The sequence below is a fragment of the Paramagnetospirillum kuznetsovii genome, assembly GCF_003284725.1.
GTDB lineage: Bacteria > Pseudomonadota > Alphaproteobacteria > Rhodospirillales > Magnetospirillaceae > Phaeospirillum > Phaeospirillum kuznetsovii.
Window position 1 is genome coordinate 110,860 of sequence record NZ_PGTO01000006.1, and the last position, 56,266, is coordinate 167,125.

54 protein-coding genes and 1 other RNA gene (2 of these 55 running past the window's edge) are annotated in these 56,266 nt (G+C 63.8%); 24 read left to right on the top strand and 31 right to left on the bottom strand.

Going from position 1 to position 56,266, the window contains the following annotated elements; translation table 11 throughout:
- Together CU669_RS10175 and CU669_RS10180 are read right to left on the bottom strand one after the other, a co-directional pair.
- Positions 1–453: the 5' portion of an HlyD family type I secretion periplasmic adaptor subunit gene (locus CU669_RS10175; protein ID WP_112144294.1), read on the bottom strand. 1,143 nt of this gene lie to the left of the window's left edge; only the first 453 of its 1,596 coding nucleotides appear in the window; its start codon is at positions 451–453; the stop codon falls past the left edge of the window.
- The gene (locus tag CU669_RS10180) at positions 450–2,246 is read right to left on the bottom strand and encodes a peptidase domain-containing ABC transporter (protein ID WP_112144296.1); all 1,797 of its coding nucleotides are present in this window, start codon (positions 2,244–2,246) and stop codon (positions 450–452) included. The genes CU669_RS10175 and CU669_RS10180 overlap by 4 nt, the downstream gene beginning before the upstream one ends.
- Before the next feature lie 175 nt (positions 2,247–2,421).
- On the opposite strand from CU669_RS10180, the gene CU669_RS10185 reads away from it, so the two are divergent.
- Entirely contained in the window at positions 2,422–4,137 is a 1,716-nt protein-coding gene (locus tag CU669_RS10185; RefSeq protein ID WP_239988655.1) for a methyl-accepting chemotaxis protein, read from the top strand.
- Between the two features lie 244 nt (positions 4,138–4,381).
- Here CU669_RS10185 and panE read toward each other — a convergent pair whose 3' ends face one another.
- The 4 genes from panE to CU669_RS10205 form a co-directional block, all read right to left on the bottom strand.
- Positions 4,382–5,305, bottom strand: a complete 924-nt coding sequence (gene panE / locus CU669_RS10190) for a 2-dehydropantoate 2-reductase (protein WP_322096897.1) — start codon at positions 5,303–5,305, stop codon at positions 4,382–4,384.
- 244 nt (positions 5,306–5,549) lie between these two features.
- Complete coding sequence (locus tag CU669_RS10195; protein ID WP_112144299.1) at positions 5,550–6,524, bottom strand: lysylphosphatidylglycerol synthase domain-containing protein; 975 nt, start codon at positions 6,522–6,524, stop codon at positions 5,550–5,552.
- Entirely contained in the window at positions 6,521–7,384 is an 864-nt protein-coding gene (hpnK, locus tag CU669_RS10200; RefSeq protein ID WP_112144300.1) for a hopanoid biosynthesis-associated protein HpnK, read from the bottom strand. Before hpnK ends, CU669_RS10195 begins: the two co-directional genes overlap by 4 nt.
- Positions 7,381–9,951 carry an MMPL family transporter gene (locus CU669_RS10205; RefSeq protein WP_112144302.1) on the bottom strand — a complete coding sequence of 857 codons (2,571 nt, stop codon included), beginning with the start codon at positions 9,949–9,951 and terminating at the stop codon, positions 7,381–7,383. The genes hpnK and CU669_RS10205 overlap by 4 nt, the downstream gene beginning before the upstream one ends.
- A 229-nt stretch (positions 9,952–10,180) precedes the next feature.
- Here CU669_RS10205 and CU669_RS10210 point away from each other — a divergent pair, with 229 nt between their 5' ends.
- Complete coding sequence (locus tag CU669_RS10210) at positions 10,181–11,269, top strand: TRAP transporter substrate-binding protein (protein ID WP_112144304.1); 1,089 nt, start codon at positions 10,181–10,183, stop codon at positions 11,267–11,269.
- Between the two features lie 57 nt (positions 11,270–11,326).
- Here CU669_RS10210 and CU669_RS10215 read toward each other — a convergent pair whose 3' ends face one another.
- A complete protein-coding gene (locus CU669_RS10215; RefSeq protein ID WP_112144306.1) occupies positions 11,327–12,796 on the bottom strand; it encodes a TRAP transporter large permease in 1,470 nt (489 codons plus the stop codon).
- Complete coding sequence (locus CU669_RS10220; protein ID WP_112144308.1) at positions 12,793–13,356, bottom strand: TRAP transporter small permease subunit; 564 nt, start codon at positions 13,354–13,356, stop codon at positions 12,793–12,795. Before CU669_RS10220 ends, CU669_RS10215 begins: the two co-directional genes overlap by 4 nt.
- A gap of 127 nt (positions 13,357–13,483) precedes the next feature.
- Between CU669_RS10220 and CU669_RS10225 the strand changes: the two genes are divergently transcribed.
- From CU669_RS10225 to CU669_RS10240, 4 genes are all read left to right on the top strand, one after another.
- Positions 13,484–15,412 carry a YgiQ family radical SAM protein gene (locus CU669_RS10225; protein WP_239988656.1) on the top strand — a complete coding sequence of 643 codons (1,929 nt, stop codon included), beginning with the start codon at positions 13,484–13,486 and terminating at the stop codon, positions 15,410–15,412.
- Positions 15,413–15,461: 49 nt separating this feature from the next.
- Positions 15,462–17,264 (top strand): diguanylate cyclase, encoded by a 1,803-nt coding sequence (locus CU669_RS10230; protein WP_112144310.1) that lies wholly within the window; start codon positions 15,462–15,464, stop codon positions 17,262–17,264.
- Between the two features lie 71 nt (positions 17,265–17,335).
- A complete protein-coding gene (locus tag CU669_RS10235; RefSeq protein WP_192884607.1) occupies positions 17,336–17,908 on the top strand; it encodes a YqgE/AlgH family protein in 573 nt (190 codons plus the stop codon).
- 143 nt (positions 17,909–18,051) lie between these two features.
- Positions 18,052–18,459 (top strand): nuclear transport factor 2 family protein, encoded by a 408-nt coding sequence (locus CU669_RS10240; RefSeq protein WP_239988657.1) that lies wholly within the window; start codon positions 18,052–18,054, stop codon positions 18,457–18,459.
- A 9-nt stretch (positions 18,460–18,468) separates the two neighbouring features.
- On the opposite strand, the gene aroC is transcribed toward CU669_RS10240, so the two are convergent.
- The 5 genes from aroC to CU669_RS10265 form a co-directional block, all read right to left on the bottom strand.
- Entirely contained in the window at positions 18,469–19,557 is a 1,089-nt protein-coding gene (aroC, locus tag CU669_RS10245; RefSeq protein WP_112144312.1) for a chorismate synthase, read from the bottom strand.
- Positions 19,558–19,708: 151 nt separating this feature from the next.
- Complete coding sequence (gene fabI / locus CU669_RS10250; RefSeq protein ID WP_112144314.1) at positions 19,709–20,521, bottom strand: enoyl-ACP reductase FabI; 813 nt, start codon at positions 20,519–20,521, stop codon at positions 19,709–19,711.
- Positions 20,522–20,622: 101 nt separating this feature from the next.
- Positions 20,623–21,057, bottom strand: coding sequence for a CBS domain-containing protein (locus tag CU669_RS10255; protein WP_112144315.1), 435 nt, complete (start codon positions 21,055–21,057; stop codon positions 20,623–20,625).
- 129 nt (positions 21,058–21,186) lie between these two features.
- Positions 21,187–21,396, bottom strand: coding sequence for a cold-shock protein (locus tag CU669_RS10260; protein WP_112144317.1), 210 nt, complete (start codon positions 21,394–21,396; stop codon positions 21,187–21,189).
- A 170-nt stretch (positions 21,397–21,566) separates the two neighbouring features.
- Positions 21,567–22,046: a hypothetical protein gene (locus tag CU669_RS10265; RefSeq protein ID WP_112144319.1), complete on the bottom strand. Its 480-nt coding sequence runs from the start codon at positions 22,044–22,046 to the stop codon at positions 21,567–21,569.
- 178 nt (positions 22,047–22,224) lie between these two features.
- On the opposite strand from CU669_RS10265, the gene CU669_RS10270 reads away from it, so the two are divergent.
- The 3 genes from CU669_RS10270 to CU669_RS10280 all read left to right on the top strand — a co-directional run bounded on the left by CU669_RS10270 (position 22,225) and on the right by CU669_RS10280 (position 25,914).
- Positions 22,225–22,560: a rhodanese-like domain-containing protein gene (locus CU669_RS10270; RefSeq protein ID WP_112144321.1), complete on the top strand. Its 336-nt coding sequence runs from the start codon at positions 22,225–22,227 to the stop codon at positions 22,558–22,560.
- 144 nt (positions 22,561–22,704) lie between these two features.
- Positions 22,705–23,550: a hypothetical protein gene (locus CU669_RS10275; protein WP_112144323.1), complete on the top strand. Its 846-nt coding sequence runs from the start codon at positions 22,705–22,707 to the stop codon at positions 23,548–23,550.
- A 192-nt stretch (positions 23,551–23,742) separates the two neighbouring features.
- Positions 23,743–25,914, top strand: a complete 2,172-nt coding sequence (locus CU669_RS10280; RefSeq protein WP_112144324.1) for a PAS domain S-box protein — start codon at positions 23,743–23,745, stop codon at positions 25,912–25,914.
- On the opposite strand, the gene rpoH is transcribed toward CU669_RS10280, so the two are convergent.
- Both rpoH and CU669_RS10290 read right to left on the bottom strand, forming a co-directional pair.
- The gene (gene rpoH / locus CU669_RS10285; protein WP_112144326.1) at positions 25,904–26,770 is read right to left on the bottom strand and encodes an RNA polymerase sigma factor RpoH; all 867 of its coding nucleotides are present in this window, start codon (positions 26,768–26,770) and stop codon (positions 25,904–25,906) included. The two genes, CU669_RS10280 and rpoH, sit on opposite strands and share 11 nt — an antisense overlap.
- Positions 26,771–27,209: 439 nt before the next feature.
- On the bottom strand, positions 27,210–28,106 hold the full coding sequence (locus tag CU669_RS10290; protein WP_239988658.1) for a DMT family transporter: 897 nt from the start codon (positions 28,104–28,106) through the stop codon (positions 27,210–27,212).
- Between the two features lie 77 nt (positions 28,107–28,183).
- Here CU669_RS10290 and CU669_RS10295 point away from each other — a divergent pair, with 77 nt between their 5' ends.
- From CU669_RS10295 to CU669_RS10305, 3 genes are all read left to right on the top strand, one after another.
- Positions 28,184–28,645, top strand: coding sequence for a CoxG family protein (locus CU669_RS10295; RefSeq protein ID WP_239988659.1), 462 nt, complete (start codon positions 28,184–28,186; stop codon positions 28,643–28,645).
- Between the two features lie 125 nt (positions 28,646–28,770).
- Positions 28,771–29,403: a TetR/AcrR family transcriptional regulator gene (locus CU669_RS10300; RefSeq protein ID WP_239988660.1), complete on the top strand. Its 633-nt coding sequence runs from the start codon at positions 28,771–28,773 to the stop codon at positions 29,401–29,403.
- Between the two features lie 68 nt (positions 29,404–29,471).
- Complete coding sequence (locus tag CU669_RS10305) at positions 29,472–29,774, top strand: hypothetical protein (RefSeq protein WP_112144330.1); 303 nt, start codon at positions 29,472–29,474, stop codon at positions 29,772–29,774.
- Between the two features lie 171 nt (positions 29,775–29,945).
- On the opposite strand, the gene CU669_RS10310 is transcribed toward CU669_RS10305, so the two are convergent.
- A complete protein-coding gene (locus CU669_RS10310) occupies positions 29,946–30,968 on the bottom strand; it encodes a Tim44 domain-containing protein (protein WP_112144331.1) in 1,023 nt (340 codons plus the stop codon).
- Positions 30,969–31,111: 143 nt separating this feature from the next.
- Complete coding sequence (gene prfB, locus CU669_RS10315; protein WP_112144333.1) at positions 31,112–32,230, bottom strand: peptide chain release factor 2; 1,119 nt, start codon at positions 32,228–32,230, stop codon at positions 31,112–31,114.
- A gap of 94 nt (positions 32,231–32,324) precedes the next feature.
- Between prfB and CU669_RS10320 the strand changes: the two genes are divergently transcribed.
- Positions 32,325–32,957: an FMN-binding negative transcriptional regulator gene (locus CU669_RS10320; RefSeq protein ID WP_112144334.1), complete on the top strand. Its 633-nt coding sequence runs from the start codon at positions 32,325–32,327 to the stop codon at positions 32,955–32,957.
- On the opposite strand, the gene CU669_RS10325 is transcribed toward CU669_RS10320, so the two are convergent.
- Both CU669_RS10325 and CU669_RS10330 read right to left on the bottom strand, forming a co-directional pair.
- On the bottom strand, positions 32,930–34,228 hold the full coding sequence (locus tag CU669_RS10325) for an HD-GYP domain-containing protein (RefSeq protein ID WP_112144336.1): 1,299 nt from the start codon (positions 34,226–34,228) through the stop codon (positions 32,930–32,932). The genes CU669_RS10320 and CU669_RS10325 overlap by 28 nt on opposite strands.
- A 4-nt stretch (positions 34,229–34,232) precedes the next feature.
- Positions 34,233–34,838, bottom strand: coding sequence for a hypothetical protein (locus CU669_RS10330; protein ID WP_239988661.1), 606 nt, complete (start codon positions 34,836–34,838; stop codon positions 34,233–34,235).
- A gap of 146 nt (positions 34,839–34,984) precedes the next feature.
- On the opposite strand from CU669_RS10330, the gene CU669_RS10335 reads away from it, so the two are divergent.
- Positions 34,985–36,187: an MFS transporter gene (locus CU669_RS10335; RefSeq protein WP_112144338.1), complete on the top strand. Its 1,203-nt coding sequence runs from the start codon at positions 34,985–34,987 to the stop codon at positions 36,185–36,187.
- 53 nt (positions 36,188–36,240) lie between these two features.
- Here CU669_RS10335 and CU669_RS10340 read toward each other — a convergent pair whose 3' ends face one another.
- A complete protein-coding gene (locus tag CU669_RS10340) occupies positions 36,241–38,775 on the bottom strand; it encodes an EAL domain-containing protein (protein WP_112144475.1) in 2,535 nt (844 codons plus the stop codon).
- A gap of 239 nt (positions 38,776–39,014) precedes the next feature.
- On the opposite strand from CU669_RS10340, the gene CU669_RS10345 reads away from it, so the two are divergent.
- Positions 39,015–39,809, top strand: coding sequence for an Hpt domain-containing protein (locus CU669_RS10345; protein WP_112144340.1), 795 nt, complete (start codon positions 39,015–39,017; stop codon positions 39,807–39,809).
- A gap of 158 nt (positions 39,810–39,967) precedes the next feature.
- Here the strand turns inward: CU669_RS10345 and CU669_RS10350 are convergent, their stop codons facing one another.
- Entirely contained in the window at positions 39,968–40,390 is a 423-nt protein-coding gene (locus CU669_RS10350; RefSeq protein ID WP_112144342.1) for a DUF983 domain-containing protein, read from the bottom strand.
- Positions 40,391–40,449: 59 nt separating this feature from the next.
- Positions 40,450–40,794, bottom strand: a complete 345-nt coding sequence (locus CU669_RS10355; RefSeq protein WP_112144344.1) for a TfoX/Sxy family protein — start codon at positions 40,792–40,794, stop codon at positions 40,450–40,452.
- Between the two features lie 285 nt (positions 40,795–41,079).
- Here CU669_RS10355 and CU669_RS21105 point away from each other — a divergent pair, with 285 nt between their 5' ends.
- The gene (locus tag CU669_RS21105) at positions 41,080–41,685 is read left to right on the top strand and encodes a hypothetical protein (protein ID WP_146747716.1); all 606 of its coding nucleotides are present in this window, start codon (positions 41,080–41,082) and stop codon (positions 41,683–41,685) included.
- 191 nt (positions 41,686–41,876) lie between these two features.
- Here the strand turns inward: CU669_RS21105 and CU669_RS10360 are convergent, their stop codons facing one another.
- The 3 genes from CU669_RS10360 to ssrA form a co-directional block, all read right to left on the bottom strand.
- A complete protein-coding gene (locus tag CU669_RS10360; RefSeq protein ID WP_112144346.1) occupies positions 41,877–43,493 on the bottom strand; it encodes a fumarate hydratase in 1,617 nt (538 codons plus the stop codon).
- A 119-nt stretch (positions 43,494–43,612) separates the two neighbouring features.
- Positions 43,613–44,110 (bottom strand): SspB family protein, encoded by a 498-nt coding sequence (locus CU669_RS10365; RefSeq protein WP_112144348.1) that lies wholly within the window; start codon positions 44,108–44,110, stop codon positions 43,613–43,615.
- Between the two features lie 26 nt (positions 44,111–44,136).
- Positions 44,137–44,457: a transfer-messenger RNA gene (ssrA, locus tag CU669_RS10370) on the bottom strand.
- Between the two features lie 169 nt (positions 44,458–44,626).
- Here ssrA and CU669_RS10375 point away from each other — a divergent pair.
- The 4 genes from CU669_RS10375 to CU669_RS10390 are packed head-to-tail and all read left to right on the top strand — an operon-like array spanning position 44,627 to position 48,424.
- Positions 44,627–45,421: a thymidylate synthase gene (locus CU669_RS10375; RefSeq protein ID WP_112144350.1), complete on the top strand. Its 795-nt coding sequence runs from the start codon at positions 44,627–44,629 to the stop codon at positions 45,419–45,421.
- Positions 45,418–45,912, top strand: a complete 495-nt coding sequence (locus tag CU669_RS10380; protein WP_112144352.1) for a dihydrofolate reductase — start codon at positions 45,418–45,420, stop codon at positions 45,910–45,912. The genes CU669_RS10375 and CU669_RS10380 overlap by 4 nt, the downstream gene beginning before the upstream one ends.
- Entirely contained in the window at positions 45,909–47,687 is a 1,779-nt protein-coding gene (gene sppA, locus CU669_RS10385) for a signal peptide peptidase SppA (RefSeq protein ID WP_239988662.1), read from the top strand. The genes CU669_RS10380 and sppA overlap by 4 nt, the downstream gene beginning before the upstream one ends.
- Positions 47,684–48,424 (top strand): SDR family NAD(P)-dependent oxidoreductase, encoded by a 741-nt coding sequence (locus CU669_RS10390; protein ID WP_112144353.1) that lies wholly within the window; start codon positions 47,684–47,686, stop codon positions 48,422–48,424. Before sppA ends, CU669_RS10390 begins: the two co-directional genes overlap by 4 nt.
- Here the strand turns inward: CU669_RS10390 and CU669_RS10395 are convergent.
- The 5 genes from CU669_RS10395 to CU669_RS10415 form a co-directional block, all read right to left on the bottom strand.
- Positions 48,421–49,668: a hypothetical protein gene (locus tag CU669_RS10395; protein ID WP_112144355.1), complete on the bottom strand. Its 1,248-nt coding sequence runs from the start codon at positions 49,666–49,668 to the stop codon at positions 48,421–48,423. The two genes, CU669_RS10390 and CU669_RS10395, sit on opposite strands and share 4 nt — an antisense overlap.
- 72 nt (positions 49,669–49,740) lie before the next feature.
- Positions 49,741–50,832: a hypothetical protein gene (locus CU669_RS10400; RefSeq protein WP_239988663.1), complete on the bottom strand. Its 1,092-nt coding sequence runs from the start codon at positions 50,830–50,832 to the stop codon at positions 49,741–49,743.
- 142 nt (positions 50,833–50,974) lie between these two features.
- Positions 50,975–51,778: a type I methionyl aminopeptidase gene (gene map / locus CU669_RS10405; RefSeq protein ID WP_112144481.1), complete on the bottom strand. Its 804-nt coding sequence runs from the start codon at positions 51,776–51,778 to the stop codon at positions 50,975–50,977.
- A 32-nt stretch (positions 51,779–51,810) separates the two neighbouring features.
- The gene (sfsA, locus tag CU669_RS10410) at positions 51,811–52,509 is read right to left on the bottom strand and encodes a DNA/RNA nuclease SfsA (RefSeq protein ID WP_112144357.1); all 699 of its coding nucleotides are present in this window, start codon (positions 52,507–52,509) and stop codon (positions 51,811–51,813) included.
- Positions 52,509–53,444 (bottom strand): methyltransferase domain-containing protein, encoded by a 936-nt coding sequence (locus CU669_RS10415; protein WP_112144482.1) that lies wholly within the window; start codon positions 53,442–53,444, stop codon positions 52,509–52,511. Before CU669_RS10415 ends, sfsA begins: the two co-directional genes overlap by 1 nt.
- A gap of 71 nt (positions 53,445–53,515) precedes the next feature.
- On the opposite strand from CU669_RS10415, the gene CU669_RS10420 reads away from it, so the two are divergent.
- From CU669_RS10420 to CU669_RS10430, 3 genes are read left to right on the top strand one after another with little or no spacing between them, the layout of a single operon-like run.
- On the top strand, positions 53,516–54,220 hold the full coding sequence (locus CU669_RS10420) for a ComF family protein (RefSeq protein WP_239988664.1): 705 nt from the start codon (positions 53,516–53,518) through the stop codon (positions 54,218–54,220).
- A gap of 49 nt (positions 54,221–54,269) precedes the next feature.
- Positions 54,270–54,533 carry a glutaredoxin 3 gene (grxC, locus tag CU669_RS10425; protein ID WP_112144484.1) on the top strand — a complete coding sequence of 88 codons (264 nt, stop codon included), beginning with the start codon at positions 54,270–54,272 and terminating at the stop codon, positions 54,531–54,533.
- On the top strand, positions 54,530–55,363 hold the full coding sequence (locus tag CU669_RS10430; protein ID WP_112144360.1) for a carbon-nitrogen hydrolase family protein: 834 nt from the start codon (positions 54,530–54,532) through the stop codon (positions 55,361–55,363). Before grxC ends, CU669_RS10430 begins: the two co-directional genes overlap by 4 nt.
- A 192-nt stretch (positions 55,364–55,555) precedes the next feature.
- Here the strand turns inward: CU669_RS10430 and CU669_RS10435 are convergent, their stop codons facing one another.
- On the bottom strand, positions 55,556–56,086 hold the full coding sequence (locus tag CU669_RS10435) for a class I SAM-dependent methyltransferase (RefSeq protein ID WP_112144362.1): 531 nt from the start codon (positions 56,084–56,086) through the stop codon (positions 55,556–55,558).
- 66 nt (positions 56,087–56,152) lie between these two features.
- On the opposite strand from CU669_RS10435, the gene CU669_RS10440 reads away from it, so the two are divergent.
- Positions 56,153–56,266 carry the 5' portion of a DUF1178 family protein gene (locus tag CU669_RS10440; RefSeq protein WP_112144364.1) on the top strand. Its footprint extends 300 nt past the window's final position, so only the first 114 of its 414 coding nucleotides appear in the window; the start codon lies at positions 56,153–56,155; its stop codon lies beyond the right edge, outside the window.

A 56,266-nucleotide genomic window follows, 5' to 3' on the forward strand; every position in this document is an offset into this window, starting at 1 on the left:
GGGCACCACTTCGCCCTCGGCCACGGCGACCTCGTCCAACTGGGCGACCATGGCCCAGACGATGAAGATGCCGGTCAGGGTCATGACCACGCGGGCCATGGGCCGCCACGTGGGCAGCGGATAGGAATTGGCCAGCCGGTACAGGCGGGCGCCGTGTTCGGGGGCGTGATAGTCCTGCTGCGGCGCCGGTTCGATGGGCCGCATGGAGGGCAGGAACCAGTCGATGACGGCGCGGATCACACCGCGCCGCTTTCCCCCTTCCGGCGCCGCGAACAGCCAGACCACGAAGCGGCCCAAGGCGCCGAGGCGATCCAGGACTTGGCGAATGGTGGAGGGCGGCGGTCCGGGCGGTCCGCCCGGCGGACCTCCACCGCCTCCCATGGCGCCCAGCATCTGCATCATCTGCTCTTGGGTGATCTGCGGCGGAGCGGTAGGCGCGGGTTGGCCGGTCATTGGCCGCCTCCGACGCCGATGCGGATGCCCGAGCCCAAGGGCGCGGCGGCCTGGGTGCTGATTCCCTGGGGAACCGGCGCTGTCGGCTGCGGCGCGGCGGGGCGCACGCCGAACAGCCGTTGCAGGGTCTCGGCTGCGGGACCGGCCGCCGCCACCGCGCCCTTGTCCAGCACCACCACATCGCGGCAGATGGGCAGCAGGACGGGGCTGTGGGTGACGACGATGACGGTATGGGTCTTGGCCAGTTCGGCCAGGGTGGCGCGCAGGTCTTCCTCGGCCTGGCGGTCCAGGCTGGCGGAAGGCTCATCCAGCAGCAGCACGGGCGGATCGCCGATCAGGGCGCGGGCGATGGCGATGCGCTGGCGCTGACCGGCCGACAGCCGCGATCCCGCCTCGCCGATGGAGGTGCCGTAGCCGTCGGGGAGGTCGACGATATATTGGTGGACGCCCGCGATCTGGGCGGCGGCCAGGATGGCCTCGTCGGTGCAGCCCGGCGCGCCATAGGCGATGTTGTCGCGGATGGAGGCGTTGAACAGCACGCATTCCTGCGGCACATAACCCATCCAGCCCGCCAGTTCGGCGCGGGTGAACTGGGCGATGTCCGAGCCGTCCAGCAGCACGCGCCCCTTGGCCGGGTGATAGAGGCCGAGGATGATCTTCAGCAGGGTGGTCTTGCCGCTGCCGTTACGCCCCAGGATGGCGGTGATTCCGGCGGGGCGGATTTCCAGCCGGTCGATGGCCGAGGCCGCCTGACTCTTCTGGTCATAGGCGAAGGAGATGTCTTCCAGGGTGATGAGGCCGCTGGGACGCTCGCGCTTGATGGCGCTTTCGCGGCGCTCCTCCGGCTCGGCGAAGACCTCGCCCAGGCGCTCCACCGACTGGCGGAATGACGAGAAGGTCTTCCAGGCGCCCACCAGCTGGTTGATGGGACCGTAAAGGCGCGACGACAGCATGTTGCAGGCCACCAGGGCGCCCATGCTCAGCTCGTGGTCCATGATGAAGATGGCGCCCACCGTGGTCAGCGCCGCGCTGCCCAACTGGGTCAGCATCTGGCCCACATTGACAAAGGCGTCGGCGCTGGCGCCTCGGTGGATGGATTGTTCGATGGTGCCGGCCTGACGCTCCTCCCATAGGGGGCGAATGGCGCGGTCCAGGGCCACCGCCTTGACGGTGCCGCGTCCGGCGATGATCTCGGCCACCAGATTGTCGCGGGCGGACTGGACGTTCTTTTCCTTGCCGGTGCTTTCGGCCATGGAGTTGCCCGATTTCCAGGCCAGCACGATGAAGGCGGCGAACAGCACCAGGAACACTACCGCCAGCGGACGGCCGATGACGAAGATGACGCCCAGGAAGATCATCACGAAGGGCAGATCGGCCAAAAGGATCGCGGTTGCGCCCGACACGGTATTGCGAATGGCGTCCACGTCGCGGAACAGGGTCTGCCAGAACGAGGCCGGGCGGCTTTCCAACGTCCTGAGCGGCAGATGCATGACCTTGTCGAACAGCTTGGTGCCGATTTCCACGTCGATGCGCAAAGCCGCCGTCTGCATGATGCGCCCGCGCGAGGTGCGGATGATCCAGTCGAAGGCCAGCAGGCAGGCGACGCCGATCACCAGACCCTTGAGGGTGGCGGTGCCGTTGTGGCCGATCACCCGGTCATAGACCTGCATCACGAAGATGGGGACGGCCAGGGCCATCAGATTGATGAACAGCGAGGCCGTCAGCAGCTCGCGCATCATGGGGCGCAGCGGCTCGAGGATCGGCTTTAGCCAAGATTTCTTCTCGGTGCTCATATTCCCATGATTTGCGCCCGCGCCGACCGGTTATGCAAATGGAAATTTGGCGGGCTTGATCTTGTTTCCATAAGACGAGAGGGATATTCGGTAACGAATTATGATGGATGTTATATCCATGATTTGATATTTGTCACCTCGGCCGCTTGGGGCGGTTTGGAAAATGGGGGATGTCATGGCTGCGGAATCCAAGTCGAATATGCGTATCGGTCAAAGGCTGTGGCTTGGCTTTGGGATCTTGTGCGGGCTGATCGCGGTGGTGGTGGGGACCATCGTCTACGAGGCCAACGGGGTTCGCACCGCCACCGAGCGGGTGATCGGCTTCCGCATGCCGGTGGCGCAGACCAGCACCTCCATCGAGGGCGAGATGTTCGCTTCCCTTGCGGCGCTGCGCGGCTATCTGCTGACCGGCAACGACAGCTTCAAGGTGGAGCGTGCCGATTCCTGGCGGGAGATCGACCAGGATATGGCGACCATGGATAAGCTGGCGGTGCGCTTCACCAATCCCCGTAATATGGAATTATGGAAAGAGTCCCGCGAACTGTTGCTGGGACTGAAGGCGGCGCAGGGCAAGGCCGAGGCTCTGGGCCAGAGCAAGGAAGCCGTCGAGGTCTTGGTGGGCGAGGCGGTTCCCAAGGTCCGCCGTCTGGTGGTTCTGCTGCAAGGCGAGAAGGGGACTGACGGTCGGCGTTCCGGCGGCATGATCGACAATCAGCACAAGATGCTCGATATGGATTCCCAGATCGTGGAATCCATGGTGGGCGCCATGGTCACCATAGGCTTCGTCGCCCTGGCGGTCGGTCTCGGCCTCGCCTTTCTCATCGCCCAGCGGACCACGGCCAGTATCGTGCCGCCCCTGGCCGCCATGACGAAGGCCATGGAAACCCTGTCCAAGGGCGATACCGCCGTCGAGATTCCGGCCCAGGGCCGCACCGACGAGGTCGGAGAAATGGCGGCCGCCATGGCGGTCTTCCGTGCCAACCTGATTCGCCAGCATGAATTGGAAGAGGCTCAGCGCAAGGCTGACGAGGCCCAGCGTCAGCGCGCCGCGCGCATCGAGGCGCTGACCAATGACTTCGATCACGCCGCCAGCGAGATGGTGCATCTGGTGGCCAGCGCCGCCAGCCAATTGCAATCCACCGCGGGCTCCATGAGTTCCACCGCTACCCAGACCAGCCATCAGGCGACCGCCGTGGCGGCGGCGTCCGAGGAGGCGTCGGTCAATGTTCAGACGGTGGCTGCCGCTGCCGAGGAACTGTCCAGCTCCATCAGCGAGATCGGCCGCCAGGTGGCCCATTCCAGCGAGATTTCGCGCAATGCCGTCGGTCAGGCCTCCGAGGCGGGCGAGGCGGTCAACCAACTGGCGGGGACGGTTCAGCGCATCGGCGAGGTGGTCAGCCTGATCAACGACATCGCGGCCCAGACCAATCTGCTGGCGCTCAACGCCACCATCGAAGCCGCCAGGGCGGGTGACGCGGGCAAGGGTTTCGCCGTCGTCGCCAACGAGGTCAAGACCCTGGCCAATCAGACGGCGCGGGCCACCGGCGAGATCGGCCAGCAGATCACCGCCATTCAGGAACAGACCCGTCGGGTGGTGGACACCATCGGCAGCATTGTCCATGTCATCGAGGAGATCGGCCATATTTCCGCCGAGATCACCGATGGCGTCAACGCTCAAAGCGCCGCCACCCAGGAAATCGCCCGCAACGTCGAACAGGCGGCGGCGGGCACCACCGAGGTCAGCAGCAACGTGATCCAGGTCCAGACCGCGGCCGACGAAACCGGCGCGGCGTCGCGGGAAGTCCTCGACGCCTCCCAGTCGCTGGCCCTGCAGTCCACCAATCTGAAGGGAACCATCGACCAGTTCCTGGGCAATGTGCGAGCGGCTTAGCAGGGTGCGGAAAAACTCCGTCATTCCCGCGAAAGCGGGAATCCATGCATCAGCCACTCAATATCGTGTAGCTAAAGCCCAGTCTTGCATCAGTATGGACCCCCGCCTGCGCGGGGGTGACGATAAAAAGGGGGCGGGAAGGCGTTTTTCCGCACCCTGTTAGGGGGGCGAGGCGCCCGCGCTCCGAGGCGCCCGCGCTCCGAGGCGCGTTGGGAGCGCGGCCGCCCTCGGCCGCAGACGACGCTCACCGGCTCCGCTTGACCTCATAGGCCTGAAGGTGGCAGCGCGCGACCCGCAGCAGCGGCGTCGCCATGCCGACCGCCTTGGCGCGGTCCACCATGTGGCCGATGATGTGTTCGCCCTCGGTGCGGCCTCCCGCTTCCAGATCGCGCAGCATGGAGGCGGTCTGGCGCGATTTGGGATCGGTGTTGAAGCCCAGCGCCAGCTCCCGCGCCGCCGGACGGGGGGCATGGCCGGCGGCGGCGGCGACCGACGCGCATTCCTCATACATTTCCCGTGTGATGGCGTCGCCCTCATCGGCGGCCATGATGGCGCCGATATCGGCCCGCATGGTGCAGGTCATTCCGGCCATGGTGGCCAGCAGGGTGTATTTCTCCCAGGCCTCCTGCATCAGGATCGGGCTATGGACGCTGTCGAACGCCGCCTTCGCCATGACAGCGGCGATGGCCTCGGTGCGCGGGCTGGTGTCGCCGTCGCGCTCGCCGAAGGTCAGGCGGTGGATTTTTCCCATGATGACCACTTCGCCCTCGGGGCCGAGCGTCGCGAAGATGTGGCATAGCCCGCCCAGCACCCGATCGCGGCCAAAGGCGGCGTCCAGCGGGCCGTAATGGGCGAGGCCGTTGAGGATGGGCAGCACCAGCGTATGGGGGCCGACCGCCGGAGAGATGGAGGCGATGGAATCGTCCAGGTCATAGGCCTTGCAGCTCAGGATCACCAGATCCCAGGTGCCAGACAGGCTGTCGGCGGTGACCGTCTTCACGGCCAGCGTGGCATCGCCGGTGGGGCTCTTGATGACAAGGCCGGTCTCGGCCAGCTTGGCGGCGCGCTTGGGCCGCACCAGAAAGGTGACATCCGCCCCCGCCTCGGCCAGTCGCCCCCCGAAATAGCCGCCGGTTCCGCCCGCGCCCAAGACCAAGATCCGCATCATCCATCTCCGGTATTACCAGTTGGGCGACGGTACCCGAGGCCAATGGGCCGGGCAACGAAAAACCCCCTCCCGGCAAGGGGAGGAGGGAGCACGGTCTGATCCGCCACTTCAGAATCGGCACGGACCTACCAGCCGGGGATACCTCGGCTGCGGAATAGACAATACGAGTGAGATGGCCTGTCGCCCGGCGATTGAGGGACTCAATGGAGTTGGAAAAAGGCCATCCCACGGGGTGGCCCTTTTTTCATTCCCGGGGACGGTCCGCCTTGGCCTTGGCGCCATGGTGCTCGACGAAATGCCACGCCAGCAGGGATGGCAGCCCCAGCACCAGTTCGCGGCCGCGCTTCAGCAGCGACAGCGCCAGCGCCAGCTCGGTCGGCAGGCCCAGCAGGGCGCCGACGATCACATAGCCACCCTCCTGCAGGCCGATAGCGGCGGGGACCACGAAAGCGACGCTGCGAATGGCGAAGATGACGCTTTCCATGGCCAGGATGTCGTCCAGGTCCAGGGGATGCCCCAGCAGTTGCATGGCAATCCAGGCCTCGGCGGCTCCGGCGACCCAGGCCAGCACATGCCAGAATACCGACAGGGCGAGACGGCGCCGGTCGTCGTAGAGAAGGTGGATGGCCGCCCGGACGCCGTCCTCGGCGTCGGGGGCGCTCCAGGTGCCGGGGGCCAGCCTGGACGGCAAGGTCTCCAGGAACCGCATCACCGTGGATTTCTGCAGGGCGATGAAGGCGATGATGCCGGGAATGCTGATGGCAAGGGCCATCAAGGCCCAGCGGGTCACTTCGGAATTGGGAAAGTTCACCATCCACATGGAGACGCCCAGCAGGCTGAAGATGACCTGGGCGATGGCTTCGGCGGTGACGTCTACGATCATGACGGCGCTGGCTTCCGAGATCCGCATGCCGAGGCCGGCCATCATGCGGATGCCCGCCACCTCGCCCGCCAGCGGGACAAAGGCGGCCAAGTCGCCGACGCCGTCCTTGATCCAACGGCCCAGGATGAAGAGATAGGCCGGGTGCCCCGATTGCAACGCCGCCCAGCTCAGGCCGCACAGCGCCACCGGCAGGATGTGGTAGGCCGCCAGGATCATCACGCCGCTCCATCCGGCGGCATCCAGCGCCCCCGTGACGTCGCCGAAGCCTTCGCGCAACCACCACGCCAGTCCGAGGATGACGGCTATCAGGCTGACGCGAAGCAGGGCGGCTTTCATGCCAACCGCGCCTCGGCGGCGAAGGTGGTGAGCTCGATGCCGAGATCGCGCACCCTGGCGCGGTTGGCGGCGTCGGTCAGGGCCTGGTATTCCTCAGCCACCAGATAATGGGGCGGCATGGGGCGCAAGTCCCAGTGGCGGGTGGCGGGGTGGAGGTAGATTTCCGACAGCCCGTCGGGCAGCACGTCCATGAACGAGCCGACCCGTTCGGCCGTCATGGCGCCGCTGTCGTTCAGCCCGAAGGCGCGGTCGTTGATCACCAGCCCCCTCGCCCTGGCCGCCTTGCGCATGCGCCCTGCCCGCCGCCAGTGGAAGATGCCGTTCATCAGCCGCAGTCCCGGCTTGTCGCCCCGCGCCTTGTAGGACAGCAGCGGCGGCTCGAACGGAATGCGGATGCCCGGCGCGCCGTATTCCACCGCCAGATCCAGCACCAGATCGAAGACCGTCGGGTGCTGGTGGTAATGGTGATGGAAATCCACATAGGCCAGGGGCAAGCCGGTGGCCTTGAACTTCTCGAACTGGGCCCGCATCTCGTCGCGCACCTGACGCCGCGTCTTGGGGCTGAAGAAGATGGCGATGCCGAGGCGGACCAGATCCAGGGTGAACAGCCCGTCCGCCCCGACCAGATCGGGAATCCGCGAGGGCGGCAGGGCGGGAACGCCGTCCACCAGGGTCACATGCAGTCCGACGCCCAGGCTGGGCAGACGGCGGGCGCGCTCCACCGCATCTTCCACCGCCGCTTCGTTCACCATCAGGCTGGCGGCGGTCAGGATGCCGTTGACGTGGCCATCCTCCACCGCATCGTTGACCGGGATGGAACGGCCGAAATCATCGGCGGTGACGATCAGACGCTTGCTCACGTCTTGGGCTTTCCGATCAGGTGGAAGATGGCGGGCAGCACCACGAAGGTCGCCGCCACCGAAGTCCCCAGGGACAGGAACAGCAGAATGCCCATGGACGCGGTGCCCAGATGGGGCGACACCGCCAGGCTGCCGAAGGCCGACCCGGTGGTCAGGGCGGAGAACAGCACCGCCCGGGTGGTCGGCGATTGCAGGTGTTCGGTGACGCCGTTGCGCCAGTTGACCACGAAATAGATGTTGAAGGCGACGCCGATGCCCAGCAGCAGCGGCAGGGCGATGACATTGGCGAAATTCAGCGCCAGACCGATGCTCTTGGCCACCAGAACGGTGCACATGGCGCCCATGACCAGCGGCGCCACCACCAGCACGGAATCCAGCACCCGGCGCAGCATCAGGCCAAGCAGCAGGCTGATCACCACCAGCGCGCCTGTCCCCGCCATGGCGAAGGCCTGGATCACCACGCGGCCGGATTCCTCCATGGCGATGGGGGCGCCCGCGATCAGGGGCGTCACGCCGCGAACGGCCTCGGCGAAGCGGTTGCGCGCCTCCTGACTGCCCATGTCCTCCTTGGGCGTGACGCGGATGCGGGTGCGGCCGTCGGGGGCGATCCAATCCCGGCGCAGATCCTCGGGCAGGTTTTCCAGCGTTACCGGCTCGGCGCTCAGGGTATTGCGCAGGCTGCCGACCAGCGTGCCGATCCCGGCGACGGCGCCTTGCAACTTGACCGAGGCATCGGGGCCCGCCGTGGCGATCTTGTCCAGATGGGCCGCAAGGCTTCGCGACGGCTTATGGTCGGGCGCCACCGCGGCCAACTGCGCCGCCACCCTGGCGATGGCGGCTTGAAGGTCATCGGCGGTGGGGGCGGGCAGCGTCTTGGCGGGCGACAGGGTCGGGCCGAGGACGGCGGCGAGATCACCGATGATGACCAGCTTCTCGTCTTGATTGTCGGGGACGAAAGCCTCGACCGTCATCACCCGGTGGACCAGGGGCAGAGCCTCGAACCGGGCCACGATCTTGGCGGAGGCGTCCAGCGAGGGCGCCAGGGTTTCTACCGCATAGACGCCGGAATCCGGGTCTTTGGCCATTTCCAGGAAGGTCGCCACCGCCTCGACTTTGGGGTCTTGCAGATGCAGCGGGTCGAAATCCAGCGGCAGACTCGGCAACATCACCGCGCCGACCAGGCTCAGGAGACCGGCCCCCCAGACGATGGGCTTGGCGTTGCGCTTCAGCCAGCTATCGGCTGCGGCCAACGGGAGGCCTACCGGTTCCTTTTCCGGCAGCGGCTTCAACAGGGCCAGCAAGGCGGGCAGCAAGGTGAAGTCCGTCACCAGGGCGATGACCATGCCGCCGCCGGCGATCAGGCCCAGTTGCGACACGCCGGTATAGGCGGTGGGCATGAAGGACAGAAAGCCCACGGCGGTGGCGATGGCCGCCAGACTGAGCGGCGCCGCCATGGCCGAAGCGGCGGTGGAGACGGCGGCGGCCGGGTCGTCGCTCTCAAAGCGGGCGGCCCGGTACGCGGTGACGAATTGGATTCCGAAATCCACCGCGATGCCGAGGAACAGAACGGCGAAGGCCACCGAAATGGGATTCAGGCTGCCGACGGTGGCGGCGGCGAAGGCGGCGGTGGCGGTCAGGCCGAACACCAGACTGAGCATGATGGCGGCCACCACGCGCCCCGAACGCACGCCCCAGAACAGCAGGCCCACCACCATGACCACCGAGAGCGGGGCGGAAATCTCCATGCCTTCGCTGACGGTGGCGAAATTGGCGTCGGTCAGGGCGACCTGACCGGTCAGACGCAGGCTGAAGCCGTGCTCCGGCGTCAGGTTCAGGCGCTTGGCGGCGTCGCGGATGAAGGCGCTGGCCTCGGCGCCGGATTCCAGTGCCCCGAAATCGAGCTTGGGTTGGGCCAGCAGGAAGCGGCGCGGCTGGTCGCGGCGCGAACCACCGCCCATCAGCGACTGCCAATCCATGGGAACCACCGGCTTGCCGGTGGCCACCGCGCCGGCGGCGCGGTCCAATTCGGCGAACAGCGGTTCCAGATCCTCGGGCCGCGCCTGACCATGGGCGACGCCTTGCAGGATCAGCTCCACGGTGGATAGCAGCCCACGCAGGCTGGGATCGCGGGCGATGGCGCCCAGCATGGGCTGGGCCTGGATCAGCTTCTCGGCGATCTCGCTCAGTTCGGCGGGCGACATGAACAGCAACCCATTGCGGCGGAAGAACATCTCTTCCGGCGGACGCTCCACCGCGACGATCAGTCCCTTGCTGTGCCCGAGGGCTTCCTTGAGGGTTTCCACCGCCTCTTCCGCCAGTTCGGCGGTGGGGCCGTCCAGGATGACCACCAGCTTTTCGGTTTGCTGCGGAAAGGCGGCATCGATGGTGCGCTCCATCTTGCGAAACGGCAGATCGTTGGAAATCAGCTTGTTCTCGTCGGTGTCCATGCTGAGATGACCGGCGGCGTATACCGCCAGCAGAACGGACGCGACCGCGGCGGCCAGCACCACGCTCCAGGCGTGCCGCCAACACCAGTCCACGATGAAAACCGCTAAACGTCGCAACATAAAGGTCGTCCGGCACCGAAATTCAAAATGTCGGCCGGACTGTGCCCGCATGGCGCGGCAAGAGCAAGCCTCTGGTGAGGCTATTGGGCATGATCGGGTCCGCAGGAAGGACGAATTCGACCGAGAATCGACTTGGGCTCTTGCAGATTGCGTTGGCATACCCATGCTGTAGGATACTGAGTATCAAAGCCGGAGTTTCCGGCGAAAAAAGACACCCAAGGAGACGTCAATGCAAAGACGGAAATTCTTGACGACCGCCGCCGTCGGCGCGGCCGCCAGCACCATCGCCGCGCCCGCCATCGCCCAAACCATGCCAGAAGTGAAATGGCGGCTTGCCTCCAGCTTCCCCAAGAGCCTGGACACTATCTATGGCGGCGGCGAAGTCCTGGCCAAGCGGGTGGCCGAGGCCACCGACGGCAAGTTCCAGATTCGCGTGTTCGCCGGTGGCGAAATCGTTCCCGGTCTGCAAGTTCTTGATGCCGTCCAGAATGGCACCGTGGAATGCGGCCATACGGTCAGCTACTACTATGTGGGCAAGGACGCCACCTTCGGCTTCGACGCCTCCATGCCGTTCGGCACCAATGCCCGCCAACAGAATTCCTGGCTGTATCACGGCGGCGGCTTGCAGTTGATGCGGGATTTCTTCAAGACCTACAACATCATGAACTTCCCCGGCGGCAATACCGGCACCCAGATGGGTGGCTGGTTCCGCAAGGAAATCAAGACCGTCGAGGATCTGAAGGGCCTGAAGTTCCGTATCGGCGGCTATGCCGGCAAGGTTCTGACCAAGCTGGGCGTGGTGCCGCAGCAGATCGCTGGCGGCGATATCTATCCCGCCTTGGAAAAAGGCACCATCGACGCCGCCGAATGGGTCGGCCCCTATGACGACGAGAAGCTGGGCTTCAACAAGGTGGCGCCCTACTACTACTATCCCGGCTGGTGGGAAGGCGGCCCCAACGTCTCGGTCCTGGTCAATCTGAACGAGTGGGCCAAGCTGCCCAAGCATTATCAGGCGGTGTTCGAATCGGCTTGCGCCGAGACCAATATGGACATGCTGACCAAGTACGACGTGCTCAATCCGCCCGCCCTGAAGCGTCTGATCGGCGCCGGAACGCAATTGCGGCCCTTCTCGAAGGACATCATGGTTGCCTGTTACCACGCGGCGCAGGAAACCTATGCCGAGGAAGCGGCCAAGAATCCGGCGTTCAAGAAGGTGTTCGATCACTGGACGGCCTTCATCGCCGAGCAGCATTCCTGGTTCCGCGTCGCCGAAGCCGGATTCGACAGCTTCATGATGTACGGCCTGCCGAAGAAATAGGCGGGTCGTCACTTCCGAAACAGGAAGCCCCGGAACCAAGGTTCCGGGGCTTTTTCGTTACTTCTTCTCGTCGGTGGTGCCGTACATGCCGCCAGCGCCGCCGTAATCGTTTTGCTGGACCTCGATCTGGATCTTGGTGGTATCGACCACCGCGCTTTGGTCGAGACTGTTCAGCACCAGGGCGGGGAAGGCGATGACCAGCGCCACCATGATGATCTGAATCACCACGAAGGGGACCGCGCCCCAATAGATTTGGCCGGTGGTGATCCTGGCCGTCATCTTGTTGGTGATCTTATCCACGTAATCGGCCTTGGGGGCGACGCTGCGCAGATAGAACAGGGCGAAGCCGAAGGGCGGATGCATGAACGAGGTCTGCATGTTGACGCCCAGCAACACGCCGAACCAGATCAGGTCGATGCCCAGCTTTTCCGCCACCGGCCCCACCAGCGGCACCAGGATGAAGGCCAGCTCGAAGAAGTCCAGGAAGAAGGCCAGCACGAACATCAGGGCATTGACCACGATCAGGAAGCCCAGCTTGCCGCCGGGCAGGCCGGTCAGCAGATGCTCGACCCACAGGTCGCCGTTGACGCCCCGGAACACCAGGCCGAACACCGTCGAGCCCACCAGGATGAACAGCACGAAGGACGACAGCTTGGCGGTGGTGTCCATGGCCTGCTTCAGCAGCGACCATTCCAGCTTGCGCTTGCTCATGGCCAGGATCAGCGCTCCGGCCGCCCCCATGGCACCGCCCTCGGTCGGGGTGGCGATGCCCAGGAAGATGGTGCCAAGGACCAGGAAGATTAGTACCAGCGGCGGCATCAGGCAGGTGATCGAACGCATGACCAGGGCCATGCCGCGCAAGGAGCGGGCTTCCAGCGGCAGCGCTGGGGCCGCCTTGGGATTGATCATGGTGACCAGGAAGATGTAGCCCGTATACAGGCCGGTCAGCACGAAGCCGGGAATGAAGGCCCCGGCATACATGTCGCCCACCGACTTGCCCAACTGATCGGCCATGATGATCAGCACCAGCGAGGGCGGAATGATCTGGGCCAGGGTGCCCGACGCGGCGATGACGCCCGCCGCCACCCGGCGGTCATAACCGTAGCGCAGCATGATGGGCAGCGAGATCAGACCCATGGAGATCACCGAGGCCGCCACCACGCCGGTGGTGGCCGCCAGCAAGGCGCCGACGAAGATCACCGCATAGGCCAGCCCGCCCCGAATGGGGCCGAACAGTTGGCCGATGGTGTCCAGCAAGTCCTCGGCCATGCCGCTTCGCTCCAGGATCAGGCCCATGAAGGTGAAGAACGGGATGGCCAGCAGGGTGTCGTTGCGCATGATGCCGAACACCCGTTCGGGCAGCGCCTGGAACAGTTGGGAATTGATCAGGCCCAGATCCATGCCGATCAGGCCGAACACGATGCCGTTGGCGGCCAGGGCGAAGGCGACGGGATAGCCCAGCAGCAAGAAGCACACCAGGGCGGCGAACATCAGCGGCGCCATATTGGCGATGAGGAAGGCGGTCATACGGCTTCTCCATCGGCGGAGGTGTGGTGGTGATGTCCATGCTCGCCAGGATCGGGACGATCGCCGGTCAGGATGGCAATCTTCTTGATCAGTTCAGAGGTGCCTTGCAGCAGCAGGAGAAAGAAGCCGACCGGGATCATCAGCTTGACCGGCCAGCGCAGCAATCCACCGGCATCGCCCGACATCTCGTTATGAAGGAAGGACTTCATGAACATGGGCCAGGACAGGGTCATGATCAGGATGACCATGGGGAACAGGAAGAAGACGGTCCCCAGGATGTCGATCCAGATCTGCTTATTACGCGACAGACGCCCGCAGACCACGTCGATGCGGATATGCTCGTTGCGCAGCAGGGTATAGCCCGAGCACAGCAGGAACACCGCCGCGAACAGATACCACTGCCACTCCAGCCAGGCATTGGAACTGGTGTTGAAGATGTAGCGCACGGCGGCATTGCCGGAACTGATGATCACCATGACCAGGATCAGCCATTTGACGGCTTGCCCGACCCCTTCGTTGATCCGGTCGATCAACGCGCTCAGTGACAGAAGTGGTTTCAACTGCCCATCCTCCCGATGGAAAGCGCCAACTTTTGTGTTGGCTGCCTGCTATGACGAAGTATGGTAATCCAGGCTCGGCAAGGCCGCCATTGCGGAAATCCGTTTCCGTTAATGTTATGTAGTGCTCATGAAAATCAACAGCGCCAGCGTTTCGCCATCCCCTTTCCTGCCCATGAGCCGCGCCGAGATGGACCGACTCGGCTGGGACGAATGCGATATCGTCCTGGTGACCGGCGACGCCTATGTGGACCATCCCAGCTTCGGCATGGCCATCGTCGGTCGTCTGCTGGAGGCCAAGGGCTATCGCGTCGGCATCATCGCCCAGCCCGACTGGAACAGCGCCGAGGCCTTCAAGGCGCTGGGGCGGCCCCGGCTGTTCTTCGGGGTGACGGCGGGCAACATGGATTCCATGGTCAACCGCTATACCTCGGACCGCCGCCTGCGCCATGACGACAGCTATACGCCGGGCGGCGAGGGGGGCAAACGGCCCGATCGCGCCGTCATCGTCTATGCCCAGCGCTGCCGCGAGGCCTTCAAGGAGGTGCCGGTCGTCCTGGGCGGCATCGAGGCGAGCCTGCGGCGCATCGCCCATTTCGACATCTGGTCGGAAAAGCTGCGCCGTTCGGTGCTGATGGACGCCAAGGCCGACATCCTGGTGTTCGGCAATGCCGAGCGCGCCATCGTCGAGATCGCCCAGCGGACGGCGGCGGGCGAGGCGCCCAAATCCATGACCGATATTCGCGGCACCGCCTTCGTCCGCAACGCGGTCCCCGAGGACTATGTGGAGATCGACGCCAGCGATATCGAGGCGCCCATTGCCCATGCCAAGGGCGACAAGGTGGTGGTGCGGCTGCCGTCCTTCGAACAGGTGCAGGCCGATCCGGTGCTCTATGCCCAGGCGTCGCGCGTGCTGCATCAGGAAAGCAATCCGCTCAACGCCCGCGCCCTGGTCCAGCGCCACGGCGACAAGGAATTGTGGGTGGCGCCGCCGCCGATCCCGCTGGAAACGGCGGAGCTGGACGCGGTCTACGATTTGGCATACGCCCGGGCGCCGCATCCCAGTTACGGAACCGCCAAGATTCCCGCCTGGGAGATGATCCGCTTTTCCATCAATATCGTGCGCGGCTGTTTCGGCGGCTGTTCCTTCTGCTCCATCACCGAGCACGAAGGCCGCATCATGCAGAACCGCTCGCAAGGGTCGATCCTGCGCGAGATCGGCGCGATCCGGGACAAGACGGCGGGATTCACCGGCACCATCTCGGACCTGGGCGGGCCGACCGCCAATATGTGGCGGCTGGGCTGCCGCGAGCCCGAGACCCAGAAGGTCTGCCGCCGCCTGTCCTGCGTCTATCCCGACATCTGCAAGACCCTGGGGACCGATCACGACCCGCTGATCGCGCTCTACCGCGCCGCCCGCGCCGTGCCGGGGGTGGACCGGGTCAGCATCGGTTCCGGGGTGCGCTACGACCTGGCGGTGCGCAGCCCGGCCTATGTGGACGAACTGGTCCGTCATCACGTGGGCGGCTATCTCAAGATCGCGCCAGAGCATACCGAGGACGGACCGCTGTCCAAGATGATGAAGCCGGGCATCGGCGCCTACGAGAAATTCAAATCCATGTTCGAGGCCTCGGCCAGGAAGGCCGACAAGAAGCTTTACCTGATTCCCTATTTCATCGCCGCCCATCCCGGCACCGAAGACCTGGACATGCTCAACCTTGCCCTGTGGCTGAAGAAGAACGGCTTCAAGCTGGATCAGGTCCAGACCTTCCTGCCGTCGCCCATGTCGCTGGCCACCGCCATGTATCACAGCGGCCACGATCCGCTACGCCCCATCCGGCGGGAATCCGGTCAGGTATTTTCCGCCAAGGGCTTGCGGCAGCGCCGCCTGCACAAGGCCTTCCTGCGCTATCACGACCCCGAGAACTGGCCGATCCTGCGCGAAGCCCTTATCCGCATGGGGCGCGGCGACCTGATCGGGCCGGGCAAGCAGCATTTAGTGCCGCGAGGCCAAGCCTCACACGGGGCTATGCATAGGCAAAGTCGTAATGTAACGTAAATGCGAACGTGATCAGGGCCTTCGGCAAACATTTATTCGAGTTGCATCTATGAGGATCGAAACACTCGCCCGCCTGTATCAATCGGCCCAGCTACTTGCCGTGGCGTTGTTCCCTGCCTTTGCCATCTGGTATCTGCAGAATTTTACACCAGTTCCAGCACCGCTCTTCGAGAACCACCTCTTTCACGAGATTGCTATTGCCATTGCAACCGTGATCGGAATTTTCGTTTCTTATGTGTCGTGGCGCAGTTACCGGGAATCGGGCGAGATCTTCTTGCGCTGGCTCACCATGGGCTTTCTTGCCTTCACGGTGATCTATGCCCCCCACGGTCTTCTGACCCGAACCGCCCATGACAATATCTGGCTGTTCTTATTGTTCGGTCCGGTTTCGCGCTTGGTCATGCTGGGCTGTCTGGTCTATGGCCTGGTCCAATATGGCAAGCCGGCCGAGGACGTGGCCGCCGTTCAGGCACGGGGGTTCTGGCGCGTGGCGCTGGGCCTGTGCTGCGTCGTGACCGCCGCGGTGCCGGTGCTGGCCTATTCCCCCATCGCCGCCAGCCCCTGGGTGCGCATGCCCATGGAAAGCGGCGCGGCCATCCTGTGCCTGGGGGCGGTGGCGGTCATGGTGGTCCGGCGGATCGCTTCGCCGCTGATGCGCTATTACGGAGTGGCGCTGCTGCTGTTCGCCCAGGCCGCCGTCGCCTTCATCCTGGCCAAGCCGTGGGATCACATGTGGTGGCTGGCCCATGCCATTTTCGCCACCGGGTTCTCGGTGATCAGCTGGGGCGTCGTGAGCGCCCTGCTCACCACCAAATCCTTCGCCTCGGCTTTCAGCCAAGAGCAGTTGATGCGGGCCCTGGAGGAGGAGAAGGATCTTCTCGACGCCGCCAATAGCGCCCTGAGGGCCGAGCGGCAATTGGCGCAAACCACCTTGGACGCGCTGTTGGAGCATGTCTGCGTCATCGACGAGACGGGAAACATCCTGACCACCAATCAACGCTGGCAGGATTTTCTGGTCGCCAATGACGGCGACCATCTTCTGGCGGGCATCGGCGTCAACTATCTGGCCGTGTGCGACCGGGTCAAAGGCGCCATGCAGGAAGAGGCCGCCGCCGCCGCCGCGGGTATCCGCTCGGTCCTGCATGGGAGCTGCGACCGGTTCGGCATGGAATACGCCTGCGATTCGCCCACGGAGAAGCGCTGGTTCGTGATGAGCGTCCTGCGGGCGGATGCGCCCTCGGGTGCCCGGGTGGTGATCGCCCACCAGGATATTTCCGAACGGAAGCGGGCCGAGGATCAGCTTCGCCACCTCGCCTCGGTGGATGGGCTGACCGGCGTCGCCAATCGCCGCGCCTTCGACACGACCCTTAGCCAGGAATGGCGGCGCGCTTGCCGGTCGCGCATGCCGTTGTCGCTGCTCATGGTCGATGTGGATCATTTCAAGCGGTTCAACGACCATTACGGTCATCAGGCCGGGGACGAATGCCTGCGCGCGGTGGCGGGCGCCCTGGCTGGCGCCGTCAAGCGCCCCGGCGAGTTGGTCGCCCGCTATGGCGGCGAGGAGTTCAGCGTCATCCTGCCGTCTTGCGGTTTGGACGATGCGCGCCGCTTGGCGGAGAAGATGCGGGCGGCGGTGCTGGCGCTTCACATTACCCATGCCGCGTCCGAGACCGCGTCCGAGGTGACCATCTCTGTCGGAGTGTCCTGCTTCGCCCTTGGCGATCCGGCTGTCGAGGGGGTGAGTTGCGACGTCCGACCCGATGGACTGATCGCTTTCGCCGATTCCGCCCTTTACCGGGCCAAGGCAAGCGGTCGCAACCGGGTGATCGAGCAAGAGGCCGCCGTCGCCTGAGGCGGGGCGATCATGGGTGAATGGGGATCGCCCCACTTGCTTTTGGGTCAATACCGGCTTATCTGAGAACCATGCCTGTTCAAAAGACCTCCGGTTATCTCGCCGGTCAAATTCTCATCGCCATGCCCCAGATGTCGGACGAGCGCTTCGCCCGCAGCGTGGTCTATCTGTGCGCCCACAATGCCGACGGGGCCATGGGGATCGTGGTCAACCGCCTGTTCGGCGGCATCACCTTTCCTCAGTTGCTCGATCAGCTGGACATCCCGCCCACGCCCGAATGCGACCAGATCCGCATCCATTTCGGCGGCCCGGTGGAAAGCGGTCGCGGCTTCGTGCTGCACACGACCGATTACGCCCAGGAAAACACCATGATGGTGGCCGACGGGGTGGCCCTGACCGCCACCGTGGACGTGCTGCGCGCCATGGCCGAGGGAACCGGACCTGCCCAGAGCCTGCTGGCGCTGGGCTATGCCGGTTGGGGATCGGGGCAATTGGATTCCGAGATTCGCGAGAACGCCTGGCTTAACGTTCCGGCCGATGCCGATCTGCTGTTCGGTCGCGATCTCGAACACAAATACGAACAGGCCATCCACAAGCTGGGTATCGATGTGGGCCTGCTGTCGGCCGATGCCGGGCACGCCTGAGACTTTTGCCTTCCGGGGGCGGGCGAGACGCCCGCGCTCCCAACGGGGCGCCATTCTCGGAGCACGGCCGTCCCGGCCGCAGGCGGGTCAATTCAAATGACGATTGGTATAATCCGGCAGCCACGGCGAGAGCGAGACTGGACATGAATCGGTTCATGCAAGGGTACAAGGCCGCGTGGGAACAGCGTGACCCCACCAAGTTCGCGGCTCTCTTTCAACCGGACGGACGCTACCACAACACGCCCTTCCAGGTTCAGAACGGCACCGCCGAGCTGATGGAGTATTGGAAGCGGGTGCAGCTTCAAGAAGACGTTCAGGTCACCTACGAGGTTCTGTCCGACACTTTGGCCCACTGGCACGTCACCTATCAGGTGGCGTCCGAGGAACTGTTCCAGATCTGGGCCAAATCGACGGGGACCAATCTGGTGGCTCGCAAGCCTGGCGATCCGCTGCCCCGCATGGTGCTGGACGGCATTCTTCAGGCCCGTCTGGTGGACGGTCTGTGCGCCGAGGCGCGCCTGTGGTGGCACAGCATGCCCGAAGGGAATTAGGGGCGGGGGCTAGAACCCGCCCGACTGCGCCCGGAAGCGCAGCAGATGATCGGCCAGGGTAATGGCCATCATGGCTTCCGCCACCGGCACCGCCCGGATGGCGACGCAGGGGTCGTGGCGGCCCTTGGTGGAGACGTCCACCTCGTTTCCGTGGATATCGATGCTCTTCTTGGGCGTCAGGATGGAGCTGGTGGGCTTGACCGCGAGTCGGACCACCACGTCCTGGCCGGTGGAAATGCCGCCCAGGATGCCGCCCGCCCGGTTGGACAGGAACTTGACCTGTCCGTCGTTGCCCATGCGCATCTCGTCGGCATTGTCCTCGCCGGTCAGGATTGCGGCCTCGAAACCGGCGCCGATTTCCACGCCCTTGACGGCGTTGATGCTCATCATGGCCTTGGCCAGATCGGCGTCCAGCTTGTCGTAGACCGGGGCGCCCAGGCCCACCGGAACGCCCGACGCCACCACTTCCACCACGCCGCCGATGGACGACCCCGCCTTGCGGATGCCGTCCAGGTAGCCTTCCCAGGCCGCCGCAGCCGTGGCGTCGGGGCACCAGAACGGATTGGCCTCGGTCTTGCTCCAATCCCAGGCGGCGCGGTCGATTCGGTGGGGGCCCATCTGGACCATGGCGCCGCGAATGGACAGTTGCGGCGCCAGGGCGTGCAAGACCTTGCGCGCCACCGCTCCGGCGGCGACCCGCAGGGCGGTTTCCCGCGCGCTGGACCGCCCGCCGCCGCGATAATCGCGGATACCGTATTTCTGCTGATAGACCCAGTCGGCGTGACCGGGACGGAAGCTGTCCTTGATCTCGCCGTAATCCTTGGACCGCTGGTCGGTATTCTCGATCAGCAGACCGATGGGGGTGCCGGTGGTCAGGCCTTGGAACACCCCGGACAGGATGCGGACCTCGTCGGCTTCCTGGCGCTGGGTGGTGAAGCGGTTCTGGCCGGGCTTGCGCTTGTCCAGCCAGACCTGGATATCAGCCTCGGTCAATGGAATCAGCGAGGGAACGCCATCGACCACGCATCCGATCGCCGGCCCGTGGCTTTCGCCGAAGGTGGTGAAGCGGAACAGGTGGCCAAAGGCGTTGCCGGACATTTATGAAGCTCCCCTCAATCGTCCTGCGACGCATGCGTCGCCCGGACCTTTGGGCCGGGCGCCCCACCTCCGTGGGGCTTGGCTTTTGCCGCACGAGCGGCGGGGCTTCAACGGCCCAGTCGCTGCGCTCCGCTCATTCGTGTCTTCGCTCTCACACCACCGCGATGTCGGGGGCGTCCACCGCCTTCATGCCGACCACGTGATAGCCGCAATCCACATGATGGGTTTCGCCCGACACGCCCGACGACAGGTCGGACAGCAGGTAGAGACCGGCGCCGCCGATATCGTCCAGGGTGACGTTGCGCTTCAGCGGGCTGTTGTACTGGTTCCACTTCAAGATGTAGCGGAAATCGCCGATGCCCGAGGCGGCCAGGGTCTTGATGGGACCGGCCGACAGCGAGTTGACGCGGATGTTCTGGCCGCCGAGATCGACGGCGAGGTAGCGCACCGAGGCTTCCAAGGCCGCCTTGCAGACGCCCATGACGTTGTAGTGGGGCATCACCCGCTCGGCGCCGTAATAGGTCAGCGTCAGCAGCGAGCCGCCATCGGGCATCAGCGCCGAGGCCCGGCGCGCCACCGAGGTGAACGAGAACACCGAGATGTGCATGGAGGTCAGGAAGTTCTGCAAGGAGGTGTCGGCATAACGGCCGCGCAGTTCCTCCTTGTCGGAATAGCCGATGGCGTGGACCACGAAGTCCAGCTTGCCCCATTCCTTCTCGATGGTGGAAAAGACGGCGTCGATGGACGCCTCGTCGGACACGTCGCAGGGCAGCACCAGCTTGGAGCCCACGCTTTCGGCCAGCGGACGGACCCGCTTTTCCAGTGCTTCACCCTGAAAGGTAAAGGCCAGTTCGGCCCCCTGGGCGCGCGCGGCCTGGGCGATGCCCCAGGCGATGGAGCGATCATTGGCGACGCCCATGACAAGGCCTCTCTTGCCGGCCATCAGGGGAGCGGGAGCTGTCATGTGGAGTCCTCGTTCAGCAAAGGTGGTGCGGAGCAGCGGCCAAAAGCCTGCCTTCGGCATCTTCATACACGAAACGGGGATAGGGGCAAAGGCGTTAGCGGCTATCCGAGAATCTCGCTCAGATCGCTTTTCGCCGCCACTTCCCGTTCGAAATTGGACAACTCCGAGCCCAGGGCATCGCGAATGGAGACCATGCCCACCGGAATGCCGCCCTCGGTCACCGGCATGTGCCGAAAGCCGCCGTCATTCATGATGTGCAAGGCGTGACTGAGCTTGCGGTCGGGGGTGATGGTGGTGGGATTGGCGGTCATGACCGCCGACAGGGCGGTGGTATCGGGATTAAGGCCTTCCGCCAGGACGCGGAACAGGCCGTCGCGCTCGGTGAAGATACCGGTCAGCCTGGCGTCCTCGACGACCATGACGGCACCGACCTTGCGCTTCTTCATTTCGCGGGCGGCGGCGATGACGGTGGTGGTGGGCGCCATGCTCAGCACGGCCTGGTTCTTGATGACGTCGCGGATAAGACGATTGGGCATGGAAGCTTCTCCCCTGTGGTGTTTTCTTTGTCTCCAATATGGCGCCTGTGGGCATCGTCATCAATGTCGCAACGAAAAAGGGGCGCCATCTTTCGACGGCGCCCCTTATCATCCGGTTGCCCGAAAAGCCTATTCGGCCTTCAGGTTCACCGCCGAGGTCTTGCCCTTGCGGGGGTCGCGCTCGGCTTCATAGCTCAGCTTCTGGCCTTCATTCAGGTTGCTCATGCCAGCGCGCTCGACGGCCGAGATGTGAACGAAGACGTCGGCGGAGCCGTCCTCGGGCTGAATGAAACCATAACCCTTGGTGCTGTTGAACCACTTCACGGTGCCAGTCGGCATGGAATTCTCCAATAATACAGTTTCGCCCCGCATGACCTCATGCGGGGTTTTGATCGTTCGACCAGCGATGACACCTAAGAAGCGGCGTCGAATTTCCGCGAACGGAAATCCCACGGTAGGAAGAAAGATGGAACAAGCATGGGCCAGGCCAGGCCCGATTACAAGGTCAATCAGCGGCGGGGCTTGTCCAGGGCCTGATAACCGACCCCGTTCCACCGCAGCCACTGGGACGGCGTCTCGATGGTGGCCCAGCCGTCAATGCGCTGCGCGGTCACGAAGACTCCATCGGAATCGCCGAAGCTCCAGCCAACGGTTGCCCAGCCCTTGCTCGTCCATCGCGCCACCAACAGGGGCTGGCCCTTGGCCGAGTTCCATGCCGGGGAATCGATCAGAATGAACAATTCCGCCTGGCCGTCCTCGTTCAGGTCGATGCGACCGGCGCGAACCTGATCACGGAAGAATCCGAATTGGCCGCCGGTATTATAATAGGCCTTCCAATTGGCCCGCAGCACGGCCTCGATGTCCGGCGTTTCCGCCTCGGGCAGCGGTTGCAACGCCACCTGAGCCACCGGGCGGCCAAAGTCCTGGGCAGCGGCCGGGAAGGCGAGGACGGTCGCCAAAATCAGCAGAAGGGTAATTCGGATACGCATGGCAGCGGGAGATTACGGGCGTTGGCTCCGCCGCGTCAATGCGGGCATTAAATACAGTAAAATAGCGTTATATAAGGCGATGAATTTATTTCAGCCGATAAAATTGTGTTGAATAAATTTATGATACGTCGTATCACTGTGACTGACTGTTGAAATGCCCCGAGCGAGAGGCCCTATCATGAGCGTATCCGAAGTCGGTTTGATCGAGTTGGAGCCGGAAACCGTCAAGGCGATGCTGGATTCCGGCGAGGCCGTCTTGGTGGATGTCCGCGAGGAAGAGGAATACGCCGAGGCGCATATCGAAGGCTCCGTCCTGTCGCCCATGAGCGACTTCGAGGTGGACACCTGGCCCAGTTTCGCCGGCAAGAAGGTGATCATCTCCTGCCTGGGCGGCGTTCGTTCGGCGGCGGTGGCCCGCAAGCTTATTTCCGCCGGTCAAGGATGGGCCATCCACCTCAAGGGTGGGCTCAACGCATGGCGCGATGCGGGTCTTCCCACTATCGCGCAGGCCTGATTCTCACCGATCTCCGATGTTTCCTTCGAAAGCCGCGTCTCGCCAGCGAGAGGCGGCTTTCTTCATGGGGCAGGCGGGTTGCGGTGGATGGCGGGGCAGCGTAAGGTGGCGCGGTTCGGGGGGCGCCACGCTTAGGGAGAAGGCATGCGCAGTACGTGGCCTTTTGTCGCGGGTCTTATTTTCGCCGCTTTGGTGACTCTGTTTACCATGCCGATCCTTGTCGGAGTCGGCTTCGGCATGATGGCCCTTGGAAATATGGGCCATGAATCCGCCGGATTATCAGGCGGTTCCAGCTTTTTCATCCGCGATGAGAACGGCCGCTACATCACCCGTCTGACCAACACCACCTACAATCTTCTCAGCGTTCCCATGGTGGGCGAGCCGCGGCCGAGGCGGCTGCTGGCGCGCATGCAGATCAGGGTCGGCGAGGATGGGGAAGGGCTGGCCAGCTTTGACGCTTGGCCCATGGGGGCGCCATCGGAATTCAGCAAGACTCCATTGTACAGCATCCGCGCCCAGGCCGGTGCCGCTTCGGTGGGCGAAGACAGCATGTTCTGGGCCGAGCGCGGTGGGCGCAAGACGGCCTATTCCCTGGTGGACGGTAACCGGCTGTTCGATTCGGACATGCCCATGGCCCAGTTCACCTTCGAGCCCGAGGCGCGGCGGATGGCGGCCCTGGCCATCGCCGACGAGGAATTTTCCGCCCGAGGCGGCGTGGCCGTCATCAGCTATGCGGCGCCCGGTCGCGTGCTGCGTCGGGTCGTGCTGGTGGCCGATGATTCCTTTAGGGCCAATATGCTGCGGGCCACCATCAGCGCCACGCGTCTGGTGTCCTATCTCGACGAGGCGGCCGGTGGTCGGGTGGTGGAACTGCCCCTTGCCGCCGGTCCGGTCCGCATTCCGGTCAATCCCACCGACATGGACCTTGCGCGGGCGAAGCTTCCGGCGGGGCTCCGGCTCGTGACCATACAGCCCTGGGGGGGCAGGTAGCCATTTCCAAAATTCATGGAAATAGGGTCGTTGGAACCATTCCGATATTGAAAGGAATGGTCGTCTCGGCCATCATGAATCATGAATTTTTGTTCGGCTGTTATCGCAGTTGCGAGATTTAGAGTGGATCAATAGTTTTGCATCTCTATATCGCCCTCAATCACGTTGGCCGTGATATGACGTTTGTCTACCATGGTGGATAATTCACGGGTTCTAATCGTCGAAGACAGTATGACCCAGGCCTTTCGGCTGGAATATCTGCTGACCGAGAACGGCTATCAGGCCGCCATCGCCGGCAATGGCCAGCAGGCACTGGAAATGGCGCGGCTGCATAAGCCCGATCTGGTGATCAGCGACATCACCATGCCCATCATGGGCGGCTTCGAATTCTGCGCCAAGGCCAAGGCCGATCCGCTCTTGCACGATATTCCCATCGTCCTGCTGACCGACCTCAGCAATTCCGACGATATCATTCATGGCCTGGAAGCCCGCGCCGACGGCTATATCACCAAGCCATACGAGGAAGGCTTCCTGCTGCGGAAGATCAAGACACTTCTGGCGCGCAGCGCGGCCCCCCGCCCGGCGGGGCGTGACGACGACGATAACGCCATCGAATTCATCTTCGACGAGGAACGCCACACCATCACGGCCAGCCGCAAGCACATCCTGGATATGTTCGTGTCCACCTATGAGCACTCGCTGGCGCAAAAAAAGATCCTGGAGGAAAAGCAGCGCGAGCTGAATGAGATCAACGCCAAGCTGGCGGCCAGTCTGGACAGCCTGAAAATGTCCGAGGAGCGTTTCCGCAGTTTGGTGGAAACGGTCCCCGACATCGTCTATCGCCTGGATTCCGACGGTCGGTTCAGCTTCCTCAACAGCGCGATCGAACGTCTCGGCTATCATCGCGGCGAACTGATCGGCACCCATTTCAAGGAAATCATCACGCCGGAGCAACTGCCATCGGTCAGTTGGGACACCGCCGTCGCCAAGACGGGCGTGGCCCCCGGCGAGGCGCCGCCGAAGCTGTTCGACGAGCGCCGCTCGGGCCAGCGCATGACCGCCGGATTGGAAGTCCGCCTGAAGACCAAGTCGGGCATGGTGGCCGAACATGGCGAGATCAAGCCGCTGGCCCATTCCCCCATGGTGGTGGAAATCAGCAGTTCGGGGCTGTACGGCGAAGGGATGGAGCAGCAGCGCAATTACGTGGGGACGGTGGGTGTCATTCGCGACATCACCGACCGCAGGAAGGCCCAGGACGCCCTTCAGCACGAGCGGGAATTCCTGGAAAAGCTGATCAACACAATCCCGCTCCCCATCTTCTTCGTGGATGCCAATGGCGCCATCCAGCGGGCCAATTCCGCCCTCTACCGATTCTTCGACGTGGAAGCCGCGGCGATTCTCGGTCTTCGCTGGCACGATATCCTGCCGCCGGACGCGGCCGAGCGCATGGCGGCGGGCGATGGCGACCAGCAAGAAGAGATGATCTACGAGGTCAGCCTGCCCCACGATGACGAGGAGCGCCGGGTGTTGATCACCAAGGTTGGCTTCGCCACTCCGGGCCAAGGCGCCAACGGCCATATCGGCGTGCTGATCGACGTCACCGAACGCGCCCGGACCGAGACGGAACTTCGCAACGCCAAGCGGTTGGCCGACGAGGCCACCAAGGCCAAGTCCGAATTCCTGGCCACCATGAGTCATGAACTGCGCACGCCGCTCAACGCCATCCTCGGCTTTTCCGAGATGATCACCATGCAGGCTCGCGAGGATGAGTGTTCGCCACGTCACCGAGACTATGCCGCCAGCATCTACGAGTCCGGAGCCCACCTGCTGGCCATCATCAACGATATCTTGGATATTTCGGCGGTCGAGGCCGGTCGCCTGACCTTGCATTTCGAGGACGTGGACGTGGAAAGCCTGGTTCAATCGGCCGAGCGTCTGATCCAGGTGCGGGCGGAAAAGCGCAATCTTCGCCTCGACATGGATTTGACGAATGCCCCCACGACGATCCGCACCGACGCCCGCCGCCTCAAGCAGATCCTGATCAACCTGTTGGGCAATTCCGTCAAGTTCACCGCCGAGGGCGGTTGGGTGACCTTGCGGGTCGGCCGCACGCCCGAAGGCGGCATCACCTTTGGGGTGGTCGATAACGGCATCGGCATGGACGGCGATGGCATATCAAAGGCCATGACCCTGTTCGGTCAGGTGGACAGCCGTCTGGCGCGAAAATACGAAGGAACCGGGCTGGGCTTGCCGCTCAGCCTGCATCTCGCCGAATCCCTGGGTGGGTCCATGGCGGTGGATAGCGTGCTGGGGCAGGGCACGACGATCACCGTCACCCTGCCCCCGTCATGCGTCATCCGCTGACGAAGCCCGCCTGGACAACCTCGCGGACCTTGTCGAAGGCCTTGACCTCGATCTGGCGGATTCGCTCGCGCGAGACGCCGTAGCGGGCGCCCAATTCCTCAAGGGTCAGCGGGTCGTCGCGCAGCCTGCGCTCGACGAAGATCTCGCGTTCGCGCTCGGTCAGGATGTCCAGCGCCTGGGAAATCAGGACGCGGCCCTTGCTCAGTTCCTCGCGCTTGGCATAGGAAGCTTCCTGATTCTCGGCCATATCGGGCAGCAGATCCTGAATCTCGCTGCCGCCTTCACCGACACGGATGTTGAGCGAGGTATCGCGCCCCGCCATGCGGCGGTTCATGGCGACGACGTCGCCTTCCTCCACATGAAGTTCCTTGGCGATGGCACTCACATGCTCGCCCGGCAGATCGCCGCCCTCCAGCAGCCGCAGGCGTGACTTGATGCGCCGCAGGTTGAAGAACAGCTTCTTTTGCGCCGCCAGGGTGCCGATCTTGACCATGGACCACGAATTCAGCACGAACTCGTTGAGCGAGGCCTTGATCCACCACATGGCATAGGTGGCCAGCCGGAACCCCTTTTCAGGGTCGAATTTCTTCACGGCCCGCATCAGGCCGATATTGCCTTCAGAGATCAGGTCCGCCACCGGCAGGCCGTAATGGCGATAGCCGATGGCGATCTTGGCGACCAGGCGCAGATGGCTGGTGACCAGCTTGTGGGCGGCGTCGGTGTCCTGGTACTCGATCCAGCGACGCGCCAGCATGAACTCCTCTTCCACCTCGAGCAGGGGGAAGGCGCGAATATCACGAAGATATTTTGAAAGTCCGTCGTCGCTGCTGACGACGGGAAGCGAAATGGCCGACATGACGTTCCTCCACCGTTAAAATCGTCGCCCAAAGTCCCAAGGCGGGACGGGCGTCTTTGAACGCGGGAAAGGTCGCTAGTCGGTATTGTGCCGTTCGATAAACATCGTCATATCCTCCTGCTGAGCAACATGACTCGGAACCCACCCAGGGGGCGGCGTCCCGAAGTTTCGTGTCCGTCGATCCCAAGATGGGCATCGACACGAACATTATGCTAACACGTCACCGGGAAATCAAGAGTGGAGGCGATTTCGGTGGCTTGCCGCGTCCTTTGCATGGCAGCCATTCGAATCATGCGAATCGGGGCTTTTAGAATCAGTTCATTATCAGATCACTCCCTCGGCCTCCCAATGATCGAACGGGCCGAACGAACGCCAAGAGCCCCAATCGACGGACCGCTCCGTCGGAATGTCAAAGACCATATGCCCCGCCCCGGGCTTCCTACCGGGGCGGGGTTGTTGATTCCCGAGCCCCCGCCACCGCGACCGCCGCGACGCCCGCGACGATCAGGCCCAGTCCGGCCACGTTGGTCAGTGAAACGCCCTCTCCCAGGATAAGGGCCGAGAACACCATTCCCCCCGCGGGGACGCATAGGAAGCTTAGGGATACCGTCAGCGCGGGCAACAGGCGATTGACGGTGACAGCCGCCCAGAAGGCGAAGGCGGTGGCCAGGGCGCCGTTGTAGATCATGACCCAGGCCAGTTCGAAACTGCCGTCGGGCGCGGGCTTGCCCTCGACCGCCGCCGCCAGCGCCGACACCATGACGCAGCCCACCAGCATTTGCCAGGGCGCCAATTCCAGCGGCGAAGCCCGCCAGCGATGGTGGCGGACATGCAAGATTGTGGCGGCCCAGACCAAGGCGGCGAGCAGCAGCAGCCCATTGCCCAACAGCGCATCCGCGTTGCTCCAGTCGAATCCCAGCGGATTGAACAAGACCAACAATCCCGCCAATCCAAGTCCCAATCCCGCCAGCTTGCCGGGCGTCAGGCGTTCGCCCAGGAAAAAGGCGGCGCCGGGAGCGACCCAAAGCGGCGTGGTATAGGCAAGGATCGAGGATCGACCGGCAGGGACCACCAACAGCGCGATATTGGTCAGGATCATGAACAGGCCCATGTTGAGAATGCCGATGGACGCCACCACCGGCCAGTCCTCGCGGGGCGGCAGCCGCAGCCGCCCGCCGGGCAGCAGGATCGCCACCATGGCGAGGACGCCGAGGCCGAGCCGGATGGCGGCGAACCAAAGCGGCTGAACATGGCCGAGCCCGATCTTCATGATCGGCCAATTGGCGCCCCAGATCACGACCAGGAGGGCGAGCAGGATGACGGCCCGAGGATTCACGAAAATCTCCCGACTGAGCTGTGCGCACTCTGACACGTCGGTCGCCTTCGTGCGATAGTGCTCGGCGGACATGAGGGATGAGCATGGATTTCGACGGCGAGCACAAGATCGAGGCCACTCGGGCGGAGGTCTGGCGGGCATTGAACGATCCCGTGGTCTTGGCGGGCTGCATCCCTGGCTGCGAGAAGCTGGAACAGACCGGCACCACCACCTATGCGGCCACGGTGGCCGTCCGTGTCGGCTCGCTGGCGGCGCGGTTCTCTGGACACCTGACCCTCGAGGACGTCGTCGAGGCCGAGGCCTATACCCTGAAAGGCCAAGGCCAGGGGGGCGTCGCTGGCTTTGTCGGCGGCTCCGCCCGGGTATCGCTGGCCGATGATGGCGGCGGCACACTGCTGCGCTGGAAAGCGGTCGGTCAAATCGGCGGGCGGCTGGCCTCGGTGGGAGGGCGCCTGCTTCACGGCGTCGCCTCGAAATCCGCCGCCGAATTTTTTAGTCGCCTAAATGATCGCCTCGGGTCGAAACCTGATTGCATATGACTCGCATATTGGTCCAATACTATATGTAACAAAACGTAGTGTTGCGACACATGAAGGTGCAAGTCATGGATTCTTCCCCACCGCAACCCCAGGAATGTGCGACGGACTCCGAAGAACGACCCAGGGTGGATAAGGCGCGTCGGCGGCTGCCGCGCAACCAGCGCGAGAAGCTGATCGTCGCCGAGGCGATCAAGTTTTTCGCCGAAGTGGGGTTCGAGGGCCAAACGCGAGCCCTGGCGCAGCGTTTGGGTGTGACCCAGCCCTTGCTGTACCGCTATTTTCCCGACAAGGAAGCCTTGATCGACCGGGTCTATAAGGAGGTCTTCCTGGGCGGCTGGGATGACGGTTGGCGGACGGCTTTGACCGACCGTTCGACGCCTTTGGCCGACCGGCTGGTGGCCTTCTATCTCAGCTATACCAAGGCCAATTTCAGTTTCGAGCGGGTCAGGCTGTTCATGTTCGCGGGCTTGAAGGATGAATCCATCGCCAACCGCTACATGTCGCATGTGCGCGAGCATCTTTTTCTGCCGCTCTGTCTCGAGATTCGGGCCGAGGCGAAGGTCGCGCGCGGCGCCCCTGTTTCACCGGAGGAAGTCGAGCTGGTGGCGGGATTGCACGGCGCGATCGGCTATGTGGGACTGCGGCGGTGGGTCTATCAGGCCCAGATGCCCGATGACCTTGACGGGGTTATCGTTGAATTGGTGCGCTGCTATCTGTCCGGCCTGCCCGAAGCCTTCCGCAAGATCGCCGGGACATAATCGAAAGCACTTGCCAAGCGTCCGCGCCAAGGCTACCTCTCGGGGAGACCGGTAAGGGGGAATTGAGCATGCGCAAGATGATGCTGGCGACGACCATGGCCTTGGCCTTGGGGGCGTGCTCCACCGATCCGCGACCGCTGGTGCCCGATACCGCCGATGGGCCTGCCAGCTATGTCTGCTATAGCACCTGGCTGTCCGAGCCCACTGAAATCCGCGCCATCGCCCAGCGCCAGTGCCAGCGCTCCGGCATGGATATCAAGGCTTTGCTGGGCCAAAGCTGGACGCCGTTCCGTTGCGGCATCCTGACCCCGGAAGTGGCCGCCTTCAGCTGCGGCCGCGCCGGGTATTTCACGGAATATTTCGGCCGCTGATCCGATATTCCCGTCATCCCGACGACCATCGGGAGGAGGGATCTCGTCCTGGCACGACCATTCAGAACCGGCACCAGCATTCCAGGCGGAGATCCCTCGACTTCGCTCGGGATGACAGGTCAAATCAAAAAGCCCCCGGCCGCAAGGCCGGGGGCTTTTCATTGATCGCGATCAGACCTGCTCGACCGCCGACAGCAGCCAGCGCCCACCGCTGGCGGCCCGCATGAAGGTCCAGGCTTCGGTGTGCTGGACCGGCGTGCTGGGGCTGCCGCTGACCACTTGACCATTGTCCATGCGGACCATGGTGTCCATGCATTGGAAGGTCAGCACGGCGGTCAGGTAGTCGAAGCCGTTCTCGCTCCAGCTCTGGCTGACATCGCCCTTCAGCAGGGAAACCTGTTCGACCTTGTTTCGCAGGCCCTCGCTGGCATTGCGGCTCATGTCCTCGGACAGGAACGACACCACCTCGGGTGTGGCCCAACGACGTAATCCGGCGAGATCGCCTTCGCTCCAGGCGTGCTGGACGCCCAGCAGGATCTCGGTGAACTGCTGCTGGTCCGTGGCGGAGGGCTCGAACTCCTTTTCGATGCGGGGCGCCGCATAGGCCATGGTCGGCTCCACATGCTGGTCGGGAACCGCGCGCAGATAGGGGTTTCCGGCCGGAGCCACGCCGACGTTGCGGCCACGGAACAGCCGAATGCCCAGATAGACCAGTCCGCCGATCAGCAAAAGTTGCAGCAAAAGACCCAGGAAGCCTGCGCCCGGCGCCGCTTCGCCCGCCGCCGCCAGGGCGGGGGAGTGGCCGAAGATCATACCGCCGATGCCCGCGCCGACCAAGCCGCCGGCCAGACCGGCCATGAAGGGATTGCGCTGGAAGAAGCCGGGCTGAGCCATGGGAGCCATGGGCTGTGGCGCGAAGCCGCCGGGGCGCCCCGCCTGGGGCGCCAGCGGTGCGGCGTCCACATTGCCGGGGCGCGGCGCCGTCTGGGGGGCGGGGGGAGGCCCGGCGGGGCGTGACGGCGCGGAGGGCGGCGTCAAGGTGCGTTCCATGGGGGCATCATGGGTGCGCGAGCCCTTGGAACCGAAGCCGCCGCCACTGGATTTTGAGGTGCTGCCTGCCTTGGCCAGCACGTCACCGGCTCCAATAACCGCCAGGGTGAGGGCGAGCAGAGCCGTGATGAAGAGTCGCTTCATGTTCGTCCTTCGAAAAAAATCCCGATGCCTTAAAGGTATAGGGCGGATATGGAATTTTGCAAATGAACAAGGTGCAAAAATGCGGGCTGGAAGCCCGCGCTCCGATTGGTCAGGAGCGCGGCCGTCTCGGCCGCATGATGGTCCTATTGCTTCTCGCCGGCCTCGCCCTTGATGCGGCTGGCCAGCGAGGCGGCCATGAAGGGGTCGAGATCGCCATCCAGCACGCCTTGGGTATCCGAGGTTTCCACATTGGTGCGCAGATCCTTGACCATCTGGTAGGGCTGCAACACATAGGACCGGATCTGGTGGCCCCAGCCGATGTCGGTCTTCTGGTCTTCCAGCGCCTGGGCGGCGGCCTCGCGCTTTTGCAGCTCGGCCTCGTACATGCGGGCGCGCAGCATGTCCCACGCCCGGGCGCGGTTCTGGTGCTGCGAGCGTTCCATCTGGCAGGCGGCGACGATGCCGGTGGGAATATGGGTGATGCGCACCGCCGAATCGGTCTTGTTGATGTGCTGGCCGCCAGCGCCCGAGGCGCGGTAGGTGTCGATGCGGCAGTCGCTTTCATTGATCTGGATGTCGATGGTGTCGTCGATCACCGGATAGACCCAGGCCGACGAAAAGCTGGTGTGGCGGCGCGCCGCGCTGTCATAGGGCGAGATGCGCACCAGCCGGTGGACGCCGCTTTCGGTCTTCAGCCAGCCATAGGCGTTGTGGCCGAGAATGCGCACGGTGGCCGACTTGATTCCCGCCTGTTCGCCGTCGCTCTGTTCCAGCCATTCGACCTTGTAGCCGTGCTTTTCCGCCCAGCGGGTATACATGCGCAGCAGCATCTCGGCCCAGTCCTGGGACTCGGTGCCGCCCGCTCCGGCATTGATTTCCATGTAGCAGTCGTTGTGGTCGGCCTCGCCGGACAGCAAGGTCTCCAGCTCCATCTTGCCCATGCGTTCCTTGAGCTCGCGCACCTGGGCCTCGGCGTCGTCCACCACGCCCTTGTCGCCCTCGGCCTCGCCCAGTTCGATCAATTCCAGCAGATCGGCCAGTTCGCGCTCGGCGCCGCGCACGCCGGTGATGGCGGTATCGAGCTCGGTGCGCTCGCGCATGATTTTTTGCGCGGCGGTGGCGTCATTCCACAGATCGGGGTTTTCCGCCAAGGCGTTCAACTCGTCCAGGCGCATGAGCGCGGCATCCCAGTCGAGATGGCGCTTCAGCAGCGCCATGGAGCGCTGGATATCGGCCGCCAACGCCTCGATTTCGGCGCGCATGGTGGTTCCCCTTGAAAACGTGGAGGTGCCTTTTTAAGGAAGTCGCTCCGTCATGGCAACCCTGTCAGAATAGGCCGCGTCACAGGAGCGACACATGTACCTGCCCGATCATTTCAAGCAAGACGATCTGACCACGCTGCATGACGCCATGGACGCCGTCGGCCTCGCCATCGTGACCAGCAACGGCACCGATGGTCCCGAGGCCAGTCATCTTCCCCTGGTGCTGGATCGCACTGTTGGAAAGTTCGGCGCGCTTCGCGGCCATTTCGCCCGCGCCAATGGCCATTGGCGGGCGCTGGAGGCGGGGGCGCCAGCGTTGATCATCTTTCCCGGTCCCGACGCCTATATCTCGCCGTCTTGGTATCCGTCGAAGCGGGAGACCGGCAAGGTGGTGCCCACCTGGAATTATGTCGCCATCCATGCCGCCGGACCGGTGAGCGTGTTTCACGAGCCCGAACGGTTGCTGCGGCTGGTTTCGGCCCAGACCTCGCGCCACGAGCAGGGACGCTCGGAGCCTTGGGCGGTCAGCGATGCGCCATCGGATTATGTTCAGAAACAATTGGCGGGAATCGTCGGCTTCGAGATGCTCATCGAGCGCCTGGACGGCAAGTGGAAGCTGAGTCAGAACCGCTCCGAGGCGGATCGGACCGGCGCTCTCAACGGATTGCGGGCCGAGGGGGCCGAGGCCGTCGCCCTGGCTCAGGCCTCCAGCGCATCCAGGAAATAGTGGGTCGCCAACTGGCGCAGCGCATGGTCCAGGCCCATATCCGCGTGGCCGCCAATCTCCCGGTAAAGGTCTTCGGCCATGGCGATGAAGGGATCCAGCACGGAAGGGTCGAAATGAGTCCCCCGTGCGGATGCCATGATGGCGATGGCCTCTGTCGCGGGCATGGGCGCCTTATAGGGGCGCCTTGACGTCAGGGCGTCGAAGACGTCGGCAATGGCGAAGATACGGGCATTGATGGGAATGTCCTCGCCCGCCAGTCCCGTGGTATAGCCGGTGCCGTCGAATTTCTCGTGGTGGCAGCCCACCACGTCGGCGGCATCCTTCAGCCACTCGAACCGCGCCACCACATCCAATCCGTGGGAGACGTGGGTCTTCATGATCTCGAACTCCATCTCGTCCAGTTTGCCAGGTTTGAGCAGGATGGAATCGGGGATCGCCAGTTTACCCACGTCATGCAGGAAGGCGCCCTTGATCAGGCTGCGGACGGAGGCAGGGGGAAGCGCTATCGCTTCCGCCAGCCGCAGCGCATAGAGGGTGACTCTGTAGTTATGGCTGTTCGTGTCGCTGTCGCGCTTCGCGATGGCATTGCCCAGCATTTCGATGGCGCCCACATTGGCGGCCAGCAACTCGCGGGCGCTCTTCACCAGTCGTCGATTGAGCTGGAGAATGATCGGATACAGCAGGCCCGTGGTCGCCAGGACAGCCAGGATCACCAATATGGTCGTGCGGAACCCGGCATGGCGCGCCTCTGTCAGGCGTGCCGGAGTAACGTGGTAGACGCCCTCGAAATAGCCGAGATTGGTCTTTCCCGAGGCGTCGGCAAGGCCCGTCACCACCCGCAGATACAAGCGGTCACCCACATGGTGGGGGGCATACCAGCTTTGCCCCGGCCGAGGAAACACGTGATCGGAATGGTCGATGGCGCCGATAGCCTCGTCGATCTCCTTGGGCATCGCGCCTGCCAGGGCGGTGTTGTCCAGGCCATAGATTTCGGCGCCAAGGAAGTGATCCCAGTGGTTCTGTTGGCGTTCGTCGAGAAATGCTTCCAGAACGGCCTGGATCCGAGGGCTGGTGGATTTGTCGAGCGGGCTAGGCAGCCGCAACGATAGCGTCCTCGCCTGCTCGACCGCTTCATCGACGAAGGCATCCTCGATTCGCTCGAATTCGTACCAGGACACGGCACCGCCAAGGGCTGCGGCGATGATCACGCCTCCAAGGCCCAGCCGCACCGCCAATTGACGCCGTATATTCCTGGCGACGAGCAAGCTCATCGGGTTAGGCCTTTTTGGTGCCGAGATCGGGTAGGAAGCCGTTCATGGATTTGGGATCGGCCGCTGCCTTTGGTGGCGGCGAGGGCGCGGCCGGAGGGGGAGGGGAAACGCCGTCCGTCGCGGGCACCGCGCCGACCAGGGCGGCCAGGTCGGCATCCGCCGCGGGCGTCCCGGCGCCCGCCGCCTGCGGTCCAAATTGCTTCAGGTCGCGGCGCAACGCGCCGATCTTGGCGTCCAGCTTGGTGATATTCTCGCGGTCGCTTTCAATGGCCTTGACCCATTCGTCGCGTTCCTTGCGGACGATCTGGTCCAATTCGTCGATGCGCTTGATCAGCGGCTCGCCCAGATTCTCGAACTTGCGGGCGTTATCCACCTCCAGCCCCGACTTGATCTTCTCGATCTCTTCCAGCAGATCGCGCTTGATCCAGCGGCTTTTCTTGTCCAACTCATCGGCCATCTTGCCCAGGCGTTCGTCGATGTCGGCACTGATCTGGACCTTCAGCTCATAGGCGTTCTTGACCAGTCCAGCCATGTACATCACCAACCCGCCGCCGACGACGAGGATGATGCCAGCGGCCACGCTGATGATCAGAACCGAGGACATGCCCATGGATGAACGCCGCTAAAGTCTGTTGGACCGCATCAATGTCGTTCAAACCCTGCTGCGATGCAAGGGGCCACGCCATCGGCCCGATTGCATGTCCGGGCGCCATGATGGCACAGTGGTCGGACCAATTCATTGCCGGTTCATGCCCGATGCCCAACTCCGCCATCAACCATCGCTCCGCCCGCGCATCCCTGGCGTTCTCATGCGCCGGTCATGCCTATGCCCATATCTTCGAGCCCATCTTCTTCATCGCCGCCCTGGTGCTGCCCGCCGAGATGGGGCTGTCCTACGAGGAGGTGCTGGCGCTGATCGTGGCGGGAAAGCTGCTTTATGGGCTGCTGGCGCCCCTGGCGGGCTGGTTGGGCGACCGCTGGAGCACGGTGGGCATGATGGCGGTCTACTTCCTGGGCCTGGGGGTGGCGGCGGTGCTGGTGGGGCTGTCCCAGGGGCCGTGGATGCTGATGCTGGCCTTGGCGCTGATGGGGGTGTTCGGTTCCATCTATCATCCGGTGGGCATCGCCTGGCTGATTCGCAATGCCGAGGACAAGGGCAAGGCCGTCGGGCTCAATGGCGTGTTCGGCGGCATCGGCCCCGCTTTGGCGGGCGTGGTGGCCGGTGGCCTGATCGCCACATCGGGATGGCGGGCCGCCTTCATCGCGCCGGGCGTGGTGGTGTTCGCCACCGGGGTGTTGTTCCTGGTCATGCTGGCCAAGGGGGTGGTGGTGGAAGCCACCGCGGATCGCAGGCCCGAGCCGGTGGCCAGCAAGGGCGACACGGTGCGGGCAGGCTTGGTTTTGTCGGTGACCATGTTGTGCGCCGGTCTGATCTATCAGGCCACCCAGCCCGCGCTTCCCAAGATGTTCGCCGAACGCCTGGGCGAGGCCGGGCTGTGGGCGGCGGCCGGTGGGGTCAGCGTGGTCTATCTGCTGGCGGGGTTGACCCAGATCCTGGCCGGGCATCTGGCCGACCGCCTCAGTCCGAGGCGCATCTACATGGCGGTGGCGGTCATGCAGGTGCCGCTGCTGCTGGGGGTGGCCTATGCGTCGGGGCTGGGTTTGGTGGCGGTGGCGGTGCTGGCGGTCAGCTTCAACATGGCGGCGATTCCGGCCGAGAACATCCTGCTGGCCCGCTATACCCCGGCCAAATGGCGGGGAACCGCCTTCGGGCTGAAATTCATCCTGTCGTTCGGGGTGTCGGGGCTGGGGGTTCCCCTGGTCTCGGTGATGCGGGTCGCCACCGGAGGTTTCGAGGCCCTGTTCATCCTGCTGGCGGCATCGGCGGCGGTGGTGGCCCTGGCGGCCACCCAATTGCCGACGGAGCGCGAGGCGGCGGCGGTGGCTCCGGCGGAGTAGGGGGGCAAGCGGGCAGGATGCCCGCGCTCCATCCCTGGAAGCGCGGCCGTCCCTTACTCCTCCTGCGCCTCGGGCAGCAGGTTGCGGTCGAACAGGCTGATGAGATCCTCGCCCGAGACCGGGCGGCTGATCAGGAAGCCCTGGACCTCGTCGCAGCCCTTGGAGTGGAGGAACAGGGCCTGGGCGGCGGTTTCCACGCCCTCGGCGATGGCCTTGAGCTTCAGATTGTGGGCGAGACTGATGATGGTGGAGACGATCTCGGCGCCTTCCTCGGTCACCTTGTCGTTCTCGTCGAAGATGTCGTTGACGAAGGATCGGTCCACCTTCAAGGCGTCGATGGGCATGCGCTTCAGATAGCTGAGGCTGGAATAGCCGGTGCCGAAGTCGTCGATGGAGATGCGGATGCCCATGGCCCGCAGTTCCTTCAGCACCACCACCACCTCGTCGACCCGTTGCATCAGCACCGTCTCGGTCAGTTCCAGTTCCAGATATTGCGGTGGCAGGCCGGTCTCGCGCAGGGCGCTGGCGACGACCTCTGGAACCCTGGTTTCCTTGAATTGCAAGGCAGAGACGTTGACGGCGATGCGCACCGGCGGCAGGCCGAGGTCGTGCCAGTGCTTGCACTGCTTGCAGGCCTCCCGCAGCACCCATTCACCGATATCGGAAATGACCCCCATGTCCTCGGCCAGGGGAATGAAGTCGACGGGCGAAACCAGCCCCATTTCCGGGTGATGCCAGCGCACCAGCGCCTCGACGCCGGACATGCGTCCGGTGTCCAGATCCACCTTGACCTGATAGACCAGCTTGAATTCGCCACGGGTGACGGCATGGCGCAGGCTGGCTTCCATGCTCAGGCGCTCGAACGAGCGGGCGTTCATGGCCGGGGTGTAAAGCTGGAAGCTGTTGCGCCCCAGATCCTTGGCCCGATACATGGCGGTATCGGCATTCTTGATCAGCGCTTCCACCGAATCGCCGTCATCGGGATAGACGCCGATGCCGATGGATGTGGTGATGTAAAGCTCGTGCTCTTCGATGATGAAGGGCTGCTTCACATGGGCGATCAGGCGTTCGGCCAGTTTGGCGGCATCCTCGATATGATCGATTTCCGGCAGCAGGATGGTGAATTCGTCGCCTCCCAGCCGCGCCACGGTATCGCCCTCGCGCAGGCAATGCCCCAGCCGCGCCGCCGTCTCGATCAGCACCTGATCACCGATTCCGTGGCCCAGGGAATCGTTTATGCGCTTGAACAGGTCGAGGTCGAGAAACATGATCGCCATCAGATGCTGATGACGATGGGCATTGGCGATGGCCAGTTGCAGACGATCGGTGAACAGACGCCGGTTGGGCAGCCCGGTCAGAACGTCGTAATAGGCCAGGTTCTTGATGCGCTCCTCGGTCTTCTTGCGCTCGGTGATGTCGCTGAAGATGGCGGCGTATTGGGAAATGTCGCCGCTTTCGTCGCGGATGACGTTGATGGTCAGCCATTCGGGGTAGATCTCGCCGTTCTTGCGGCGGTTCCAGATCTCGCCCTGCCAGTAATCCTGCTTTTCCAGGCTTTGATACATATGGGCGTAGAAGGCCTCGTCATGGCGTCCCGATTTCAGGATGCTGGGCGTCTGGCCGATGATTTCCTCCGGCGGGTAGCCGGTCATATGGGTGAAGGCCGGATTGACGAACTCCACCCGATTGGCGGCGTCCAGGATCATGATGCCGTCCAGCGAAGCCTCGATCACCTTGCGCGCCAGATTGAGATCCTTGCGCGAGCGGATCAGGGCTTCGTCGCGTTCGCGCAGCGCCTCGTCCAGGCGATGGACATATTCGTATTGCAGCGTCGACAGAATGTCGGAAAACGAGAGCAGGGCGATCAGGTCGCCGTCGTCGTCGGTCACGCCCACATGCCGGATGCCTTTTTCATCCAGCAGGTTGCGGGCGCCGAGCAGGCTGTCGTCGTGGCGCACGCAGATCAGCGGACGCGAGGCGATCTCGCCCACGGTCAGGGGAACCTTGCGCTTCGAGGCGATCAGGCGCAGCACGTCGCGCTCGGTGACGATGCCGTGCTCGGCGATCCCGTCGCCCAGCACCACGGCGGCGTCGGTGCGCGCGGCATGCAGCTTGGCGACCGCCTCCTTGAGGCCGGTCTCGGCGGGGATGGCGATCATGGCCTGATGAATGGCGGAGCGCACATTGCGCAGCACCAGGAAATGCTCGACGCCATGGCGCAAGATGACATCGCTTTGGCTGACGATGCCCAGGGCGTCGCCGGCATCGTCGATCACCACGAAGTGGCGCACGCCCTCCAGCTTGAACCGCATGCCCGCGTCGCCGAGAGTGGTGGACCCATGGATGGTCTTTACCGGCGTGCTCATGACCGAGGATATGGGCCTGGTCAGGGCCTTTGGCTCGGAAAAGTCCACCGCCAGGGAATCGCGCTCGGTCCAGATGCCGATGGGCTTTGCCTTGTCCAGGATGATGATGGACGAGCAGCGGGTTTCCGCCATGAGAGTGGCGGCCTCCAGAATGGAGGTGTCCGGCGGGCAACTGAGCAGCGTCTTTTGGACGATGCGCTCAAGCACTTGATCTGCGGGCAATGGACGGTCCACCTTCGCTTATGACTTACGGCAGAAGTAAGACTTTATCATGTGCCCGATCCCCATCTGACCTAGTCAGTTTTACTTAAGTTATCGCCTGACGCAACCACGCCATACGGGTAGGGTGGAGTGCTTCCCCGCCTTGGGCCTCATCTAAAACGATGGTGATGCGCTCGGTCGTCGATTACACTGCCACCGGGTTTTCGGAACTTCCTGCGACGTAAGGCGAGTCTGAAGAAATGGCAGAATTGGGGAACGGGCACCAGGGCAAGGCGGCTCACGAAGTCGTCGAGGATTTGCGCCACGAATTCATCGAAGAACTGATCGAGACGGTGCAGTCCCTCGACGTGGCATTCGATGCCGCCCGCAACGGCCACCGCGATCTCAAGGACGTGGTGACCGAATGCCGCCGCGCCGCCGTGCTGTTTCGCGGTCAGGCGGCGAATTTCGGGATGCATCGCTTGGCGGCCGTGGCCCATCGGTTGGACGAGTATGTCGCCCATACGCCCAAGGTGGCGCCGCCCCGCATTTGGGACGATCTGCAAGGCTTCTTCGACCTGATCAATCGATTGGCGGATGGAAAGGCGGAAGCCGAATCCGACCCGGCCAGCCTTGTCCGCTTGCTTCCGGCCAAGCTGGGTTTCGATCTGGGCGATATCGAGATCAAGACCGTCGAGGTGATGCTGGTGATGCCGCCCGGCGCCCAGACCCGCTTTGTCGAACGCGAATTGCAGCAATGCGGCTATCGGGTCTCCATGGTGGCCGATTCGCTGCATGGCTTTTCCATGGTGGTCCAGACCAAGCCGGATCTGGTGATCATCTCGGCGATGATGTCCGATCTGGAAGGCATCGACCTCGCCATGGCCCTGTCCGCCATGCCGTCCACCCGCAATATTCCGCTGGCGGTGATCACCAGCCTGGACAAGGACGACGACACCCTCAAGCTGTTGCCCAAGCGGGTGCCGGTGCTGTTCAAGGGGGCAAGCTTCGCCGACGACCTGTTCAAGGCGCTCGATAATCTGTTCCTGATTTAACAGGCTGCGGAAAAACCCCGTCATTCCCGCGAAAGGGGGAATCCATGCATCAGCCACTCAAACTCTTGTGGTTAGAGCCCAGCCTTGCATCAACATGGACCCCCGCCTGCGCGGGGGTGACGATAAATGGGGGCGGGAACGAGTTTTTCCGCACCCTGTTAAAGCCGGTCGTCCTGGACCTCGTCGCCACTCAGGCCCAGCGCCCACATCAGCCCGAGAACCCCGCCCTTGATCCGAGGCAGCAGGCGCCAGATCAGCGCCGCCATGCCGGTCACGGCCACCGCCAGCATCGCCTCCATGGGCGGATGCCAAAGCTGTTCGGCCAGTAGCACCAGCGGCACCACCACATGGCCTGCGATCAGCAAGGTGAAATAGGCGGGGCCATCATCGGCCCGGATATGGCCCAGCGGCTCGCCGCAGTGATCGCATGCCTCCCGGATGCCCAAATAGCCGTCCAGCGCGGCGCCGATGCCGCATTTGGGGCAGCGCCGCCGCAGGCCGCGCCAGATCGAGCGGGCGATGGACCGCTTGGCCGGGACGGGAGCCGGGCGGCAGATGGGAACCCGAAGGCGATGCGGCATCGCTATTCCTGCGAATGGGTCTCACTCTTATATAGAGTGATGCCGCGCGTCGCCGATAGCTAGCTTTTCCTGGGACGCTTCGGCTTTCGCGTCCGCAAGGCGGCGTCGAAGGCGGCACGACCCCAGCGGCACATCTCGTCCGGCTCTTCCATCACGTCGGCGGGAACCTCCCAATAGGGCATGGTCATGGGCTTGTGCTCCCATGGCTTGAAGGGGGCCGAGCCCGCGTCCTCATACATGGGACGATTGCGCTCGTCGGCCTTGAAATACAGGGTCTCGAAGGCGATCAGGCCGAACATCAAACCGTCGAGATAAATGCCGAAGCCGCCGAACATGGACCGGGCTGTCACCGGCCCGAGCGGCGAGAGCATGTCGCAGACGTGGTCGGCCAACTCCCGCGACATGCTCTGTCCGTTTCCTTAATGCGCGAATTCCGCAAAAAAGTCGTTGCATTTATAAGTCGTTAGACGAGGAATGGCGGAATCCCGCAAAAACCGTAGGAATCCGCCATTTCTTTTGCCGCAACCGCCGCAGCCCAGTGGGCTCTGGCGCAGGGGATTTGGCACAGTCTTTGGCACAGTCGCCCCAGAGTAAGCAATGGGCATCGCCATTGTCTTCTAATCCGTAGGGTCGCGCAATGCTATCATAAGAGGCAATGCTGCTTTGGCTCCCATCCTCAGGAGTGACCGATGGACAACGATACCGAAGTGCCCACATCTCAAATTGAAAGCGCGGCCAAAGAGCTTTTTGAGGCACCCGCTGATCCATTAATTTTGGCCGTGCGAGGGCAGCTATTGATCGAGCATGTCTTAGACGAGCTTCTTTGCGAGGTGCTACGGGAATCGTCCAGGCAAAGTGTTATAGAGGCATCATTTTCACTAAAGTTAGATGTTGTAATATCGATGGGGTTGATGGGGCCTCAATGGAGAGACCTCTTTCGGTCCATAAACGCCATAAGAAATAAGTTCTCACATGATCCTTTTTACAGATTTGGGCGCAATCAGGCAAAAAAACTCACAAAAACACTTACGAAAGAGTTAAATGAGTACTATTTTAAAGGCAGAGTGTCGCATGCAAATCCAGAAGTTGCACTTCAAGATATAATATGCTTGTGTTATACAATTGCTGGAGTGACCATTAGCAAGTTGAGGGATAATGCTGCCAGGCAGCATGTTGTTTCTGATCGCCTCAACAAATACTTCCAAGGGAAGAGTAGTGCGATAGCCGATCATCCCGACTTGGAGGAGGCTGTGGCAAGGAGCCGTAACGTAAGGGCTAAAAAGGGGACGTGGTAATGGAGGTTTCAGGAATAAACCTCCGCCTTCTTCGACAGATTGCCCTCAGGCAGGCGTCCAACCAAGAATATCAATGCTTTCGTTGGCACAGTACGCTTCCGGTTTCTTCGTGTTTGGCACACTGTTGGCACAAATGACGAGGGCGGCATACGCCGCCCTCAAAAATATCGGCCAACTTCAATAAGTTGACGTCAGTGCGCAAATTCCGCGAAGAAGTCGTTGCCCTTGTCGTCGACGACGATGAAGGCGGGGAAGTCGACCACTTCGATGCGCCAGATGGCTTCCATGCCCAGTTCGGGGTATTCGATGACCTCGACCTTCTTGATGCAGTCCTGGGCGAGGCGGGCGGCGGCGCCGCCCACTGAGCCGAGATAGAAGCCGCCGTGCTTCTTGCAGGCGTCGGTCACGGCCTTGGAGCGGTTGCCCTTGGCGATCATCAGCATAGAGCCTCCGGCGGCCTGGAACTGCTCCACATAGGAATCCATGCGGCCCGCCGTGGTGGGGCCGAACGAGCCCGAGGCGTAGTTGGACGGCGTCTTGGCCGGACCGGCGTAATAGACGCCCATCTGCTTGAAGTAGTCGGGCAGGCCCTCGCCCTTGTCGAGCCGTTCCTTCAACTTGGCGTGGGCGATGTCGCGCGCCACGATCATGGGGCCGGTCAGGCTGACACGGGTCTTGACCGGGTATTGCGATAGGGTCTTCCTGATCTCGTCCATGGGGCGCGACAGGTCGATCTTGACCACCTCGCCCGCCAGCTTGGAGGGATCGATATCGGGCAGGTACTTGGCCGGATCCTTCTCCATGGCTTCCACATAGACGCCGTCCTTGGTGATCTTGCCCAGGATCTGGCGGTCGGCCGAGCACGACACGCCGATGGCCACCGGGCAGGAGGCGCCGTGGCGGGGCAGGCGGATGACGCGGACATCGTGGCAGAAATACTTGCCGCCGAACTGGGCGCCGATGCCCATGTCCTGGGTCATCTTGAGGACGATCTGCTCCAACTCGCGGTCGCGGAAGGCCTGGCCGAACTTGTTGCCCTCGGAGGGCAAGCTGTCGAGATACTTGGCCGAGGCCAGCTTGACCGTCTTCAGGGCCATCTCGGCCGACAATCCGCCGATGACGATGGCGAGGTGATAGGGCGGACAGGCCGAGGTGCCCAGCGTGCGGATCTGGGCGTCGAGGAACTTCAGCAAGCTGTCGGGGTTCAGCAGCGCCTTGGTCTGCTGATACAGGAAGGTCTTGTTGGCCGAGCCGCCGCCCTTGGCCATGAACATGAACTTGTAGGCGTCGCCCTCGGTGGCGTAGAGGTCGATCTGGGCGGGCAGGTTGGTGCCGGTGTTGACCTCGTCGTACATGGTGACCGGGGCGGTCTGGGAATAGCGCAGGTTCAGGTCGGTATAGGCCCGCTGCACGCCTTCCGAGATGGCGGCCTCGTCATTGCCGCCGGTCCAGACCTGCTGGCCCTTCTTGCCCATGACGATGGCGGTGCCGGTGTCCTGGCACATGGGCAGCACGCCGCCGGACGCGATGCAAGCGTTCTTCAGCAGGTCATAGGCGACGAAGCGGTCGTTGGGCGACGCCCCCGCGTCGTCGAGGATGTTGCGCAACTGGGCCAGATGGGCCGGTCGCAGCAGGTGCGAGGTGTCCTTGATGGCTTCCATGGTCAGCGTGGTGATGGCCTCGGGGGCCACCGTCACGACGGTCTTGCCGTTCAGGCTGGCGGTGCCGATGCCGTCGCTGGTGATCTTGCGATAGGGGGTGTCGTCATGGGACAGCGGGAAGATCTCGTGGAAGGCGAAACCGGTCATGGCAGGCGACCTCTGCGCAGGAGAAACGGGTAGCGCCGCCCCACCCGTTCAGACGGTGGTCGGCGGCATCTGGTCAAACACCTTTTTGGGCGCAAGGTCAAGGGGTGGCGGCGAGACCGCTATTTCTTCCGGAAGCGATCCAGCGTCACCACCTTGCCGTCGTTGCCATCCTTTGGGGCGTCCTTGGGCGGGGTGTCGGGGTTTTCGGCGGCGGGGGCCTCGAATTCGGGCTCCTCGTCCTCGTCTTCGTCGTCGTCATAGGGAATGGCCTGGAATTGCAGGCCGAACTTGGCCGAGGGATCGGCGAAGCCGCTGACGGCGGCGAAGGGGATGATCAGACGTTCCGGCTTGCCCGAGAAGGACAAGGTGACGCAGAATTTTTCCTCTTCCACCGACAGATCCCAGAACTGGTGCTGCAACACGATGGTCATCTCGTCGGGATGACGTGCCGTCAGGTGGCCGGGAATGGCCACGCCCGGGAAGTGGGTGCGGAAGGTGACGTAGAAGTGATGGTCGCCGGGAAGTCCTTGCGTGGCGGCAAACTCCAGCGCATCGCGGACCACGCCGCGCAACGCGTCTTCCACCATCTTGTCGTAGCGTAATTCTTCAACCGGCATCAGCCAAAGCTTTCCTAGACCAAATCAGTGGGGGGCTTCTGTTGCCCGGTGCCCCCCGGACCGCGCTTACAGCCTGTTAGGCGGCAGCGGCAAGTTCAACGTTGTCGTTGGCACTTGTTAGGGTTGACCCGATAACGGTGGTATCATGCCGAACGCAAACCATGCCTTTACTGCGCACGTCGATCCTATTTCGCCCCCGAGGTTTCCGGCCGTCGGGCCTGAGCGTCTTGGTGGAGGCGCCGGGTACCGCCCCCGGGTCCGTAACGTCTATTCCACATGGCGTTTAGCGTCATAGTCGGTTGCCCGACACATCCAATATAAGGGGCCAAGACGAGAAGCGCCAGCGGAGTCGTTCATATGCCTCAAACGCCGGCGCGGGCATCCGCCCGCTTGGCTTTCGCGCCATTGGGCGCGGGCCCTCAATGGGCCAGTCGCTTCGCTCCGGGGGGGCACCATCGTCATGACTCCGGGTGTCGCTTGCGCTAGAGTGCGGTCGTCAGGAACGGAGCAAGCCCGGTGATTCAGTATCTCGAACTGTTGCAACGCATCCGCCGCGAAGGCGTCGTCAAGACCGACCGCACCGGCACCGGCACCACCTCGGTGTTCGGCCATCAGATGCGCTTCGACCTGTCGCGGGGCTTTCCCCTGGTGACCACCAAGAAGCTTCACACCCGTTCCATCTTCGTCGAGCTGCTGTGGTTCCTGCGCGGCGACACCAATATCGCCTGGCTCAAGGACAACAAGGTGTCCATCTGGGACGAATGGGCCGACGCCAATGGCGATCTGGGGCCGGTCTACGGCAAGCAGTGGCGGTCCTGGGCCTGCCCCGACGGCCGCGTCATCGACCAGATTTCCCAGGTGGTGGAGATGATCCGGAAATCGCCGGATTCACGCCGCCTGATCGTGTCGGCCTGGAACCCGGCGGATGTGGACCGCATGGCGTTGCCGCCCTGCCATTGCCTGTTCCAATTCTACGTGGCCGACGGGCGGTTATCGTGCCAGCTTTACCAGCGTTCGGCCGACGTGTTCCTCGGAGTGCCATTCAACATCGCCTCCTATGCCCTGCTGACCCATATGATGGCGCAGGTGACGGGCTTGCAGCCGGGCGAGTTCGTCCACACCTTCGGAGATGCCCATCTCTATTCCAACCACATGGAGCAGGCCGAATTGCAGCTGTCGCGCCAGCCCATGGCCCTGCCCCGATTGACGCTCAATCCGGACGTGACGGACCTGTTCGCCTTCACCATGGACGACATCAAGGTCGAGGGTTACCAGTCCCATCCCCATATCGCCGCGCCGGTGGCGGTATGACCAAACCGGTCGCCCTGATCGTCGCGGTGGCCGCCAATGGGGTCATCGGCCGGGACAACGCGCTGCCCTGGCATATCCCGGAAGACCTGAAATGGTTCAAGCGCAACACGCTGGGCAAGCCGGTGATCATGGGGCGCAAGACCTGGGAGTCCATCGGTCGGCCGCTGCCGGGGCGCCCCAATATCGTGGTGACGCGGCAGAAGGACTGGAGCGCCGACGGCGCCCATGCCGTCCATTCCCTGGATGAGGCCCTGGCATTGGCCGAACGCCTTGCCCCCGACGCCGCCGAGTTGATGGTGATCGGTGGCTCGGCTCTGTTCGCCGAGGCGCTTGACCGCTGCTCCCGCTTCTATCTGACCGAGGTCAGGCGGGCCTATGACGGCGATGTCTATTTTCCCCCGGTGGATTCAGCTCTCTGGCACGAAGTCAGCCGAGAAGCCCATGACGGCGATCCCGCCTTTGACTTCGTGATTCTTGAACGGGTGACATGATGCGCCGCCTTGGCCGATATCTGATGATCGTTCTGGCCGGGATCGGCCTGTTGTCGCTGGCGACGCTGGGGCTCGGCATGTGGCTGGCCATGCATCTTTCGCCCCGCACCGAGCATGATCTGCCCAAGCACGCCGTGCTGACCATGGATTTGGAAGCCAAGTTCCACGCCGTCGCCGATGGCGATCCGCTGGCGGTCCTGGCGGGCGAGAAGTCCTACGAGCTGCGTCAGGTGATCGACGCCCTCGACCATGCCGCCGCCGATGAGGGCGTCAAGGGCGTGTTCGCCACCATGGGGCACGCTTCGCTGGGGCTCGGCGATGTCCAGGAGCTGCGCGACGCGGTGACGCGGTTCCGCGCCTCGGGCAAGCCCGCGGTGCTGTTCGCCGAGACGGTGGGCGAGGGCGGCAGCGGCACCTTGGACACCTACCTGTCCTCTGCCTTCTCGGAAATCTGGCTGCAGCCCTCGGGTGACGTCGGGCTGACCGGTCTGATGGCGGAAAGCCCGTTCCTCAAGGGCACCCTCGATCTGCTGGGGATCAAGCCGCAGTTTTTTGGCCGCCACGAATACAAGTCCGCCATCGACATGTTCGGCGAGACCGGCTTCACCCCGGCGCATCGTGAAAATCTGGGACGTCTGCTGGATTCGCTGAACGAGCAACTGACGGCGGGCATCGCCGCCGGGCGCAAGCTGCCGCCCGATGCGGCGGCGGCGCTGATGGGCAAGGGGCCGTTCCTGCCCCATGAGGCCAAGGCCGCCGGGCTGATCGACCGGATCGGGTATCGCGACGAGGCGATCAAGTCCCTGATCGGCGATCCCAAGGACAAGGCCAACGGCGCCGAGGAACTGGACATCGCCGACTACGCCGCCCATCTGGCCGACCCAAAGGGAACCAAGGTCGCCCTGATCCAGGGCATCGGCGGCATCCATCGCGGCGAATCCCATCACGGCTTCGATTCCGAACCCGACTTCGGCGCCCAGACCATCGCCGAGGCGATGCGCGACGCCGTCGATGACGAATCCGTCAAGGCCATCCTGTTCCGGGTGGACAGTCCCGGCGGCTCCTATACCGCGTCCGACACTGTCTGGCACGAGGTCAGCCGCGCCAAGGCGGCGGGCAAGCCGGTGGTGGTCTCCATGGGCAACACGGCGGCGTCGGGCGGCTATTTCGTCGCCATGGCGGCCGACCGCATCGTCGCCCAGCCCGGCACCGTGACCGGCTCCATCGGCGTCTTCACCGGCAAGATGGTGCTGGAGGAGTTCTGGAAGAAGCTGGGCATCAGCTGGGACGAGATGCATCGCGGCGACAACGCCGCCATCTGGAGCGCCAACCACCCGTTCAGCCCGGAGGCCAAGGCCCGCATCGACGCGCTGCTCGATCACATCTATGCCGATTTCACCGGCAAGGCGGGCGAGGGTCGCAAGCTGTCGCCGGAAAAGATGGATCAGGTGGCGCGCGGCCGCATCTGGACCGGGGCGGATGCCAAGACCTTGGGGCTGGTGGACCAGCTCGGTGGTTGGTTCGAGGCCAAGGCTGTCCTGCGCGAGGTGGCGGGGCTGAAGCCCGACGACGATCTGCAACTGGTCGCCTATCCCCGTCCTCGCAAGGTGTGGGAGATGCTGGCCGACGCCATGGCCGGCGGCAGCGTCGCCGAGCGGCGTCAACTGGCGGCGCTGGCCCGCGCCGCCTCGGTGCTGGAACCGTTGCTGTCGCGCCTTTCCGCCGCATCCGATCCCGCCGTCCTGAAGATGGCGCCGCTCGGAGGCGTCAAGTGACGGCGGCGGTCAAAAGCGTCGTCGTCACCGGCGCCAGCCGGGGCATCGGCCATGCCATCGCCCGGCGGTTCCTGGCGGAAGGCTGGCGGGTGATCACCTGCGCGCGGGCCGACGTGCCCAAGGAATGCATGATCGACCGCAACTGGGCCAAGCATATCGTCGCCGACCTGTCCGATCCTGGCAGCGCCGAGGCTTTTGTCGCCAGGGCCAATGACGTCCTGGGCGACGCTCCGCTGCACGCCCTGATCAACAATGCGGGCGTCAGTCCCAAGACCCCGTACAAGGAACGTCTCGGTGTCCTGAACGGCTCCATCGACGGCTGGAAGGAAGTGTTCGAGCTGAACTTCTACGCGCCTTTGCGGCTGGCCCGCGGCTTCGCCTCGGCGCTTCATCGCGGCAAGGGCGCCATCGTCAATATCACCTCCATCGCAGGCCACTATGTGCATCCCTTCGCGGGGTCGGCCTATTCCACCTCCAAGGCGGCGCTGTCGGGCCTGACCCGCGAGATGGCGGCAGAGATGGCGCAATTGGGCATCCGGGTCAACGCGGTGGCGCCCGGCGAAATCCGCACCGAGATGATCTCGGCGGAATACGAGGCGCTGGTGCCGCGCATTCCGCTGGAACGCATGGGAACCACCGACGACGTGGCGGGAACCGTGTTCCGTTTGTGCGGCCCGGACTTCGACTATGTCACCGGAACCGAGGTCTTCGTTACCGGCGGGCAGCACCTTTATTAGGTCACCGCCGCCTGGGGGGCTTTTTTGACATTGGCGAACATCTTGGTGATAAAGGCGACCAGGGCGGCCAGATCGGTGTTCTGGTCGATTCCGGCCGCCTTGGCGCGTTCGATGAACTTGCCGACATAATCCAGATTGCCGGGCACGCCGAACGAGCGGCGGAACATATCCTCGCCCAGGGCGCTGAACAGGGTGATGGTGGTCACCGCCAACTGATCGGTGCGCAGTCCCAAATCACCCACCAGCAATTTGGCGGGCAGGCCGCCCATTTCCGACAGCAGGCCGGTGATGCGCACGGTCTGCTCGGCATTGGGCAACACGCCGCGCACCGTCGGGTCCAGCAGGATCATGGTGAAGGCGGCGCCGCGCAGCCGCTTCTGATCGGGGGTCAGCACGTCTTGCAACTTGGCGCGCCGGTCCGAGGTCTGGGCGGCCGGTCTGGCGCCTTCGGGGGCCGCGGCCATGCGGGATGGATCGTTTGCGGCGGTTCCCGACGGGGAAAGGCCGATGGGCTTGCCCTTCTCCGCCGCCTTGGCCGCCTCGGCGCGGGCCTTGGGCGACAGCAAGAAGGTGGGAATGGCTTCCGGCAGGGTCGATGGGACCGGCAATTCCTTGGGATTGTCGCGCAGGCGGCGGATATCTTCCGGAACCTTGTAATCGAGGATGCGGCTGCCCAGTCGGCGCACCATCTGGGGCGACAGGGTGGAGTATTCCGGCACCAGCGGAACCTGCCAGTCGTGCAGCAGGTGTTCCTTGAACGCCTCGTAGAGTACCTCGCCCCGGCCACGGCTTTTGGTCGGCATCGCTTGATTGGCGGCGAACAGCCTGACGAGGCGATCCATCAATCCCTTGGATTCCGGCTTGGCCTTCTTGCGTCCGGCGTGCAGAGTTCTGGACTCGCCGTCCAAGCGCTTGCGGAAGTGGCGCTTGGCGTGGGTGCGGACCACCATGGCCACCACGTCTTCCAAGCTGCGGCCACAGGCCAGCAAGGCGTTGGCCTCCTCCACCGGCACATTGTGCTGGTCCACCAGCAGGCTTGCGAATTTATCGGTGTTGGCGTGGAAAGCCTTGAAGCATCGTTCCAGCAGGTCCGGATTGTCGAGCACATGTTCCAGCACCCCCCGCCGGGGCAGCTTCTTCAGTTCTGGAACCAACTGGGCCATGGCCTCCGCGACCGGGCCCTCCAGGGTCAGGTTGATACGGCGGACGATCTCTGCGTTGGAATCAGAAGGGACTCGCGCCATCAAGGGGTCCGTTGTTTTCGGCTTGCCTAAAGAAGGTAGGCACTTTGGGCGGAAAACCCAACCCTACTGAAGTCAGTCCCGTCGCGAACGATGACCGAACCGGGCGAAAACGCCCCGCATGAAGATCGCGCAGTCCAAGACATCCGATCCCGGACCCAGGCCCCGGATACGGGCGCGATCAACGATGCGCGACACCAGTTCCGGGTCGGCGCGCAGTCCGAACAACCGTCCGAATACCGTGCTGCCGATACTGTCGTGGGCGATCATCAGCATGACCGCCAGTTGATCCTTTCGCAGGCCCAACCCTTCCACCAAGGTGGCGGCGGGAATCCCGCCGACGCCGCGCAGCACGTCGCCGATCTTGACGATCTGATCGGCATTGGGCAGGGCGGCGCGAACCTCGGGGTCCAGCAGAACCTGATTGAAGGCCTCGGTGCGCAGGCGCATATGATCGGGACTGAGAATTTCATCCAGCGAGGCGGTCCTGGGATCGACCGGCGAGGATGACACGGTGGGCTGCGTCGCCATGGGCGCCACCGCAAGCATGGGGGGCGGGGCCATGCCGGCGGTGCCGACCGCGACCTCGGGCCGCATGACCGGCGCGTCGGGATCGGCGATCAGGCGGGCAAGGGCTTCCGGCTCGCGGGCGTCAAGCAGCTTGGCGCCGACCCGGCGAACCAGAGCGGGCGCCATTTCCGCATAGGCCGGGACCAGTGGCACCTGCCATTCGTGCAAAAGATAGGCCTTGATGGCGTCGTAGAGTTCGTCCGCCTCGCTGCGCGGCGGCGCCTGAACCGGTTCCGGCTTGGCGGCGGGCAGGATGGCGCGGCGGAAATAACGCTTGGCGGCGGTGCGCACCACCATGGCGATGACCTCGGACAGGGTGCGACCGCATGACAGCGGCACATTGTCCTCGGTCACCGGGCGGCGCCGTTCGTCCACGACAACATAGCGGAAGCGGGCGCGTTCGCGGCGGAAGATCTCGAAGCAGCGGGTCAGCAGGCCCAGGTCGTCGAGCGTGCGGTCATAGGCTTGGTCGCGCGGCAGTGCCTTCAGCTCCGGCAGGAACTGACCGAGGATATCGACGACCGGGCCCTGAAGGGTGCCGTTGATCCGAAAGACCGCCGTGGCGGTATCGGTCATGGTATTGGCACTTGCTCCCACGACCGGCTCCTTTCAGGCTGAGATGAATAGCTGCTCATATACCAATACCCCAAGAACCCTAGGGTCTGGTAGGTCTATTGGCATAATATGCGAAGTTGCACGGAGTTACTGTGATCGCCCTCACACAACGCGGACTATTTTGCTATTCGTAGGGCGGGCAATGCCTTCCCGCGGGCGAAGTGGTGAATATCTCGCAACCAGTGGCGGTGACGCCGATCGAGTGCTCGAACTGCGCCGACAGGGACTTATCCTTGGTCACGGCGGTCCAGCCATCGGCCAATATCTTTGTTTCGGCACGTCCGGCATTGATCATGGGCTCGATGGTGAAGAACATGCCTTCCTCCAAGACCACGCCATGGCCCGGGCGGCCGAAATGCATGACGTTGGGGGGCTCGTGAAACACGCGGCCCAATCCATGGCCGCAGAAGTCGCGGACCACCGAGAAGCGGTGCTTTTCCACGAAGGTTTGGATGACATGGCCGATATCGCCCAAGGTGGCGCCCGGCTTGACCACCTCGATGGAGCGCATCAGGGCCTCGTAGGTGATCTCGACCAGCTTGCGGGCCTTCACGCCGACCTTGCCCACATAGTACATGCGCGAGGAATCGCCGTGCCAGCCGTCCAGGATGGGGGTGACGTCGATATTGAGGATGTCGCCGTCCTCCAGGCGCTTGTCGCCGGGAATGCCGTGGCAGACCACATGGTTGACCGAAGTGCAGATGGATTTCGGATAGCCGCGATAGTTCATGGGCGCGTTGACGGCGCCGCGCGCGCTGATGAACTCGGCGCATAGCCTGTCGATTTCGGCGGTGGTCACGCCCGGCACCACATGGGGGGCGATGAAATCCAATGCCTCGGCGGCTAATCTGCCCGCGCGGCGCATGCCGTCGAAATCGGCGGGGCCATGCAGGCGAATACCCGAGTTGTCCTGATCGTCCCGTTCCATGCGATCCTTCACGTTCCTGTCACCGCGTCCGATCAGACGCTTAAGGGCAAGGTGCCGCCAATCTCGATGCCACCCTGCGACAAATGGCAGATATAGCAGATCGCCTCGACGCCGTCCCGCATGGACTGGGCCAGGGCGTTCGCATAGGTGGGGTCGATGTCGGCGGCCGGGCGAAAGCCGACGCAATCGGCCCGCTGGACCAGATAAACCATCACGGCGCGCTCACCGGCGGCGACGCGGTCACGCAGTTCCGCCAAATGCTTGGTGCCCCGGACGGTGACGGCATCGGGGAATTCCGCCCAGTCGCCCCGCTTGAGGTGCACGTTCTTCACTTCCACCCAACATTTGGGGCGCGACGGCGATTCCAGCAACAGGTCGATGCGCGAATTGACGCCGTATTTCACTTCGCGGCGGATGGAATCGTAGCCCGTCAGTTCCGGGATCAAGCCGTCGCGGACGGCCTCGGCGACGATCAGGTTGGGATGCGCCGTATTGACGCCGACCAGGTGACCATCGACCACCACCATCTCCCAATTCCATTTCAGCTTGCGCTCGGGATTGGAGGCGGGCGATAGCCAGACCTCCATGCCGGGGCTGGCGGTGCCCAGCATGGCGCCGGAATTGGCCACATGGACGGTGACGTCCTCGCCGGTATCGAGACGGACATCGGCCAGGAAGCGCTTGTAGCGCTTGATCAGGGTGGCGTGGACCAGCGGCGCGGCGAAGCGCATCAGGACTTGTCGGCGAGGCAATGATCGCCGAAGGCCAATCCGCCGCCCCAGCCGCCTCCGATGGCGCCGCCGCCCAGGATGTCGGACAGATGATGCGAGGCGGTGCCGGGATTGGCGGGTTTGGGCAGATCGGGGTGCGGCGACCAGCCCGTCATGGTCATGACCTGGAAGGTGGCGGGCAGGCGACCGTCCGGCCCGGAGAATTGGCTTTGATAGGCGGCGATGGCGTGCAGCAGGGTGGCCCGCCGGGTGAGGGATTTGCGCTGCTCGGCCACCGCGTTGCCCTCTCCCATGCCGCGCAGGTCGGCCAGCAGCCGCATGGGATCGGCATAGGTCACCGGAATGGAATCGCAATCGACCACCGGCAAGGCGAAACCCGCCCGCTGCAGCAAGCCGCCCAGATCCTTGACGTCGGCGAAGGGGGCGACGCGGGGGGTGACGCCACCTTCCTCGGCCAGTTCGGCCTCCATCAGCGCCTGGCGCAGCTCCGCCAGGGTACCGGCGCCGAACATGGCGGCCAGGAACAGTCCGTCGGGCTTCAGGATGCGTCGGACCTGGATCAGGGTGCCGGGCAGATCGTTGACCCAATGCAGCGACAGATTGGAGAGCACCAGATCGAAGCTGGCGGGCGCGAAGGGCAGCCATTCGTCGTCGGCGGCGACGGTCGGATGACCGTTGGCGGCGGCACGGGCCGCCATGCGCGGCGACAGGTCGCATTGCACCAGGGTCTCGATTCCGCCGCGACCTCTCAGGGTATCGGCCATTTCCCCGGTATGGCAGCCCAGGTCGAGGGCGACCGGAAAGCGCCGCGTCACGTCGTCAAGGCGATCAGCCAGCCGTTCGGCCACCTCCCGGACGAGAAAGTCGTGGGCGGCGAAACTGTCGGCGGCGCGGTCTCGGTGCTTGCGCACCAGCGAACGATCGAAGATTTTCATGGACGGGATATATGACATATACGAAGGGTTAGGGGGAAGCGGAGAAGATGCCGGTCAGACTCGCGCGATTCATGATTGACGCTCTGTTGCCGCCGCTCTGCCTGTCCTGTCATGCCCAGGTCGGCGAGCCGGGAACCCTGTGCCCCGCCTGCTGGTCCAAGCTCGTCTTCGTGGCGCCGCCGTTTTGCGCCTGCTGCGGCCTTCCCTTCGAGTTCGACATGGGCGCCGACGCCCTGTGCGGCGCCTGTCTCGGCGATCCGCCCCGGTTCGGCCGGGCGCGGGCGGTGTTTCGCTATGACGACGCGTCACGGGTGCTGATCCTGCGGCTGAAGCACGGCGACCGGCTGGAAGGCGTTCCCGCCTTCGCCCGTTGGATGGCGCGCGCCGGCGGTGACATCCTGGCCGAGGCCGATCTGCTGGTGCCGGTGCCGCTGCATCGCTGGCGGCTGTTGTCACGGCGCTATAATCAAGCGGCGCTGCTGGTCAATGCCCTGGCGCGGCAAAGCGGCGTGACGGCCATTCCCGATCTGCTGGAGCGGCGGCGGCGGACTCCGCCCCAGGGCCACCTAAACCGAGCCGGGCGCGTCAAGAACGTGGCAGGCGCCTTCTCGCTCGCCGAGCGGCATAAGCCGACCCTCCAAGGCAAGCGGGTGGTGCTGATCGACGACGTTCTGACCAGCGGCGCCACCGTCGGCGAATGCGCCAAGGTTCTGCTGCGGGAGGGAGCGGCGGCGGTGGACGTACTGACCCTGGGACGGGTGATCCGGGTGGAGTGAGCCGCTCGCCTGCGCTATATAGGTGGCAATGACATGGATGGAGCCCGAGATGGCCGAGATCGAGATCTACACCACCGAAATCTGCCCCTATTGCGTCCGCGCCAAGAAGCTGTTCGACAAGAAGGGCGCGGCCTATACCGAGATCGACGTCACCACCGACGACGGTTTGCGGCAATATATGACCAACCGGGCAGGCGGCAAGCGCTCGGTGCCGCAGATCTTCATCGGCGGAATCCATGTGGGCGGCTGCGACGATCTGTACGATCTCGACCGGGCCGGCAAGCTTGATCCCATGCTGGCGGGCGGAGCGTGAGGGCCTTCAAGGCGGCCTGCCTTCAGGTCAACGCCTCCAACGATCTGACGGCCAATTGCGAAGCGGCCGCCAAGCATGCGGTTGACGCCCGCGCCGCCGGGGCCGATTTGATCCTGATGCCGGAAAACGTCGCCATGATGGAGTGGGGACGCTCCAACATCGTGCTCAAGGCCATGCCGGAAGACGACCATCTGGCGCTGAAATTCTTCCGCGACTTGGCCCGCGAGATCGGCGTCTGGCTGCATATCGGCAGCCTGCATGTGCTGGTCGATAACGGCATGGTCGCCAATCGCAGCTTCGTGATCCAGCCCACCGGCGACATCGTGGCGCGCTACGACAAGATCCATATGTTCGACGTGGATCTTGGCCTGGGCGAGGTCTATCGGGAATCCGCCACCTTCACGCCCGGCGACCAGGCGGTCAGCGTCTCCTTGCCCTGGGGGCGGCTGGGCCTGTCGGTCTGCTATGACCTGCGCTTTCCCCATCTCTATCGGGCGCTGGCCAAGTCGGGCTGCGACTTCCTGGCGGTGCCCGCCGCCTTTACCCGCACCACCGGTAAGGCTCACTGGCACGTCTTGCTGCGGGCGCGGGCCATCGAGACCGGCTGCTATGTCTTCGCCCCCGCCCAATGCGGCGAGCATGTCAATGACCGCCAGACCTACGGCCACGCCCTGATCGTCAGCCCTTGGGGTGAAATCCTGGCCGACGCGCTGGAACAGCCGGGCTGGGTCATGGCCGATATCGATCCGCGCAAGGTGGAAGACGCCCGCAAGAAGATCCCTTGTCTCGACCATGACCGCCCATTCGGCATGCCGAAGCGGGAATATTAGGCTGTATCGACATTCAGGGGATTCGGCTGATTTCTGGCAGGAACATCTGTCTCGTCGGAATTTTATAGCCACAGATGAACACAGATACACACAGATGAATTGAGAGATTTCCTTATCTGTGTCCCGCGCAGCGGGTATCTGTGTGCATCTGTGGCCCAATGTCCCTTCTATCCACTTGAATATCGATTGGCCCTAGGGCAGCGCCACCGGCCCCGGTCCGTTGACGGCGCAGAGGCGTTGGACCACCTTGTGGCCGCCCACGATGCCGTCTTCATAGGCGACGACGTTCAATTCCGCCGTCAGCCGCAACAATTCGCCACGGCCCAGCAGGTGGTCGGGATTGCGCGGACGGCCGAAGGCCTCGTTGCCCAGGGCGAAGGTCTCGTAGATCAGGACCCCGTCGGTCTCCAAGCTGTCCACCAGCAACGGGAACAGCGGCCGCCACAGATAATTGGTCACCACCACGCAGGCGAAGCGGCGGCCCATGAGTGGCCAGGGCGAGCCGTCCTCCAGATCGGCGGCGATGCGTTCGGCACCTTGGGCCATGGCGGCTTGCGAGATATCCTTATCCATGGCGACCACCGGATGGCCAAGGTCGAGGAACAGCCGGGAATGACGCCCGCCGCCGCAGGCTACATCCAGCACGCATCCCCCTGCCTTGACCAGCGGCGCGAACCGCGCGACCCAGGGAGATGAATCGGTCTTGAGGGGATCGGCGCCCATGTTGTTCTGTGCTCCACCAAGGACTGGCCGTATAGTGGCCAAAGGGACAACGGGAAATTTCAGCCGATGATTCTGTTCGAACTGCGCTGCTCCGGCCAGCATCAATTCGAGGCGTGGTTCAAGGATGGCGCCGCCTATGACTCGCTGGCGGCGGCGGGCCAACTCAATTGCCCGGTCTGC

Coding starts and splice junctions, on each gene's coding strand:
- CU669_RS10180 (WP_112144296.1), bottom strand. CDS start 2,246: ATGAGCACCGAGAAGAAATCTTGGCTAAAGCCGATCCTCGAGCCGCTG.
- CU669_RS10185 (WP_239988655.1), top strand. CDS start 2,422: ATGGCTGCGGAATCCAAGTCGAATATGCGTATCGGTCAAAGGCTGTGG.
- panE (WP_322096897.1), bottom strand. CDS start 5,305: ATGATGCGGATCTTGGTCTTGGGCGCGGGCGGAACCGGCGGCTATTTC.
- CU669_RS10195 (WP_112144299.1), bottom strand. CDS start 6,524: ATGAAAGCCGCCCTGCTTCGCGTCAGCCTGATAGCCGTCATCCTCGGA.
- CU669_RS10205 (WP_112144302.1), bottom strand. CDS start 9,951: ATGTTGCGACGTTTAGCGGTTTTCATCGTGGACTGGTGTTGGCGGCAC.
- CU669_RS10210 (WP_112144304.1), top strand. CDS start 10,181: ATGCAAAGACGGAAATTCTTGACGACCGCCGCCGTCGGCGCGGCCGCC.
- CU669_RS10215 (WP_112144306.1), bottom strand. CDS start 12,796: ATGACCGCCTTCCTCATCGCCAATATGGCGCCGCTGATGTTCGCCGCC.
- CU669_RS10225 (WP_239988656.1), top strand. CDS start 13,484: ATGAAAATCAACAGCGCCAGCGTTTCGCCATCCCCTTTCCTGCCCATG.
- CU669_RS10230 (WP_112144310.1), top strand. CDS start 15,462: ATGAGGATCGAAACACTCGCCCGCCTGTATCAATCGGCCCAGCTACTT.
- CU669_RS10235 (WP_192884607.1), top strand. CDS start 17,336: ATGCCTGTTCAAAAGACCTCCGGTTATCTCGCCGGTCAAATTCTCATC.
- CU669_RS10240 (WP_239988657.1), top strand. CDS start 18,052: ATGAATCGGTTCATGCAAGGGTACAAGGCCGCGTGGGAACAGCGTGAC.
- aroC (WP_112144312.1), bottom strand. CDS start 19,557: ATGTCCGGCAACGCCTTTGGCCACCTGTTCCGCTTCACCACCTTCGGC.
- fabI (WP_112144314.1), bottom strand. CDS start 20,521: ATGACAGCTCCCGCTCCCCTGATGGCCGGCAAGAGAGGCCTTGTCATG.
- CU669_RS10255 (WP_112144315.1), bottom strand. CDS start 21,057: ATGCCCAATCGTCTTATCCGCGACGTCATCAAGAACCAGGCCGTGCTG.
- CU669_RS10260 (WP_112144317.1), bottom strand. CDS start 21,396: ATGCCGACTGGCACCGTGAAGTGGTTCAACAGCACCAAGGGTTATGGT.
- CU669_RS10265 (WP_112144319.1), bottom strand. CDS start 22,046: ATGCGTATCCGAATTACCCTTCTGCTGATTTTGGCGACCGTCCTCGCC.
- CU669_RS10270 (WP_112144321.1), top strand. CDS start 22,225: ATGAGCGTATCCGAAGTCGGTTTGATCGAGTTGGAGCCGGAAACCGTC.
- CU669_RS10275 (WP_112144323.1), top strand. CDS start 22,705: ATGCGCAGTACGTGGCCTTTTGTCGCGGGTCTTATTTTCGCCGCTTTG.
- CU669_RS10280 (WP_112144324.1), top strand. CDS start 23,743: ATGGTGGATAATTCACGGGTTCTAATCGTCGAAGACAGTATGACCCAG.
- rpoH (WP_112144326.1), bottom strand. CDS start 26,770: ATGTCGGCCATTTCGCTTCCCGTCGTCAGCAGCGACGACGGACTTTCA.
- CU669_RS10295 (WP_239988659.1), top strand. CDS start 28,184: ATGAGCATGGATTTCGACGGCGAGCACAAGATCGAGGCCACTCGGGCG.
- CU669_RS10305 (WP_112144330.1), top strand. CDS start 29,472: ATGCGCAAGATGATGCTGGCGACGACCATGGCCTTGGCCTTGGGGGCG.
- CU669_RS10310 (WP_112144331.1), bottom strand. CDS start 30,968: ATGAAGCGACTCTTCATCACGGCTCTGCTCGCCCTCACCCTGGCGGTT.
- prfB (WP_112144333.1), bottom strand. CDS start 32,230: ATGCGCGCCGAAATCGAGGCGTTGGCGGCCGATATCCAGCGCTCCATG.
- CU669_RS10320 (WP_112144334.1), top strand. CDS start 32,325: ATGTACCTGCCCGATCATTTCAAGCAAGACGATCTGACCACGCTGCAT.
- CU669_RS10325 (WP_112144336.1), bottom strand. CDS start 34,228: ATGAGCTTGCTCGTCGCCAGGAATATACGGCGTCAATTGGCGGTGCGG.
- CU669_RS10330 (WP_239988661.1), bottom strand. CDS start 34,838: ATGGGCATGTCCTCGGTTCTGATCATCAGCGTGGCCGCTGGCATCATC.
- CU669_RS10335 (WP_112144338.1), top strand. CDS start 34,985: ATGCCCAACTCCGCCATCAACCATCGCTCCGCCCGCGCATCCCTGGCG.
- CU669_RS10345 (WP_112144340.1), top strand. CDS start 39,015: ATGGCAGAATTGGGGAACGGGCACCAGGGCAAGGCGGCTCACGAAGTC.
- CU669_RS10350 (WP_112144342.1), bottom strand. CDS start 40,390: ATGCCGCATCGCCTTCGGGTTCCCATCTGCCGCCCGGCTCCCGTCCCG.
- CU669_RS10355 (WP_112144344.1), bottom strand. CDS start 40,794: ATGTCGCGGGAGTTGGCCGACCACGTCTGCGACATGCTCTCGCCGCTC.
- CU669_RS21105 (WP_146747716.1), top strand. CDS start 41,080: ATGGACAACGATACCGAAGTGCCCACATCTCAAATTGAAAGCGCGGCC.
- CU669_RS10360 (WP_112144346.1), bottom strand. CDS start 43,493: ATGACCGGTTTCGCCTTCCACGAGATCTTCCCGCTGTCCCATGACGAC.
- CU669_RS10365 (WP_112144348.1), bottom strand. CDS start 44,110: ATGCCGGTTGAAGAATTACGCTACGACAAGATGGTGGAAGACGCGTTG.
- CU669_RS10380 (WP_112144352.1), top strand. CDS start 45,418: ATGACCAAACCGGTCGCCCTGATCGTCGCGGTGGCCGCCAATGGGGTC.
- sppA (WP_239988662.1), top strand. CDS start 45,909: ATGATGCGCCGCCTTGGCCGATATCTGATGATCGTTCTGGCCGGGATC.
- CU669_RS10395 (WP_112144355.1), bottom strand. CDS start 49,668: ATGGCGCGAGTCCCTTCTGATTCCAACGCAGAGATCGTCCGCCGTATC.
- map (WP_112144481.1), bottom strand. CDS start 51,778: ATGGAACGGGACGATCAGGACAACTCGGGTATTCGCCTGCATGGCCCC.
- sfsA (WP_112144357.1), bottom strand. CDS start 52,509: ATGCGCTTCGCCGCGCCGCTGGTCCACGCCACCCTGATCAAGCGCTAC.
- CU669_RS10415 (WP_112144482.1), bottom strand. CDS start 53,444: ATGAAAATCTTCGATCGTTCGCTGGTGCGCAAGCACCGAGACCGCGCC.
- CU669_RS10420 (WP_239988664.1), top strand. CDS start 53,516: ATGATTGACGCTCTGTTGCCGCCGCTCTGCCTGTCCTGTCATGCCCAG.
- grxC (WP_112144484.1), top strand. CDS start 54,270: ATGGCCGAGATCGAGATCTACACCACCGAAATCTGCCCCTATTGCGTC.
- CU669_RS10435 (WP_112144362.1), bottom strand. CDS start 56,086: ATGGGCGCCGATCCCCTCAAGACCGATTCATCTCCCTGGGTCGCGCGG.